Here is a 42,821-nt window from a genome sequence, read left to right as displayed (position 1 = left end):
GTTGTCAAGGTTGGGTAGTATTTTCTCGTATACACTCGAAAATCTCCACCCTCCCCTTGACAAGAGGAAGTAAATGGATAAGTATGATTTTCTCAAAAAGTGTTGCATTTAATATTGCAATTTAGACCCAGTTTTCGATTGAAATATGGTACAGTTTTCGGTTGACAAATACAAAAATAGTGCTCTTTTGATTACTATAGAATTTTCTATATTGTTTTTGATACTATGGCTCTGTTTTGCAGATGAAATTTTGCTTGAAGATTTATGGGTGAATCTTTTATCTGGTTTTATTGCTTCTATTTCTACAATAACAGTTATCGATAATATTCTTAAAAAGCAAATTGAGGAAGATAATTTGCCATTAAAGCTTGCTATGTATAGAAATGTCCAACTTTTTGTATCTCGACTTATTTCACTTTGGCAAGAGATGTATGTATAATCAGTAGTACTTGAAAAGAAGCTTTTAATTAATGAAATTTTTACCCCAGAAAATATTCATAAAATATACACACAATTAGACTTGGAAGGGTTTCCTAATGTTACGCAAAGACAAAATTGGTTTAATTATATAGACAACTTGAAACCAGACCTTTATGAAAGAGGAAACAAAATACTAGATAGGTATGTAAAATTTAATGAACCAGATTTAATGCAAGCTATACATCATACTATTAATGATAGTGCATTCATCGGAAATTTACAAGTTGTTAATAGAATTAGAAAAGCAGATGAACTAGATAATATACCAAGATGTCCAATATTGGAATTTCATGCACCACCACCCAATAATACTGATTTTGATATGCTTAACTGTCTATTTGAGTGGTGTAGGTCTCAATATAGAATATTAAGCGAAAACTATAAAGTTTATGCAATTCAAGAAACTGTAGTTGTAATAAATCCAAATACATCACCTAATTCTGTAATGACTCAAGAAAAAATGAATCAAAGGAACAGTGAATATAATAACTGGATTAAGACAACGTTGACAAGTATCTAATAGGTATAGAATTGAGAGTGCTATGCCTTTCAATTTGAAAAAGATACGGTGCCAGTCACTTAACTTAATAACTTATGGAATGTTATGAATGCATTATACAATTAGGACATGCATATTATTTGTATAAATGAAATAATAGATACCCCAAAATATGAGGTGGAGTCAATGAAGGAAAATCTATTAAATTTACTAAGAAAGACCGATGAAATTCAGTCATATTTCTATTTTTCTAAGGCAAGTGGTTTTTCTAGAAATATTATCTATAATAAACCTGAGTTTATTAACTGGAAACAAGAATTAATATATGAACTTAGTGATATTTACAAAACAACAAATGATGAATTTATAAATAAAATAATTATTTTATTGGAGAAAGATTTTATCGGTTGGAGAGATGAAATTTTATTTAAAGAATTAAGAGGAAATTTAATGGTCTTAGAAAAAAACATAGATAAATATTTTCCAAAAGAAAATGATGTTCAAAATAATATGATAATAAATGAAAAGTTACATAAAAAAACAAAAACATTTATAAGTCATTCCAACAAAGATATAGATTATGTTGAAGAAATAGTTAAGCTTTTAGAAAGTATAGGTTTAAGGGCAGGACAACTATTTTGTTCTTCTATACCTGGATATGGAATACCATTGGGAGAGGATATTTATGATTTCTTAAAAGTACAGTTTCAAAGGTATAATCTTCATATAATATTTGTATTATCAAAAAACTACTATGATAGTATCGCTTGTTTAAATGAAATGGGTGCAGCATGGATATTACAAAATAATTATACTACTATATTGTTACCAGATTTTGAATTTCAGGAAATTCAGGGTGCAATCAACCCAAGAAAAATAGCCTTAAAACTTGATGGTGATAAAAGAGAATCTAAAGAAAAATTACACCAATTAAAAGAATTGCTAATTAAAGAATTTGATTTAGGAGATTTACCCAGTACTCGATGGGAAGAAATTAGGGATAGATTTCTAAATAATATAGTCAATAAAGAAATAAATAAAAATGTAATAAGCGATGGAGCTTTAAAGATTTTAACCGAAGCCTGTAGCTCTAAAACTAGAACAATATTATTTGTTGAGACATTATCTGGAAAATACATACAAGTTAATAACAAGAATTATGATATTTCTACAGATTCTAGATTAGAAGCTAAATGGGAAGGATATTTAGAGGAATTAGTGAATAATAACTTTATTAAAGCAAAAAAAGATAAAGGTGAATTGTTTATGGTTACAAGCACTGCTTATGAATTTATAGATAATTTTAAAGAATAGGGTAAGAAGAGCCGACGGTACAAGGTACATAATTTAATCTAATAACATTTGGAATAGCAAGTTCGGTCGCTCCGCTTCCTCGCAAAGGTACCGTTTACTCCCCGACTTTTGTCGAAATTGGGTACAAAGAGATTAATCTAAAAGAACGATCGGTACAAGCTCTCAAAGAGGTTGATAATATCAATCTAATAATAGAAGACTCGGCGATATAGTTTCTTGTTATGCAGATGCAAGTAAGGCTGAGAGAGAATTAGATTGGAACGCGAAACGTGATTTAAATGCTATGTGTAGAGATGCTTGGAGATTTGAGAACGGTACTATAGAATAAACGATTGGATGGACACTTATGATACAACAACTACTTAATTTCTTATCAACTGAATTAACTGTTTTATTAACAGCTGCATTACCTATAATAGAACTTAGAGGAGCTATTCCTGTTGGTATTTCATTAGGGTTATCTCCTTTACATGCTGCTATACTAAGCTTTATAGGTAGCATGATTCCTGTGCCTTTTATTTTATTTACAATAAGACCTATATTTAATTGGATGAAGAGAACGAAGACATTTAGAAAGCTAGTACATAGACTTACAGATAAATCACTTAATAAGTCAGGAAAAACCCAAAAATATGGCGCGTGGGGGTTGTTGGTATTCGTTGCGATTCCACTACCAGGGACAGGTGTAAGGAGCGGAAGTCTAGCTGTGGCTTTACTTGATATGAGATTTAAATGGGCTTTTCCAGCTATATTTTTTGGTAACTTGGTAGCTGGTATTCTGATAATGGGACTTAGTCATGGGTTTGTTAGTGTATTTGGTGGGTAGCGAGTTTAAGGAGCTCGCTTTTGTTTTAGGGGGATAGAAGCTCGGTTGCTTCGCTTCTTCGCAAGGGTACCGAGCACCACCCGAGTTTTGTCGAATTAAACTTTAGGTGGCAAGATCCCTTTTCAAATTGTAGACAGCATACCTACCAATATTGCCTCTAACCTTCGCAGATGTAAGTAAGGCAGATAGGGAACTAGGCTGGAAAGCTGGGCGAGGTATTAGAGAGATGGTTAGGGATGCGTGGCGGTTTGATATGGTGTATAAGAAGTAAAATTAAATAGACATCGATAGAATCACAGGATAGCATAATTACTTAATTACATAGCAACCTGGGATTTATGTGTATGATGGGTGAACGTCTAATAAGTATATCCGGGAGGTGAGGAAATTGAAGGGACGACATGGTGATTTAGATATTTTAAATAAGATTATTATGAATTCCAGTGAAGGCCAAAACATTGAACTCAAAAATACTAGCATTTCAATTATATACTTAGGCAATCCAATGTATTTTATTTTGCCTAGTAACAATTCTGAAGAGGGGATATTAGTTGAAGTTGAACATAGTTTATCAGCTGAATTAATTGGTCAGGATAAGTTAGAAGTACTTTTAGAAAATTTTAATGATAAGTTAAATTCAGTATTAATATTCCAAAGGCCATTTTTAAGCGAGATTACTATAAGTGGTAGTATTACTAAAATAATGGATCCAATTACACTAGAAAAAGATATTAATGTTATTAGAGCAAACCATTTGGCAAGAAGTATGAGCACCAATTGGAAAAGAGGTTATTTACTCTTTAAAGGAGACGATAAATCGTATTTGCAAATTAATGAAGGTTTAAGAGAAAGAATAGCAAAAGGTCTTCAGTCATATGTACATACTAATATTTTTGGATTTCTTACACAAGAGATATATAATCAATTTATTGAAAACAAGGAAAAGTTCATACTATTATCGAATGCGAAAATTGTAAGGAAATAGAAATATATCATGCTTTTTAAATAGTAAATAGATTATGTGATAGTAGATATTGCAGGAAATGTTCTAAAAGTAGATTTAAAAACTTAATGGGGGTTTCATTTATAAATGGGTTTGTTGCAGTATAGATTTTATTACTTAAAGGGAGTAAATACATTTTTAGCTGTAATATTAGAGAGGGATATATGAATGGAAAAGGCAATATTAGCGAGATTAGAAGACGAGTATGAAATGTATGTAAAAGATACTCTACCAAAACTTTGCTATAAAAATATAGATGTTGTAAGTATAGACTAGATAAGGATGAATGGAGCAATTATAAATATTTTGTAAAACATTTTATAAGTAGAAATATGCTATAATAAGGGCAATATAATTACATTACATGGATAAAAGAGGTTAGTATATGAATTCAGCAAAAAAGATGGCAAAGACAACTACAATACTTATGATAATAACCCTTGTAAGCAAGGTATTTGGGTTTGTTCGTGAGACGGTAATTGCAAGATATTTTGGTGCAGGGATGGAGGCGGATGCCTATTTTATGGCCCTTGGTATCCCAAATTTGATATTTGCAAGCATTGGCGCTAGTATATCTACTACCTTTATACCTCTATATACCCAGCTTATGAATGTAGATGGGAAAAAGGCAGCCAATACTTTTGCAAGCAATCTATTGAATATAATCAGCATTATATGCTGCTTTTTATTGATTTTGGGTATAATCTTCTCCCCAAATCTTGTAAATCTTTTAGCACCTGGCTTTTCAGGGGCTAAATATGATTTGACTGTAGTTATTACCAGGATACTGTTTATAGGCGCCATATTCAACATGATATCAGCGGTTTTAACAGGTATATTGCAGTCCAATGAAAGCTTTTTAGGCCCTGCATTGGTAGGATTTCCTTATAATATTGCAGTCATACTAGGCTGTATATTTTTCACAAGATATTATGGGGTTTATGCTTTAACTATAGCTACCCTCATAGGTACGATGGGACAGGCCCTTATTCAGTTATTCTTTATAAAAGGGAAATACTCTTATAATAGGGTGCTTGACTTTAAGGATCCATATGTAAAAAGATTAGTCTTCCTTATAATCCCCGTACTCATAGGTACTGCCATAGGACAGATAAATACGGTTGTGGATAAGGCATTGGCATCAAGTCTAGAGCAGGGAAGTGTATCTGCTATAAATTATTCCAGCCGCCTTACAGGTTTTGTACAGGGTATATTTGTATCAAGTGTTATAACCGTAATATATCCTTTTTTCTCCCAATTGTGTGCAAAGGATGATTATGACGATCTAAACAAGTATATATCCGGTTCCATAAATATATTCACAATGATCATGCTGCCCATTACAATAATCACCATATTATACAGCAGAGATATTGTAAGTATCGTATTTGAACGTGGTGAGTTTGTGAAAAAAGATGTGGAACTGACTGCCTTTTCATTGGTATTCCTATCCCTTGGTTTCTTACCCTTTGCAATAAGGGAGGTTTTTAACAAGGCATTTTATGCCTTGCAGGATACAAGGACTCCCATGATAAATGGGACTATTGCTGTTTTAGTAAATATTACGGTTGATTTTTTGTTGGTTAAGCATCTAAATGTAGGGGGACTGAGCCTTGCTACCTCCCTATCATTTTTAGCTTCCGTTATATGCTTTCTAATATCGTGGAAGAGAACCATGCGCTGTAGTATTGGTGAGATAGTAGATCTTAAAGGGTTAGGGAAGCTCATTATAACCGCCATACTATTTTTTATTGTAATCTGGATATTTAATAAAAAGGGAGTACATCTATTTTTATCTGTAATATTAGGAGGAATTATCTATATATGTATACTATGGCTATTTGGAGCGAGGGAGCTTAAGGTAGCCTACTCCTATATTTCAAAGAAGTTTTCAAATAGAAAATAGAGAAAGGTTGATGTAAGATATGTCCATATTGGTAACTGGAGGTACAGGATATATCGGAAGTCATACCTGTGTAGAGCTTTTAGATGCAGGGTATGATGTGATAGTGGTAGATAATCTTTCAAATAGCAAGATTAAGGCTATAGATCACATAGAGGGGATAACGGGAAAGATACTAAAGTTCTATAAACTAGATATATTAAATCGGGAAGGCATGTATAATGTTTTTGAGGAAAATGACATTGAAGCGGTGATCCATTTTGCAGGGCTAAAGGCGGTGGGGGAGTCTGTAGAAGAGCCTTTAAGGTACTATCAGAATAATATTACAGGCACATTGGTTTTATGTGAGGCTATGCAAAGGTATGGCGTTAAAAATATGGTATTTAGCTCATCTGCTACAGTCTATGGTATGGATAATGAATCGCCACTTACTGAAGACTTACCCCTTAGTGCTACTAATCCATATGGATGGACCAAGATTATGATAGAACAAATCTTAAGAGATACATATGCATCCGATGGTACATGGAGCATAGCCTTGCTTAGATATTTTAACCCTATAGGTGCCCATGAAAGTGGGAGGATTGGCGAGGATCCAAATGGGATTCCAAACAACTTGATGCCATATATAACCCAGGTGGCTGCAGGAAAGCGGAAAATGCTTAATATATTTGGCAATGACTATGATACTCCTGATGGTACTGGGATAAGGGACTATATCCATGTGGTGGATTTAGCAAAGGGACATCTAAAGGCACTTCAAAAGGTTATCGAATCTAACGGGATAGATGCATATAATCTTGGCACTGGTATAGGGTATAGCGTACTTGATGTGGTAAAGGCATTTGAAAAGGCTACGGGGAAGGAGATCCCATATGTTATGGCAGATAGAAGGGCGGGAGATATAGCTTCTTGCTATGCAGATCCCTCAAAGGCATATAGAGAGCTTGGATGGAAGGCAGAGAAGGATATTTATGATATGTGCAAGGATGCATGGAGATGGCAAGTAAACAATCCAAATGGGTATGAGTAATTATGACAGACTTTGCAAATTTATTTGTCATTTAGACTTTGCAAATTTATTTGTGGATAGACAAGGAACTTATGGAGCTTTTGCCGAAATTTATAATACAAGTGGAAGAATAATCGTCAATAATTTAACTTTAGGAGGAGAGATTGAAAATGGGGTAAGACATATGCAAGGTGTACCGGCACATTTAGAATATATTCATAGGGATGAAAATACTAGACGCTATAAGAAAAGATGTATTTATTTTGATAAATACATATGTAAATGTAATAAGTCACCAAATTATATGTGTAAATGCTATAGTCCAACTATTTGTATGTATTATAGAGAGAAGGATGAAAATTCACGAGATAATAAAACATCTATTGCACATAATTATATTCAAAATGCCTATCAAAAAAATCAGCCATCAGACAAAATAAATATTAACTGTAAAGTCAAACTATATGATTTTCAATACAAAGAGCATATAACAATTTATCTAGTAGAATTGAAAAACAAAAATGTCAGCAAACATAAAATATCAATAGATACTCCTTTAGGGAAAGAGTTAATAGGCAAGGATGTAAATGATATTATAGAAATTGAAACTGAAAAAGCTTATAGATATAAGATTGTTTCATGGGATAAGATAACTTGAATGTTATGCAAAAGGTATAGAAATGATAAAGAAAAATAATATATTAAAAAATTATATATATATACTAACTGTATAGTAGATGTTAGAAGTATACCCTATTCAAAGAATGCTTCCCAATTTAATTCTGATCAAATAAAAAACTTTTTGAACGAGAATAATATGTATTATATATTCATGGGCAAGTAGCTTTGGGCATGCTATGTAAGATAGGAGTTTGTATACTAAAGGGATACATATTTTAGGAATATTGGGAAAAACCAGCTTTAATGGATATGAAGTAAAGAATATATAGGAAAATGGGGATGTTCAAACTCAAGGAGATCAACTTATTAAAGAAGCCTATAAATTGAGAAACAGAGATATAGGATACCGTACAGAGCAAGACAAGATATAAATTGGTTTATAACGGAAAAGGATATGATTGTTAGGCCCTACTTATGTAGGGCTTATTTTTAATTATAAGACACGATAAATCAATTAAGAACTGCTGATTATTATAAAATTTTTTATGGATATAGAAGGAATTTATGGGACTTATGTCGAAATTTTTATTGTAAATGGAGAAATGTAATAAATGAAGTAAGAGTATAACAAGTGGAGTGAGAAAGATGGGGTTGCTTAATACTTTTGACAAGCCTGTATTTCTAAAAGAGGATAGTGATACAATACAGTTTCTATGTAGACTAAAAGAGTTGCAGACGCAGGCATCGGGAAAAGCAAAATATATTATAGATAGGGAAATTAAACTAGCGTCAATGGGGGAAATAGGTGAAAAGAATATAGCATTTGAGTTAAAAAACAGTGGTATGCAAATGTATATAATGCATGATATGCATTTTGAAATAAATGGGCTATCGGCCCAAGTTGATTATATAGTTGTAACCAGAAAGATTACGTTTATTATAGAATGTAAAAATCTTATAGGTGATATTGATATTGATAGTGAAGGCAATTTTATAAGAAAATATGAGCTTAATGGCAAACGCATAAAAGAGGGTATCTATTCTCCCATAACTCAAAATCAAAGGCACTTGGAGATACTTAGGCAAATAAAAAGGGAATCCAAAGGGAATATGCTTTCTAAGATGTTATTTGATAAATACTTTGATGAAAACTATAAATCTATTGTGGTATTGGCTAATCCTAAAACTGTATTGAATGCGAGATATGCCAAAAAGGAAGTCAAACAAATGGTAATTAGGGCTGATCAACTGAATAAATACATCAAGAATGTCTATCAACAGTCTAAGCAGCCGGCTCTTAATGATAGGGATATTAAAGAGTTTGCAGAAGGACTTTTGGCCCTGCATACACCTAATAAATCAGACTATACGAAGAAATATGAATTACTCCTTAAGAATATATCGGATGCAGATAAACAAACACATAATAAAGCTGAGCTGATAAAACAGCTAAAGGAATTTAGGCTACAGAGGAGCAGGGAAGAAAATATAAAGCCGTATTATATTTTTAGTGATAAACAGATGATGGATTTAATAGATAAGATGCCAAATTCAAAGGAAGAATTGTTGCAGGTTTCAGGATTTGGAGAAGTAAAAACCGAAAAATATGGGGACATAATATTAAAAATTATATCTGGTTATAGCTAGGTATATATTTGATTGGAATATTATCTGCATGCAGCAATAAAAAAGTATATTATCATAAGAACAAGAAAGTCAGGTGTTAAATATGGAATATGCTAATGATAGTAATGGCAAACGTATACATTATAGTAAAGGGAAAAAAGGATTTTCATATAAATGCCCTTATTGTTTAGAACCAGTACTTGTTCGTGATGGATTAAATGCTTGTTTTTATCATAGACCTATTCGCGATAGAACACCCCAACAAAGGACATGTCCAGAATACCATGAGGATAAATCATATAAAAGAATTGATAATAAATTAGATATTATTTACATAAATAATGGTGGAATCCCATTATATTTGTGTAGCAACGAAGGAAGATTTCAACTTAAAGCCTATTTCCCACAAATTAGTGAAGAAAGCTTTAAGCAATTGAAACAAGCAGGAACTAAAATTTATGTAAATACAAAGGCACAATCAGAAATAGATAGAAAAGTATATACAGTTGATGAACTATATTTTTATCCTGTTAATACAATTGAAAAGTGGATTTACATAGAGTGCAAACCTGCAGTTTCATTGACAGATGTCAGGCAAAAGTGGTTGTGGGGCATTAGAGGTGTAGACATAGAAAACGATATATATCATTCCAATAAGGATGGTGGATATAGGGTTGCATTAAAAGCAGATATTAGTGTCGGAAAAACATATAGAATTATGTTTTATAATAATCCACCAAAGGTAAGAGGGATAAGTTTTGAGCAAGTAGGAGAAATATTTCTTAAAAAGGGATATACAACTCAAATTATTGCTGTATATGAAATGAGCATAGATAGTTTTACTGAGGAAGCCAGAAGATTTATAGAAGGCAAGGGATATAGACTGGTAGAAAAATCAAGTGAACTATTGCCATTATGGCCTCCGGCAGTATTTAAAGGAAATGAAATAACATTTAACAAACGTAAGGCTCTTTTTTTATATATTAATAATTCAAAAAAAGAGAATTTATATTTTATACTATATAATAAAATGTTTGAAATTGATCATACTGAGGGTAAAAATTGTATTATACCATTAACGGTAGATGCAAATAAATCAATTGTTATAACAGACGAAGAAAATGAACGATTTAGTTCTGAGATAAAGTATAATATTTCATATAATCCATCTTTAATTAAAAAACAGCAATTAAAGCAGCAAATTGTAATCAAGGACTCAAATGATATAGAAGTGGATTTTAGTGATGCAAATATAAAACCACCTAAGGATGGAAAACTTTATATAAGTTCGAACATCCCATTCTGTGCTACAGTGCTTAATAAGGATTATGTAATATATTCAAGTAATGCATGTTTCGAAAATGTAGATTATATTTTTAATTTATTAATAAACAGTGGAGCCTTTGGAATAAAGAAATATACATATAAAAGAAAAAATTACAAGATAGAAGGATCTGGCAATATAGATTGGAAGGGAGAATTTTTGAAGCTTTATAGATGTAATGGTCCAACTATTAATGCTGATAATCATTATTTTCAATTACTGTACTTATTATCTCAAAACATTAATAGAAGCAATGTTCAATTATATAGATTGCTTGAAACTTGGATAAAGACTAATGCAATTCCCATTTCTGCTGTAAAATATATGGACGATATTTTTAAATCTTTAGGGGGAGTATCTAATGAATAATGGGGTTATGTTATCAGATGATTTTCTGGATAAATTAACTGATGAAGAAGTATATTTGTTGATAAATATGATTCCTAAGCAATCTCTTTTAGATCCCATTAAGAAGTATCCAAAAGCATTTGCAGGTGTAACTACTGGACTTAGAATAGATGTTAAATCGAAGAGGTTGATGGGCAGATTACCTAAAATATACTTTGATAGGATAAGGAGATATGATATAAATATTATAAATAAAGTAAAATATAATACGACTTTGGCTATAAATGCGGTTAACGATCATATTTTTGAAACGACTTCAGATGAAAAATTTTTAGAAAAAGTCTTATCAGACAATGATATAGTTAATTTTGACAAATTAATAGATATGATTTTGGATACATGGAAGCTGGAGTACAAGAAACCAGAATATATAAAATTGTTTTTTAAGCTAATGGGTAAAAATATAAGTAATGAGCAAAGCAATTACATTGATGCATATATAAGAACAATAGATATTAAAAAGAAGACGGAAAAGGAAATATCTAAAAGGTTGGAAAATGAGTATCAAAATAAAATTAAGGCTATGGAAGAGGAATATAGGCTTGAGATTTACAATCAGATTCAAAAAACAAAAGAAATAAAAGAAAAATTATATGCTAAAAACATGGAGATTTCTGATGAAAAAATGGCTTCTAATTTGCTACGTGCTCAAATAGAAGAAATTAAAATCCAAAAAAATAAAGAGATGGATATTTTACAAGATAAGATAAAATCTTTAAATATTCAGGTTGAAAATATGAATAAAAAAAATATTAAATTAACAAATGAGATAAAGGTAAAAATTTCAACTATAGAAAAACTAACAAAACAAATAGATCTAAAATATGATGAGTATAGTATCATTGCACAGGAAAAGTGGGATTTGGAGCATGAACAATTATTGAATATAATAAGCTCTCTTGATAAAGAGTGTGAAGAGTTAAAAAAGTCAAAAGTAATGTTAAACAATGATATTAAGATGTTAGAGAATGAAAAAATAGGGTTGGGGATTAAAATAGATGAATATAAGAATATCATAAAGGAATTTATTGAAAACATTGACAAAAAGCTAATTGAGAAGGCTTTATATGATTCACTATTAAAATGTAATTCTAACAATCCTATACAAGTACAAAATACTGGAGCTCAGGATACTGATTTATACATTAAAAAGAATGAAAAAGCATCACATATAAAAAAATGCGTTAATATATACGATTTTGCAGAAAACATCGCAATCAATCTAGAAAATATAGGCGTTAAGAAAATAGCTGATGAAGTCGCAAACTATATTGTTGGAATTTTAGCAGCAGGTATGACACCTCTAATTTGTGGGTACAAGGCTAGAGAAATAGCCACTGCAATTAGTACTGCATATAGCGGCGAAACTCCATATATTATTACTTTGCCAAATGGTTATACAAACTCAAAAGAATTGCTAGAAGTTTACAATATGACAGACTCGAATGTTGTTTTAATTGAGGATGCTGTTGGCACAATGAATGAAAATTCCTTGATGCCATTGTTAAGAGAAAAATCGCAGATGATATTTTCAAATAAGCTTTTACTGCTATCAACAGAAAATATAGATTCTATAAAATATATGCCACATAATTTATTCAATCAAGTTGCTCTTGTTATGATAAGCGAATATGAAATGGGTAAAAAAATGGATTATGAGAATAGTGATGCGCAAAAAGTATTAAAAGAATTTAGCTCATCAAATGATTTTAAGCATGAGCGCAAAGTACTTAAAAGGCTTATACGTGATTTGAAATTTAGTATTCCATATGAAATATTGAGAGCCAATATTATTGCATATGCAAAAAAACTATCAAATGTAGAGATAGCTTTTGAAGGATACTTAAGATCCGAACTTATATTTATATGCAAATGTAATAATATGCTAGTTGATTTGGAACAAAATATACAAAAATATCAACTGGGAGATAATTTGATAGAAATTGTTAGAGGTGCATTAAATGAATAATTCACTAATAAAACAAATATCATTTGATTTAAATATTGGAAAATATAGCGATGAAACAAATGAGGAATATGGAAACAGGCTAGTCTATACCGCATTAGCGGCTTGGGCAAGGAATTTGGTATTGGGAGAATCATACACTGATTTAAATGAAGAAGCGGCAAATAGCAATTACCATAATGTAGACATAATGCACATTCAATCTAGATTAACACAAATTGCATACGGAATGCTAACGGTAATTCCTCATTCTAAGACTTGGTTTGGTAATGGGTCAATTGAGATTCAAAGTAGCACTATTGCCAGTAATATAATTGATAATTTAATTTTTTGTTATGAACTATCAAGACTTAATGATGCAAGAAGGCTGACTAATTCACCAATTAGAAATGCTGCTTTCAAGAATAACGAACTTGTCTTAGGTGGTGAACAGTGGCAAAACTCTAATAAAACATTAATATCAGTTGGATTGGGGAGGTGGATGCAAGATACAAAATGTTCTGAGAATTATAAGGAAATATTTAATTTGCCCAATTATACCTATGGTGAATATTATCATATTCTTTTGGATTCTGTACTTTGGAAAGAAGCTAATTTAGACGGAAAATATAAAATCTTTAAAACCGGTACAGGACTTTTCTATAACAAAGTATGGCAAGATTTTATTAAGGGAAAACTTGCACGAGGTTTATCTTTATTGAAAAGTATAGAAGTGGGTGGTGGCTATTTATTAGTCAACAGAGATAAAGATCAAATATATAGCGCTAGACTTGATAAATGGTATTATGAAGAAAAGGAAATATATAGAATAATGTATATGCTTGATAGTCATAATGAAACACCAGCGATTTTTAAAGCAAAAAAATATAATGATTATATATTATTACATTGTCATAGTATATTACCTAATCCTGAAATGAGAATCATACTTATGTCATCATGGCCTGGAAGATTTTTTAATGATTTTTATTACAGAATTATACCTAATTTTATATGGGATGAAGTAGAAAAATTGCTAACTAATCTAGGTATTAAAATTGAATATATTGATATTTAAAGGGGATGTAAGATGTGAGTGAATATGGAATTAGAGAAACGCATGATAGACTGAAACAAAGGTTGTCAAACTACATAAAAGCACAATATTTTGCTGAAAATGAACTGTTACTTGAAGCAACTAAAGATTTATTAACTAGGAAGGGAGTGCTTTTTCAGGAGCCCTATATAGAAGCAACGCAGAGTTATAAAATTATGGAAGATGGGTTTGACAGTGTATACTTACCGGATAATATAAGAAAATATCTAAATCTACTTATGGAGAATAATCTGGGAGTATTTAACAAGCCGTTTTACCACCAAGCAAAGGCTTTGGAGGATTTTTACAGCGAAAAGGATCTCTTGATTACCACAGGGACAGGCTCTGGAAAAACTGAATGCTTTATTTGGCCGATATTGACTGAAATGATCAGAGAGGCTCACTTGTCTCCAGATACATGGGAAATAGAAGGTGTTAGAACCTTGATATTATATCCTATGAATGCACTGGTTTCAGATCAGCTTGGTAGAATTAGGAAAATTATTGGTAAATCTGATGATGCATTTATGAATATTATAAAATTTTTATCCCACGATTGTATTAGAAGACCACGGTTTGGAATGTATACTGGTAGAACTCCTTATGCCGGAGAGGATAATTCAGATAAAAATAAGGATTTGGGGAAATTAATATCGCAAAATTATATTAATTGTCCAAAAGAAATATTTGAAGAGTTATATAATATAGGAAGGATACCTTCAAAAGATTTGAATGCTTTTGCAAAAAAACTCTTAAAGGGAGAGCAAATCACCGGAATAGATGATTCTGAATTATTTACCCGTAAAGAGATGCAGAAGATATGTCCGGATCTTTTAATAACAAATTATAGTATGCTTGAATTTATGTTGATGAGGCCTATTGAACAGTGCTTTTGGGATAAAACAAGGAATTGGTTAAATAGTTCTGATGAAAACAAGCTACTACTTGTGATGGATGAGGCGCATATGTATAGGGGAGCATCTGGTGGAGAAGTCTCACTATTGATTAGGAGACTTATGGATAAGCTGGAAATTGGAAGAGATAAACTTAGATGCATACTTACTAGTGCAAGTGTACCGGATGGGAACGATGATAAAATAGTGGAATTTGCTTGTGGATTGACAGGACAAGATTTAAATAAAAACAGCTTTTCAATTATACGAGGTAAAATGGAGGATATCAAAGGGAATGGTAAAGGTAGTGACAAGGATATAGAAATTTTAACAAAATTAGATTATGACAGATTGCAGGGAAGCGATAATGAAGTAAAATCTCAAATCGAGATATTGTCACAGGGACTGAGTTGGGGACAGATAAGTGGGAATATTTACGAATATCTATATAATAACTTATCCCAGTATCCGCCTATGTTGGAATTAATAAAGTTATGCAGTGGTCATGGAGTAGAATTTGGAAAAATAGCCAGCAGTATTTTTACAAGTACAGATCAGATTAAAGCTGAAAAGGCAACTGAAATATTGATTTCACTTGGGACGTTAGCAAAATCAAAGGGAAATAAAGTTTTATTGCCATCTAGAGTGCATCTTTTGTTTAAAGGTTTAAACGGCATATTTGCCTGTTTAAATCCAAGCTGCTCATGCAGTCACGAAGTTATGGGTATAAAATTAGGTAATATAGATGAAAATCCGAGTTTCACCTGCAAGAAGTGTGGAGCTAGGGTATTTGAATTAATCGGTGATAGGCGATGTGGGACGTTATTTATACGTGCTTTCAAGGATAATAAGGATCCTGATAATTTTTTATGGCAGGAGCAGAGTAAGCTATTATATGACCCACAAGAGATACATTTATGGATAGTGCCAAAGGGCAGAAATGATATCTTTAAAAAAGATATGAATAAAAAGAAGGCAGAGCAAATTTCAGCAATAGGATATATTGATTCAAGAACAGGAATGTTGTTTGATTATAATGAAAAATATGAAGAAAATGATAATTTTATAAAAGTTCTAATTCCTACAAAATATAATACTTTCAATACTTGTCCAAATTGTGGGAGGGACAAAACAAGATTAACTCCTTTTAGAACTAGAGGAAATGAACCATTTGCAAATATTGTTACAGAACAACTATGGACACAGCCTTCAAGAAACAAAAAGCTCAAAAATGAAGGAAAGAAGGTTTTGCTTTTTTCTGATAGTAGACAACGTGCGGCTACATTAGCTAGAGATTTAACTATAGCTTCAGATGGAGATGCAGGGAGACAAGCATTGTTTCTTGCTGCCAAGTTATTAGAAAAAGAATATGGTAGGGGAAATGCGCCTATTGAATGGTTGTACTACGCGTTTTTAAAAGTGGTACATGATAACAATGTAAGTTTTTTTTATGGAGATGAAAAAGATACATTTAAATCTCAATTTCATAATTATTGCGAACTATATGCTCATAAGCAAAAAATTAGATATAATAGCATGAAAGGTAAAATTGGAAATCCGCCGGAAATGTTTTACCAACTATTGTTAAAAAATATAAGTGATAGCTATAGATCATTTAACAATCTATGTCTAGGGCAAGTAGTTCTTGTTGAAGGTGGAGACGAAGGGGAAGATATTGATGAAACTTTAGAAATGATTGAGGAACAAATTCAGATAGATATTAAAACCATTAGGGATATATATAATGTCTGGATACAGGATTTAATAGTAAAGGATATTGCAATATTTCCTGAAGTAAAAGATAGCGTCAGGGCTAGTATTCTTCCATATGACAGGGCTGGTTTTGGTGTAGATGAAAAAGCTAAACTTCCTCTGTTTTTAAGGAAGATACTTAAGAATAATGGTATTTCCGAAGGAAAAATGAATATACTTGCGCAAAAATTTCACCTAATGACCAAACAAGGTGATGATTCTGATCGAAATCATAACAGAAGATATATATTACCTGGAATAGTAACCTTGAAGACAAATGAAGATAGTATCTGGTATAGATGCAATAGGTGTGCAGGGACGTCTACTTTTACCCTGTTTGACAGTTGCATATATTGTGGAAGTGATAAACATATAAGAAAATTATCAAGAGATGAATTAAAAAGATATGATTTTTGGAGGAAACCAGTTATTCAAGCGATAAATGGTGCAGCTATAAAGAATATTACAACGGAGGAACATACTGCTCAATTATCCCATAAGGATCAAAGACAAAAAATTCGCTCAACAACTGAGGAATATGAGATGAGATTTAGAAATATAGTATTTGAAGAAGATAGTGAACCAATTGATGTTTTAAGTTGTACTACTACAATGGAAGTAGGTATAGATATTGGTTCATTAACAGCTGTAGGACTTAGAAATATTCCGCCTATGCGAGAAAATTATCAACAAAGGGCAGGACGTGCAGGTAGAAAGGGATCTGCGGTATCAACTATAGTCACTTATACTGAGGATGGTCCTCATGATTCTTGGTATTATAAAAAACCGGAGAAGATGATTTCAGGAGACCCTAGGATACCGTGGATTGATTATAATAACAATAAACTTATTAAAAGACATTTAAATATGATATTTTTGCAGGAATATTTTATAGAAATGGATAGAAGTATTGATGATATTGATACTATAAGTTTTTTTAATCGTGATGATCGGGAAAATTATGAAAATTTTATCAGATGGCTAAATATAAAGATACCCATTGAAGCCAAACGTACTAGTATATTGATTCCAGATTCCAGTGATTTTAATTGGGAGAATTACAAGCAATGTTTTATCAATGAATTACAAGCATTAGGTGAAAGTGTTCTCAATAATCCAATAAAATATACGAGGACAAATGCACCTAAAACCGGAAAGGATGAAGTTGAACAGGATAATAGTGTTACTTTGTTGAATACGCTATTTACTGAGGGATTTTTGCCGACATATTCTTTCCCAAGAAATGTAGTTAACTTCTATATAGAGGATAACTACGGAAATATAATAGAAAGCCCAGAACGAAGAATAGATATAGCTTTAAGCGAATATGCCCCTGGGAGAATGATTGTAGTAAATAAAAAATCATATATTTCAGGAGGCATATATAATCACTATACAAAATATAATAAAGAGTTTAAATATAAGGCTGCTGAGCCATGGCTTGAGATGAAGGAATACAATAAAAAAGTGTATTGTTGTAAAAATAGGAACTGTGGATGGTTTGGTTTAGAAAGTAATGATTTAAAATGTCCTTTATGTGGTTCAACAGTAGAAGAACACACTATGATTAAACCTTGGGGGTTTGCTGCTAGAGAAGGGAAGAATATACCAGAGACACGTGATAATCAGGAGTATTCGGCTATAAGTATACCATCGTATTCATCGATGCCGCAGGATTTAAGTAAGATGGAATCAATATCCAAAACCGGGTTAATGAAAATGGAAAATAGAGCGGATCAACAAATAATAATGATTAATAAAGGGCCTAAAGAGGAAGGGTTTAATTTATGCACTAAATGTGGAGCTATAGATCCGGAAGAGTGCTTAGAAACTGAAAAAAGAAATAGAAAACGGCCATATAGAATCCCAATTTGTAAAAGTGACAATCAGTCATGTTCTCACGACAGGGAGACTGTTTTTTTAGGTTATGATTTTAAAACTGATATGTTAGTTTTAGAGTTAAAACTTGAAAAGGATAAAATAAACATTGAAGAGCAAAACTTAAATATCTGGGTCATCCCTGCATTGACGACACTTGCTGAAACTTTAGCGTTATCTGCTAGTGACGAGCTTGATGTGGAGTTTAGTGACTTGAAATCAGGTTATAGAATTCGCTATGATGAAAATTGTATTTATGCTGATGTCTATTTATATGATAGCCTTTCAAGTGGAGCCGGTTATTCAAGCAGGGTTGCAGATCTAATTGATAATGTACTGAATAATGTTGAGAAAAGATTAAAATCTTGTAATTGTGATTCTTCATGTCCAAACTGTATAAGACATTTTTGGAATCAATCGGTACATGAAAATTTGGATAGAAAAGCAGGTTTGCAATTACTAAAATGGGTAAGGGATGGAGAAATAGCAACAGAGCTTTCCGAAACGGAACAAAAAAAATATTTAGATAAGATAGATACTATCGTAAAATTGCAGTATGGAGACAATTATGGAATGATTAAAGGTAATGGAGATTCATATTTTTGTGTAAATATTAAAGGTAATATTAAGCCAATAAAAGTATATCCGGCCATGTGCGCTACTTCTTCTATTAAAAATAATGATAATGCAATATTGATACCGGATAGATTATTTAGGGTTGCTATCTCTAATGCATGGAAAATTGTTAGAAAAGCGTTTTTATAAAGTAAAAAATTAAAGACTAAGAGAATATTACAACATATTAACATTTATTAAGTAGAATATTTTTGGAAACCTTGATTTTTATATGTCAAAAAAGGTATACTTAAGTAAATGGATAATGTCTAATGATTATAAACATAAGGAGAGAATGTAGAAATGAAAATAACAGTAGCGGGAGTAGGTTATGTTGGCCTGTCAAATGCTGTGCTTCTGGCCCAGCATAACGAAGTTACAGCACTTGATATAATTCAAGAAAAGGTTGATATGATCAACAATAGGAAATCTCCCATTATAGATAAGGAGATAGAAGAATATCTTGCAAATAAAAAGCTTAATTTAACCGCAACAACGGATAATTACAAGGCGTATAAGGATGCGGAGTATGTTATCATCTCTACACCAACCAATTATGATCCTGAAAAGGACTATTTTAATACTAGGACTGTTGAGGCTGTTATTGCAAATGTATTATCCATCAATCCAGATGCAATAATGGTTATAAAATCCACTGTGCCGGTGGGCTATACAGAAAAGATAAAGAAGAAGTTTGAAACGGAAAACATTATTTTCTCACCTGAATTTTTAAGAGAGGGTAAGGCACTATATGATAATTTATATCCTTCAAGGATTGTTGTAGGTGAGCAGTCGGAGAGGGCAAGGAAGTTTGCAGATCTACTCGCTGAGGGGGCTATAAAGAAGGACATCCCCATTTTATTCACCAATCCAACCGAAGCTGAAGCTATTAAGCTGTTTGCAAATACCTATCTTGCCATGAGGGTTGCCTATTTTAATGAGCTTGATACCTATGCAGAGATAAGGGGACTAGATACAAAGCAGATCATTGAAGGGGTATGTCTTGATCCACGTATTGGGAATCACTACAATAATCCATCCTTTGGCTATGGGGGATACTGTCTGCCTAAGGATACTAAGCAGCTGCTGGCCAATTATAAAGATGTACCAAATAATATTATAGGTGCAATAGTTGATGCTAATAGGACTAGAAAAGACCATATAGCCAATATGATCTTAAAGCGAAATCCAAAGGTTGTGGGTATATATAGACTGACTATGAAGACAAATTCCGATAATTTCAGGCAGTCATCTATTCAGGGTGTCATGAAACGTATCAAGGCAAAGGGTATAGAGGTAGTGGTATATGAGCCTACACTAGAAGAGGATAGCTTCTACAATTCCAGGGTTATAAGGGATTTGGACGAGTTTAAGCAGATCAGTGATGTAATCGTTGCAAATAGGATGGCTGATGATATAAAGGATGTAGAGGACAAGGTATATACCAGGGATCTTTACTGTAGGGACTAGGTATTCTCTGGGTGCTGTTTACCAATGGTAAGAAGTAGGGTCAAATTGCCTGAATAAATAGTAAAGGGTGAATTTATGATCTATTATAGTAAAGAAGATTTGATAATACGATCTATAAATGAACAGGATATAGAAGATTTTCCTAATGCATTTAAGAAACAAGGATGGATTAAACCTGCAAGTCAATTCAGAAAATACTATAATCAGCAGGAAGCCGGAGAAAGATGGGTTATTGTAGCAGAAAAAGATGGAGAGGTTGCAGGATATGTAACATTAGTTTCTCAAGCAAACGAAGGTCCTTTTGCCAATAAGGGAATTCCGGAGATCATAGATTTTAATGTATTGATCAAATATCAGCGGTTGGGGATAGGTAGTTTGATGCTGGATATAGTAGAAAATATTGCAAGGGAAAAAAGTGAGTATGTTTCATTGGGAGTTGGATTACACTCTGGATATGGCCAAGCACAAAGACTGTATGTTAAGAGGGGATATATTCCTGATGGTACAGGTGTATGGTATGCTGGAGAGCAACTTAAGCAATATGTACCGACAATGAACGATGATAGTTTAAACGTATATATGCTAAAAAAGCTATAATTGAGATAAAGGAAATAAAAAAGGCTAGTGAATTTCGATAGTATTTCACTAGCTTTTTTTGGTATACCAAGAGCGTCCAATTGAAGAATGTTTCAATAAGTCAATAATTAGGGGAAAGTTATGTATGGATGATAATTAGTAGTTTGTATAAATATGTCTCACTAAGTAGTTGAGTATGAATATAATAAAGTATATAATATTATAAGCTAAACTAAAAAAATATAAATATAAGAGGTTAAAAATATGGGTAAGGGGAAGAGATTCACAAAGGTTTTAGTGATAATCTTGTGTTTATTGGTCATTGTGGTAGGTGCCACGATAATATGGGCATACAATCTATTAAACAAAGTACAGCATGTACCATTGGTTGATGAGGGCAAAACAAAATCCGATGTAAAGCCTGTAGTGTTAACTCCAAAGGATCTCGGGGTAAAGGAAGATGCACCAAAGCCAAAGGTGACAGGCGTAGTAAATGTATTGTTATTTGGTTTAGATGGTAGGGAAGAAGGTCAAAAATCCAGATCCGACTCCATAATGATAGCCACCCTTGATGGAAAGCACAAAAACATAAAGCTTACATCCCTCATGCGTGATATGTATGTGCCCATACCAGAGAGGGAAGATAATCGTATAAATGCAGCCTACGCATTTGGTGGGCCAGCCCTTGCCATACGTACTGTAAATGAAGATTTTGATATGAATATAGAAAAATATGTAACTGTAGATTTTTTCAGCCTTGAAAAGGTGATAGACAAACTAGGTGGAGTGGAGATAGAGATAAAGGACTATGAGATAAACCATTTAAACGGATTGATACAAGGGTTAAATGGCCTTAATAAAAATGAGAATAAGGCGGCTCTTATAGAGAGCCCAGGCGTACATAGATTAAACGGCAGACAGGCAGTTGCATATTCTAGGATACGGAAGGTAGGAAATGCAGATTACGAGAGGACAGATAGGCAAAGAAGGGTGCTTGAGGCATTGATAAAGGAGATGACATCTATAGAGGTATGGGAATTGCCCTCTGTATTATCTACAATACTTCCTGAGGTGGAAACCAATTTTACTGCAAATGAGCTAATGAAGCTTGGTTATACTGGACTGGAATGTGCAAATAATGGTGTAAAACAATTGAGACTGCCATATAATGACACATATACATCGGAAAGGATCCGAGGTATGTCTGTATTAGTGCCGGATCTTGAGAAAAATAAGGAGATACTACACAAGTTTATATATGAAAATGATTAAATAAGTATTATTGCAAGGAAGGGAGTAAAAAATGGACAGTCACATAATGGATTTATTAAATGGAGTAAGTAAAAACTATAATTTGGAAGGAAAAATAAAAGAGGTTATCCCTTATGTAAATGGTCATATCAATGATACATTTCGGGTGAAATTTGAAACCGATGATAATAGATGCGAAGAGTATATATTTCAAAGGATAAATGGTTATGTCTTTAAAGAGCCAGTTAAGATGATGAATAATATCAAGGAAATTACTCTTCATCTCCATTCTAAACAGGATAAAACTGACTGTGATATAATAACCTTTTTGGATAATAAAGATGGTAAAAATTATACTATTTACAAAGAAGGTTATTGGAGAATATGCCAATTCGTGGAGAATTCCATATCCTATGAGACGGTTGAGAATCCCAAGGTTTTAAGCAGTGCAGGATATGCCTTTGGACGTTTCCAGTATCTGTTATCGGATTTTCCGATGGATAGGCTGTACAACACAATACCCGATTTTCATAATACTAAAAAAAGGCTGGATGCATTTTTTGATATGGTAGAGCTTGATCCACTTGGAAGGGTAAAGGGGTTGGAAGATGAGATTGACTTTTTTAAAGAGCATCATTCCCTGGCATCAAAGCTCGTTGATATGCAGGAGAGGGGAGAACTACCCATTAGAGTGACTCATAATGATACCAAATATAATAATATACTTATGGATAGGGATACATCTGAGCCCCTTTGCGTTATAGACCTTGATACAGTGATGCCAGGCCTTACTATGTATGACTTTGGCGATGCCATACGTTTGCGCTAGAGGATGAGCAGGATCTGTCAAAGGTTAAATTGGACATGGAAAAGTATGAGGAATTTACAAAGGGCTTTATAAGCGCATGTAAGGACATACTTACAAAAAATGAGCTTGACAACATGGCACTTGGTGCTATAGTTATAACAATAGAGCTTGCATCCCGTTTTTTGGGAGATCATATAACTGGGGATAAATATTTTCGTATACATCGTGAAAATCATAATCTTGACAGGGCAAGGTGTCAGATTAGACTAGCTCAGGATATGCTCAAAAAATATGACGCTATGTGTGATATAGTAAGGAAGTATAGTTGATATGTTTGTTGCTATAATTTTGGATCATACATAAGATTTTGAAGGAGTAAGTATATGGAGTCTTTTTTAAAACAACTACTTGAGTTTTTATCAGTGGAATTTACGGTAATGCTAACGGCAGCTTTACCTGTTATAGAGCTTAGGGGGGCAATACCGGTCGGAATTGCCCTAGGATTGTCTCCGATTCATTCGACCATCCTAAGTTTTATCGGCAGTATGATACCGGTACCTATACTTTTGTTTAGTATAAGGCCACTGTTTAATTATTTAAAGAAGACCAAGCTTTTTAGAAGATTAATAGAGAAGATTACCAAGCGCTCCATTGGAAAGAGTGGCAAGATACAAAAGTATGGTTTTTGGGGTCTTATACTATTTGTTGCTATTCCTCTGCCTGGGACTGGAGTATGGAGTGGTACTTTAGCAGCTGCCCTTTTAGATATGCGATTTAAGCTGGCTTTTCCCGCCATACTAATCGGTAATACAATTGCTGCTGTCTTAATAATGCTTTTAAGCAGTGGATTTGTAAATATATTTGCCTTTTTATAGTTAATATCAGTACAAATTTGATATGATTTTTCATATAAGTATATAATATATAAATTGGACCTGCAAAAAAGCAGGTCTTTTTTTATTTCCTAATTTATACATCCTTATATAAACTTTTTAAAAACGCATTTAAATATTTTAGTTGAACATCTGATAGATTTTGGGCTACATTTAGTAGTTCTTTTTGTTCTTTGGTTAATATATCTTGTGGGTTATCCTGACTAAACAAATCATAGAGGCTTATACCAAGGACATCACATATTTTTGTTAAAGTCGAAAGTGAAACGGGTCTTAAATTGTTTTCAATTCCACTTAAATGTTCACGTGAAATTCCAACGATTTTTGCTAATTCTTCAGCAGTCATGTGTCTTTCTTTTCGAAGTTTTTTTAGTTTTTCACCTATATCCATATTACCACCTACATATCATTATTATAATGTAATCTTATAGATTACATTTCATTCATATTATATGTGTATTTAAAAGGAAATACAATGACAAATATTCGTAAACACAAAAAGGCAAATAATTTCTTATTTATTGTGATTGTTTTTATCACTTAATTATTGACTAATGTGATACTATATGGTACAATGCTTATTGTGGATGGGGGGATATTAATGTTCAGAATTAAAGAATTAAGAAAACAATGTGGTATGACCCAATTACAATTAGCTCAAAAAATTGGTATATCGAGAGAATATTTATCTGCAGTTGAAAATGGACACAAATATCCATCTATGGCATTACTAATTAAAATATCAGATATACTAGACACATCTGTAAGAGACTTATTGGAGGATAAACTTGCTTAATATTAACTATTTAATTATAACAAAGTTTTAATAAAAATAGTTAGAGGGGGTGATATAACCCTAATTACATGCATATATTTATTTATATACCCTGATGAATTTTTGTCAATAAAAAATATTTTTAAGAAGAGGGGAATTAATATGAAAAGGTTTTTGGCATTGTTATTAAGCTTAACTATGATATTGTTATTTGTAGCAGGGTGTTCTAGTGATAACGATTCGGGCCAAACAGATACTACAAATCCATCTAAAGAAGCTAGTGATAAAGAAGCTGTAATTAAAGTATGGTGTTGGGATCCAAATTTTAATATTTATGCAATGGATGAAGCGGCTAAGATTTATGCAAAGATAAATTCAAAGGCTAAGATTGATATTATTGAAACACCATGGGATGATGTGCAGACAAAATTAACGACAGCACTCACTTCAGGCCAAACGGGTACTTTGCCTGATATACTTCTAATGCAGGATAATGCACTTATTAAAAATGTTACAAACTATCCAGATGCATTTGTTGATTTAACAGATTCAGGGATAGACTTTTCTAAGTTTGCTGAATATAAGATAGCTCTTAGTACTGTAAAGGGCAAAAATTATGGAGTTCCTTTTGACAGTGGAGTTGTAATTAATGCATTAAGAACAGATATTTTAGAGGAAGCAGGATATAGTATTGACGATATGACGGATATTACATGGTCAGAGTATATTGATATAGGTAAAGAAGTTCTTGAAAAAACTAAAAAACCTTTGGATTCTACAACAGCAGGACAACCAGATTTATTAATGCTTATGTTGCAAAGTGCTGGTAGCTGGATGTTTGATGATAGTGGAGAGGTATTTATTAAGGATAATGATGTATTAAAAGAGATAATTGATGTTTATGTAGAACTTGTTAAGAGCGGAGTAATAGTTGAAGTAAATGATTGGGATCAATATGTTAGTTCTTTTAATAGTGGAACGGTAGCAGGTACAATAAATGGCTGCTGGATTATTGGTTCTATTGTACCGCAAACAGATCAAAAAGGTCTTTGGCAAATTACTAATATACCTAAGCTAGAAAAAGCACCTAATGCTACTAATTATAGCAATCAGGGTGGATCTAGCTGGATGGTTTTATCCAGTTCTAAAAATATAGACACAGCAATAGATTTTCTGTCTCAGACTTTTGCAGGTAGTGTAGAATTATATGAAACAATATTACCTTCATCAGGTGCCATTGCTACTTATTTACCTGCTGGTGATAGTGATGTATACTCTGAACCTCATGAATTTTTTGGTGGGCAAAAGATCTATTCGGATATTATCGATTTTGCAGCTAAGGTGCCTAAAGTAACCTATGGCATATATAACTATGAGGCGAGGGATGCTATAGGAAATGCAATTACAAAGATTATATTAGGGGCAGATAGAGATGATGCTTTGAACGAGGCAGAAGAGGCTGTAAAATTCCAGATGGGAAAATGATTATATAAACTAATGGTTCATAATGAGGGGTTGCAAATCAATACATATTATCTACATTATGTATATAACAATTTGCAACACCTCATTTAATTCAATTCATAGTTAAGATGGAGGGGTCATATTGAAGAATGCAATAAGTTTAGAAAAAAAACAAAATATTACAGGATGGGCTTTTGTATTGCCAGCAACAATTATGATCTTCATTTTTTATTTTTATCCCATCGTTAAGGCTTTTATATTATCATTGCAGACGGGTGTTGGAAAAAACATTAGGTTCACCGGATTTTCTAACTATATAAGGTTATTTTCCGATGATTTATTTAAAACTTCATTAAAAAATACCTTTATTTATATGTTACAGATTCCAATAATGTTAATATTAGCTTTGATCCTGGCAAACTTATTGAACGATGAAAATTTAAAATGTAGAAGTTTTTTTCGAACGGCAATTTTTTTACCATGTGCAACATCATTAGTATCATATTCTATTATTTTTAGATCAATGTTTGCTTTAGATGGCCTTGTAAATGCACTTTTGCTTAAGCTTAATTTTATTGATAAACCAATTAACTGGCTTGGAGATCCATGGAGAGCTAGAATAATAATCATTATAGCCCTGACATGGAGATGGACTGGTTATAATATGGTGTTTTATTTATCTGGGTTACAAAATATAAGTACATCTATTTATGATGCGGCGAAAATTGATGGTGCAGGGCCATTTACCAAGTTTTTTAAAATTACAATTCCATTATTAAGGCCCATGATTCTTTTAACAACAATTATGTCTACCAATGGCACATTACAATTATTTGATGAAACAAAAAACTTGACCAATGGTGGCCCGGCAAATGCAACTATTTCTATGTCGCAGTATATATACAGATTATCATTTGAATATTCACCTCAATTTGGTTATGCTGCTGCAGTTTCATATGTTGTGTTTATTATGGTTGCTATCTTAGCATTTATTCAAATGAAAGTAGGTGATAAGAGATGATAAAAAAACGCATAACTAATATAATTAAATATTTGTTTCTAGCTATCGTAGCGTTATTATCATTATTTCCATTATTATGGATGATGGTTTCATCTACGAATAAAAGTGTAGATGTTATTACTGGAGAGTTACTACCAGGTACTTATTTAGCTCAAAACTTTAAAATCCTTTTATCTAATACAAATTTAACTCGAGCATTTTTTAACTCATTTAAAAATGCTATTTTAGCGACTATAGCCAGTTTGATTGTATGCTCAATAGCTGGATACGGATTTGAAACATACCACAATAAGGGCAAAGATAGGTTAATGAATATTTTGCTATTATCGATGATGGTTCCTTTTGCAGCTATTATGATTCCATTATTTATGATGTTTGGAAAAGCTAATTTATTAGATACTACATTGGGATTTATTCTTCCTACTATATCAACAGCATTTTTAATATTTTTATTTCGGCAAAGTACTAGATCATTTCCCCATGATATCATTGAAGCATCAAGAATAGAAGGTCTAGGAGAATTTAAAATATTTTTTAAAATGTATATACCGATTATGCGTTCTACTTATGCAGCTGCAGCTGTAGTGACTTTTATGAGTGCATGGAATAATTATTTATGGCCGTTAGTTATTCTCCAAAAACCTGAGAGTAAAACAATGCCTCTTTTAATTGCTGATTTGACAGCTGGGTATGTTATTGATTACGGTGTTTTAATGCTAGCTGTAACTATTAGTACCTTGCCTACGATTATTATTTTTCTTTTATTACAGAAAAATTTTGCAGAAGGTATTACAGGGTCTATAAAAGAATAAGCTTTGTATAATTGATAAATTATTATTGGGGTTCTTTCTGAAATGGAAAGAACCTTTTTTGATGTATCCAGCATGGTCGGAATAGGTATAAGATTTAAATTCACTTGACATTTTATTTCATGTGATATATCATATGAAATATAGCGTACATCTTATATTACTTTTGCAGAAAGGGGAAGAGCTAAATGCAGTCTTTATCTCAAACAGTATATGACGAGCTTTTGCGCAGATTAATGGAAAATGAATTAACTCCTGGAGAAATATTGAATCGACGCGATATTGCCAAAGAATTGGGAGTAAGTGTAGCGCCTGTTTTGGAGGCAATTCTTCAATTGGAGGCAGAAGGTTTTCTAGAAAGTATTCCGCGCAAAGGAACGCAAGTACGTCTTATTAGATCTGATGACATTATTGGAAGATTAGTAATACGTGAGGCTTTAGAATGTCAGGCAGCTCGTATGTATTGTGGAAACGCAGTAAAAATAAACGAAGAAAAGTTGATACAATTAGCGCAAAAAGCAGATCATGCACTATTAGGTTCAAGACAAAATTGGGAAACAGAAATTGCATTTCATCGTGCACTAATAGCATTAACAGATTGCGCCGTTTTAATTGATGAATTTGATAAAGTTATGAAGCTAAATCTTTTCTATGCTATCAATAGATTTGTGCCCTTACATAAAGAATCAGAAATAGATAAACATGAGGAATTAGTAAAAAATCTTCAAATCAAAGATGCTGATCAAGCCGAAAAAATTATTCGTAGACACTTGTATATTGGTAAAGGATATCTAAGTTCTATCTAATATATTTTGTTATGAATATTGCAAAGACAACTGTATATAGCTTTTCTTGTTTAATACTATTACATAGGAAAGAAGGAATATAATATGTCTATTTTTAATCTAAAGGATATAAAAGGCGTTATACCTGCCCTTATTACACCTTTTGACTGTGATGAGAATGTTGATTTTGAGAAATTAAAAGGTCTTGTCAACTATTTATTAAGCCAAGGAGTAGATGGATTTTATCTCACTGGAAGTACAGGCCAGGGTATTATGATGGATACTTCAGAGCGCAAGGCAGTTGTGGAGACTGTTATAGATGAAGTAGGTGGTAAGGTGCCCATAATAGTACATGTAGGTACTATTGATACAAAACATGCTATTGAATTGGCAAAACATGCCTATGAGGCGGGAGCAGATGCTATTTCATCCATACCACCCTTTTATTATAAGTTTTCCTTTGAAGAGCTATATGGTTATTATGAAGATGTGGCACAAAGCACACCATTGCCCATGATAATTTATAGCATTCCTGCTACTACTGGAGTGAATATGGGTATAGACGCCATTAAGAAGTTATCGGGTATAGAAAATGTAAAGGGTATTAAATATACGTCTATGAATCACTATGAGATGCAAAGGATAAAGGAGCATATAGGACAGGATTTTGTAGTATATTCAGGAGCAGATGAGATGTGTGTATCAGGGCTTATGATGGGTGCTGACGGTATAATAGGTAGTTTCTATAATCTTGATCCTGAGATTTATATAGCAATATATAATGATATAAAGACAGGCGAATATCAAAAGGCCAATGAAAAGCTTAAGATAGCTAATGATGTTATAGAGGTATGTTTAAAGTATGGATGTTATCCATCTATAAGGGCAGGGCTCAGATGGATGGGGATAGATTGCGGGATAGATAGGAAGCCATTTAAGCAGTTAGATGATAATGAGCTAAAGTCCTTAAGGAAAGAGCTTAAGAGAATAAAGGATATCAAAGGGACATCAGGGATAAGATTATTAGAATTTGTGTAGAACGCTATAGTTTTTATAGTACAATGTTTTATTTTAATTGGATAATGGGGATGAATGGATTGGAAGATAATAAGATAATATATATAGATATTTCCAAAGATTATGATCGACAGTTTCTGGTGGATAAAGAGGAAGGACAATATTTGGGCCATCCAGACTCTGTACTCCTAGATGATGGAACTATATATACATTTTATCCAAAAGGCCATGGTAAGGGACCTATAGTTATGAAAAAAAGCATGGATGGCGGGAGCACATGGAGTAATAGACTAACTACTCCCGCCTCATGGAATGATAGTCAGGAGACCCCCACGATATACCTGATTGAAAAGCCAGATGGTAGAAAGAGGTTGGAACTTATAAGCGGATTGCCAAGGGATCCAGGGGGTTTTAAAACGGCCTACTCAGAGGATGGCGGGGAAACCTGGACTGAGTTCGAACACTACTTTGAAGGTTTGCATGCATTGGTAGCCCATGCCAGTCTGACCAGATTGAAAAAAACTGATGGTAGTTGGGATTACAAATGGATGGGGATATTCCATGATGATGAATATAATAATTGGAAGACATACTTATCATTTGATGAAGAAGGGAAAGAATGTTGGAGTACACCAAAACGGCTCTTAGAAGCATATGATAATATAGAGAAGTATGCTGGCCTATGCGAAATAGAGGTAATAAGGTCACCGAAAGGTGATCAACTGGCACTACTTGCAAGGGCACAGCATAAAAGGACAAATGCTATGATTGCCTTTTCAGATGATGAAGGGGTAAGCTGGACTCCACCAAGGGAGATGTGTAATTATCTTATGGGGGAGAGGCACAAGGCGGAATATGATCCCATATCAGGAAGGCTACTTATTACCTTTCGTGAGATAATACGGAGAGATAAAGAAGACTTCTATAATTGGGTGGCGGGAGACTGGTGTGCGTGGGTAGGTACATATGATGATTTAGTAAATAACAGGCCTGGGCAATACTTTATAAAGCTCATGGAAGATTTTACTCCAACGCTTAGAAGTGGGGATTGTGGCTATGCAGGTAATGTAGTATTGTCTGATGGTACATTTGTACTTACATCATATGGATATTGGGATGAAAAATATGATAAACCGTATATAATGACAGTGAGATTAAAACTTGATGAAATTGATAATGGTATTTCTATAGCTTAAGAAATCGTTATTTTAGTTCTTTCTGAAATGGAAAGAACTTTTTTTATGCGTAAATATTCCATAAAAGTGTATATTCTTCAATCTTTTATATTTACATATGATATATATTTTGAAATAATGAAGGCAGATCAGATAATGTGGGGAGAGGGTTTTGAATGGAAAATTTTGTTGATAAAATAAAATTGTTATGGGAGGTCTTAGTTAAATGTATAGATCTAGAATAAGGTTTGGAAATGGACTAATAGATATGGCGTTTGATGCCATGACCGGAGAGCTTATAGAACTTGTAAACACAAAAAATGGTGATAATCTACTAAAAAACTGGAACGAACTTAGGAGTATGCCCTTTTCTATTGAGGTGAGGACAAAGGATGAAAAGATGGTAGTTATTAGGCCTGCTAAGTATAACTTTTTATTGGAATATAGGGATTTAAAGCCTAAATTTATATTGAATGAATTAGATACAGGAGAAAAAAGCATTTCTATAAGCTATAAAAGCTTAGTATCTGAGGATAAGATATGGAATATTGGGGTCACATATACCGTAGAGATTAGGTCTGGAGAGTGTGAAACCCTTTGGAAGATATTTATTAAAAACGAAGAAACAGATTGTGTGGTAACTTCAGTTAACTTCCCTAGCGTTTTTGGAGTATACCTTGGAGAGCATTGGAATGATGATCAGTTAGTCTATCCCTTTAACTCCGGAGAGAAAATTGTAAATCCAGTTGAAGCATATGAAAAACAGCCTAGTGCTATTGGCTGGAAGTGGCAGGAATATAAATATGTTTATTTTATGGATGGAATAAATACAAACAAGGATAAGGACGGAGCATTTTTTAGACAATTTAAATATTCAGGTCCTTTGTCTATGATGTGGCTAGATTATTATGATAAAAATGGGGGGCTCTATCTTGCATGTTATGATGAAGATTTTATGGTGGGAGGGCTCAGGGCAGAGACGTTTGGCACTAAAAGACCAGGAATGGGCTTTGGGGTAATTAAATATCCTGAAATACACTATGGTGAAGCGTGGGAGTCCCCATATTTTGGAATGGCAATACATGAAGGAGATTGGCACTGGGGGGCAGATAACTATAGAAGATGGAGAAAATCATGTCAAGCCCCTATAAAACCATTTCTACCTAAATGGTTTAGAAAAAGCTGTGGGATGGTGGCACATTATGATTTCAAATATCAAAATGGGGAAATAGTTCATAAATTTTCTGATATACCTAAATTATATGACCAAGTAGAAGAGATGGGATTAAACCATATCTTAATTTCTGGATGGCATAAGGATGGATTCGATAATGGATTTCCCCAGTATCTACCTGATGGGGATCTTGGGACAGAGGAAGAACTTATTAATGCAGTAAAATATATAAGGGATAGGGGAGGGCATGTAACCTTTTATATAAACAGCCAATTGTGTAATACAAAATACCAAGACAGACAAGGACTAATTGAAGAGGCGGGAGTTAAAGATTTAGATGGTAATATCAAAACAGAAGGCTATGGTGATAGCGAATCTATAGTCTTTGCTACCATGTGCAATAATGCTGAATCTTGGCAAAAACATCTTAAGGATGCAATATTTTATCTTATAGATATTATAGGAGTAGATGGCATATATTTAGATCAACTCGGAATGGCTGCACCACAATTTTGTTTTAATGGGGATCACAAACATCATCCAGCAGCATGGAATAGGGGATATGAAAAGATTCTTTTAGATGTTATTCAATTATTAAGGGATAGGAAAAAAGATGAAGATGATATGCCTGTTATCTTCTATGAAGGGGTTACTGATATTCATGGTTCGTATGTTTCAGGACAATTGATTTCTACATTTATACACTACCATACTGGAGCATATCCAGAATTATATAGATATACTTTTCCCGATCAGATGTTAATAGATATGGTTTATCCACATAAAGGTTTAGCCATGCGACCGGTACATGTAGGTCAAGTTTCAAGGGAGATGATAGATAAGGCTTTTATAATGGGATTATACCTTTGGATATATGATCTGGAAGAGGATAATACATTTAGTTCTGATCCTGAACAATTTAAATATTTAAAGGACGTTATAAAATTGCGTAAGGTTTGGCTAGATCTATATGGTTATGGAGTATTTAAGGACACTATGGGCATTGATGTTAGTGATAATGACATTACAGCAAAACTCTATCAGCTTCAAGATGGTTCTAAGCTTGTGGCTATAAGCAATAGAAAAAAGAAGGCTTGCAGTAATATAAGAATATATTGTGGGAGGCAGGATGTTAAAAAAGTAATATGTCATTATATTGATAATCCTAATAATCCTATTGAAACTGAATATGAATGGATTCAAGATGAAGAAAAGGGCTTTGTAGATATAAAAACTACGGATAGTGAACTTGCTCTGATTTATGTAGAAGTAAAATAACCTACATTTAAGAGTGACATGGAATGCAAGGGGGAGTTTTCTTGTCAGAGAAGCAGTATAGGGGTGGTTATAAAAAGTTTTGGTCATCTAGGTAGTAAAAGGGTATTAAACTCTGGTAAGATAATATAAATTTTCCTTTGGAGGCATTTAGATGTTTAAAAAGGTATGTAGTTGTGTTATAAATATAGTAGAGGTTAATATAATACAAGGAGGAGAGAGATGGAAAGATTAAAGAAGTTTAAAACGGCGTTTATAATTTTCTCCATATTCTACATTGTGCTGGGTTTTGTACTAATAGCACGACCTGAAACATCTGCACGTGCCATCTGCAGAGTATTTGGTGCATTGATACTGATACTTGGTGTTATAAGGGTTATAAGATATTTTGCAGGAAATGATTTTGCAGACCAATTTAGATTCGATCTTGCACGTGGAATTTTGGCTGTCATGTTCGGTATCTTTATGCTTATTGCTCCTAATGCTGTTATTGTGGCGCTACCGGTACTGCTGGGACTTGCTATTATCATTGACAGTGTATTGAGACTACAATTATCCATTGATTTAAAAAGGCTGCAGTATGAAAAATGGTGGCTAGGTCTTGTACTAGCATTAGTAACTGGCGTATTGGGAGCAATGTTGTTATTCAATCCATTTGCTGGAAGTGTTGCCCTTACTATGTATATAGGAATTTCCCTTGTAATAGACGGTATAGTAAACATTTGGGCATTGATTCTCTTAACAAAACATTTTAATAATTATAGTATATGGTGACTGATTAATCAGTTACCATTTTTATATTTAAATTGGTTTGTTAATATTTTATCAAGGAAAAAATAGTAATAAAATAAAAAAATTACTTGACATGGATAAATACATAGTGTACACTTTAAAGTACAGTTGATGAGGTAAAATCAAAAAATGTATACATATATAGGCTGAGAATAGGAGATAGCCGAGATATTTACAGCTTAATGTGCTGTGGATATGGGTGCTGTCTTTTTCTATTGGAATATTTAGGCTTACTAGGACATTCATGATCAGTAAAACTACATTTGTATTATAATAATGACCACTGAAAATTCTTTGTTTACTTTGTGAATAAATAGCAACTGGAGTTCAAAGCAATAAGTTAACAGGTTTTTAACATGAATTTTATTTATATCTAACTAGAAATCTACTGCTAGACTTTTAAATAAAACTCGTTGATCAAGCGGTAAATACCGTTTAATCATAAAGAAACATTAAATCTTTATGGAAGGGAGATTTATTATGAGAACCAAAAGATTTATTGCGATGCTTCTTGCAATAATGTTGTGCTTAGTGGCCTTTGCAGGTTGCTCCAAAGATGAATCAAAAACAGAGACAGGGGGCAAATCGGAAAACAAGACGGAGACTTCGAAAAAGGATAAAAAAGAAGAATCTCCATACAAGGTAACAGAACCTATCACCATAGAATGGTGGCATGCATTGGAGGAACAGTATTCAGATCTTATTGATGATGTAGCAGAGAAATTCCATGCTACAGGTACCAACGTAAAACTTGAACCTATCTATCAAGGAAGTTATAGCGATCTTAATGAAAAATTAATTGCAGCACTTGCTGCTAATACAATGCCTGCATTATGTGTAGCTAATACACCATATGTGGCAGAGTATGGTGCATCAGGAGTTTGTGAAGACTTGACATCATATATAGAAGCAGATAATTTTGATATAGACGACTTTGGGATAGGGTTGATAGAATCATCAAGCTATGAGGGAAAACCTATTTCTCTACCTTTTTTGATTTCTACACAGGTTATATATTATAACAAAGATATGGCAGATGCTGAAGGTATTAAATTGCCTGAGAAATGGTCAGATATGGATGAATTTTTAGATGCTGCGGCAAAAATTGAGAATGGGAAGACAACCCGTTATGCAACTTGTGTACCAGGCTGGGATCAGTGGTATTTTGAAACATACTACAGAAATGCCGGAGTAGAGATTGTAACGTCCGACAATAAGACAGATCTTGATGGACAAAAGGCTATAGAGATTGCAGAACAATTTAAAAAATGGTACAATGATGGCAAAATCAACTGGTGCTATGGCACCAATGCATCTACAGATATGCGACAAAGCTTTTTTGATGGGAAAACATTTTCAGTAATGCATACATCATCTCTATACAATATGTATGTCGACAACTGTGATTTTGAAGTAGGAATGGCTTGGTATCCAGGGGCAGATACACACAACTCTGAAGTAGGAGGCTGTATACTGCTGATTCCTGCAAAAAATGATCAAAAAACAAAGAATGCAGCTTGGGAGGCTTTAAAATTCCTGACCAGCAAAGATGTTAATATGGAATGGGCATCTGGATCAGGATATATGCCCACACGTAAATCAGTTTTAGAAACGCAAGAAGGGGAGGATTTCCTTAAAGAAAAACCTGCATTTAAGGTCATCTTTGATAATCTAGATAATATTAAGCCAAGGATTCAACATCCTGCATACCCTGCCCTTTCAAAGGAATGGATGAATGCTATGGCAAAATCCATCATTGAAGATACGGATATGCAAAAGACTATGGAAGATGCAGCAAAAATCATAAATGATACCCTTGCAGATGAGTAAGGCCTAGGCCTTACTCATATCAAATCTCGTAAAAACGTTCTTGTTTGGAGGATGAAATTATGATAGAGAGCGAACAAAAAATAAGGGATATGGGAACGTCAAAAAAAACAAATTATAGAAAACGTGAGAAGATAAAGGATTTCATGTGTGTTTTGCCTGCACTTGTTTTCCTTGCAATATTTGTATACTATCCTATTGTAAACCTCTTTAAGATTAGTTTTACCGATTGGAATCTAATTAAGGATGGTTATAAATATGTGGGAATGAAGAACTATAAATGGCTTTTTAATGGATCTGGATTTCCAATATGGTTGGATTCTTTGAAAATAACCTTTAAATATACCTTATATGAAATAGTAATTACTATTGTAGGCGGGATGCTCCTTGCCCTATTATTCAATCATTCCTCAAAATCGTTTTCTGTTATGAGATCTGTTGTTTTTATGCCAAAGTATATTGCAGTAGCAACAGCAGGTGTTGTTTTTATCTGGATATTGCATAAGGATTTTGGTGTATTAAATCAGACATTAGGTGTATTTGGTATTGATGCTGTTCCATGGCTTACATCGGAAAAGACAGCATTAAAGGGTATATTGATACTTACAGCATGGCGTGTAATGGGTTATTCCATGATGCTTTATATTTCAGCTATGAATAGTATTTCACAAGATTATTATGAGGCAGCAGAACTCGATGGCGCAAGCGGGTTTAAGAAATTCAAGTATATAACCTTACCGTTACTTTCGCCAATGACTCTATTTATATTTGTTACAACCTTCATTGCTTCCATGAAGGTATTTCAATCGGTAGATGTTATGACCGGTGGTGGTCCATACAATGCAACAAATGTTATGGTATATTGGATTTATAGCTTGGCATTTGTGGAGTTTAGAGTAGACAGGGCTGCAGTTGTATCCATAATATTCTTCTTCATATTGCTTATTTTTACTGCCATAACCTTAAAAATATCAAACAAATCGGTTAATTATGATGCTTAAGGGAGGAGGAAGACGAAATTGTCGAAAAAAAGAGTTGGTCTCATTTTTAGGTATATAGTGGCCGTAATTATAACACTAATAATGCTATTTCCTATTTATTGGATGATAATTACATCATTAAAGACATCTGAGGAACTGCTTTTACCTGTGCCAACACTCTGGCCCAAAAATTTTGCTTGGCATAATTATAGGGATGTTTTGAAAATGGCTCCCTTTGGTCTATACTTTTTTAATACCATAGTTATGACTTTGGGTATTTTAATCCTTCAGCTCTTAACTGGTATATTTGCAGCATATGGATTTTCCCACGGAGAATTTAAAGGGCAAAATATACTTTTTTTGATCGTTCTAGGGGCTTTGATGGTTCCCATACAGGTTACTTTTGTACCTATATATGTAATGATTGCAAAACTTAACTGGATCAATACTTTTGCAGGTCTGATAATTCCCAATGCCGTCTCTGCATATTTTATTTTCATGCTGAGGCAGAGCTTTAAAGCTGTAGATAAAAGCTATATTGAAGCGGGACGTGTCGATGGAATGGGGAGGATAGGCATAATATTTAATGTTTTGGTGCCCATGTGTAAACCTACCATACTAACGGTGACAATCATCACATTTATTGATGGGTGGAATTCATATTTCTGGCCCAAGATGGTTACTACCAATCAGACTCGAAGAACCCTAGCACAAGGAGTATATGAACTTCGTCGTTCATATGCTGGTCTTGAAACATGGAACTATAATCAGATTATGGCGGGAGCTGTTATGTCCCTTATTCCTATCATTGTTCTTTTTATAGTATTGCAGAAATATATAATAAGCGGTGTATCGAAGGCTGCAATGAAGTAAAAGGAGTAAAGTTATGAAAAATAGAAGGTATATAGTCTCTAAAATATTATGCCTTATGCTTGTTGTTCTACTGCTGTTGACTGCCTGCACGAAAGAAAATGATGAAGTATTTAATATTTCTAAAGACAAAGGCAGACTAACAGCACGTTTCTTTGATATATCATCTGGCACGGATACCAAATCAGGAGATTCTATGCTTATAAAATCACCTGATGGTTATACAATGCTTATCGATGCCGGCGCTCCAGAATGCGCTGGACAGATAAGCGAATATTTAAAAAAATTGAATGTAACTAAGATTGATTATCTCGTTGCCTCCCATCCTCATATAGATCATATAGGTGGGTTTAAAAAAATCATTAATGATTTCGAAATTGGTGCAATATATATGTCAGAACTTGAATATCCCACTGAAACATTCAAAACAACTATGAAAGCCATTGAGGATAAGGAACTTGATATACATTATTTAAAGCAAGGAGATACATTTAAATTTGGGGAGCAGGTGGATGCAAAGGTTTATAATCCTTCTGCCCCAATTGAATATTACGACAAATATCCGGAAGGGAGTACTCAATTTGTTAATGATCATTCCGTAGTACTTAAGATTACCTATGGAGAGGTTTCTATGCTTTTTATGGGAGATGTCTATAAACAGAAGGAAATGGAACTTTTAGAGCAATACGGCGATGAATTGCAGGCTAATCTTATCAAGGCAGGACACCATGGGTCAGATACATCATCTTCAAAGGCTTTGATTGAAACGGTGAAGCCCCAGATTGCGATATTTACCCATGACTCCATGGCGAGTTTGAATACATACAATGCCTACAGAAAACGTAATGCTATAGTCTATATAACAGGAACCGATGGTAATATTCTAGTTTCAACAGATGGAAAAACACTAAAAGATTTGGCAGAACGTGATAGGCCTAATGATTTTCTAGATTAGGCCTATTATTATATTGACCCTGTGCATGTATTAGTAGTATAATACATGCGCAGGGTCATAAATATTTTTGGCAGGTGATTGGTTTGTGGTAAATTTTCAGAGTATAAAGCTTAATAATAAGGATCCGGTATATGCGCAGATAGTGCTCTTTGTTAAGCAGCAGATTTTAACTAAAAATGCTGTTTCAGGTGAAGAGATGCCATCGAGGCGGGAATTAGCAGCTCAGCTTAATATAAACCCAAATACCGTTCAAAAAGCTTATAAACTATTGGAGAAAGAAGATATTATAGAAACACACGGAAATCAGGGAAGCATTATCTGCATAGATGAGGCTGGGTTTTCAAGGATTGAAGATGAGCTTACCCGTGGTATGGTAAGGGAGTTTATAAGTTCTGCAAAGGCTATTAACCTATCCTTTAAACGAGTTTTTGATCTTATCAGTGAGATGTGGGAAGAGGATTAATTTTTTTGACCTTTGTGTACTAGTATCATAATACAAGGGGTGTTATTATCATGAAGGATTTTTATCGCTTATTAAATTATGAGATTAGAAATATCTTTAAATTTGTACTTGTAATTTGTATTTTAGCTATTATATCTCCAATTGTGTTTTTAAATATTTCCATTAAGGATGGAGTGAACCTGTATCAGCCTTTTGAGTTTATATATGCCTCTTCAGGCTGTGTTATTTTATTTGTCATATATCTTGCATTAATGTGTTTGACTTTTATATATAGCATCTATTCAAACTATTTTGGAAGTAAAAGCATCTACACATTGCTGACCCTGCCCATAAGGCGGGAGCTAGTATATTTAAGCAAACTTATTTCTTTTTTTATTTCATTTGCGGCATTTTTATCTGCACAGCTTATAAGCATTCTATTGGGTTATTGGTTTGTAGCATCTCGTATTGCTGCTTTAGAGGAAGGCAAATATCTTATGACAAATGGGTTGTTCCTGTCTTTTGTTCGTTCTGATTTTTTAAGAATTATTTTCCCGTTGGGGTTAGAGAGTGCAGTTTCCACCATAAGTCTTTTTACAACTCTTTTGTGTGGACTGTATTATGGTGCATTATGCGAACGTAGCAGGCGGTATTGGGGGTTTTTTCCCATAGGCGGTGCTGTATTTATAATGATCAGCCTGCTTAATTATCGCATAAACCAAAGGATGTATGTTACCGATTACAGGAGTATGTATCTTCAAAGTTTAGTGCTATTTCTTTTTAGTGTATTTTTTGTCTGGCATAGCATTAAGATATTTAAAAAAAGTGCTGTTGCAGAATAAAATAATGGGGTGGTGATGAAAATGGGATGGGTAAAACGTAATATGGCCTTAGTTGTTCTTTTGATTTCTACTGTGATTCTTTTGACTATCTTTTTTAGTATATTTGGGCTTCAGAATAATAGTACATTGTATTTAAAGGATATAAAAGGGGATCGTAAGGTGCTATCTGATATTAAAATCATAGGGTATCTACAGGATAAGTATCATGCTCAAAGGTTTGATATAGAAGGTGGAGAGCTTTCCCATAAGTTTATATATTATGACAGTTTAGGAGATATGAAATTTCTTCCTGTAAAATATGGAAATGGAGCCGAAGCTGATAAGTATAGATACTGGTACAACTATAGATATGAGATTGCACCTGATGCTAACATAAGGCGGGAGTATACGGAAAATAAGATTCAGATGCAGTGTATAGATGAGAAAAAGGATGCTATAGAAAAAATTACTACGACATATGCAGATAAGATAGATGTATATATGGATGTTCGCTATGATTGGCTGGATATAAAGCCTAAGAAGAAGATGCCAGATCCTAATTATCTGTATTTTAAGACGGGAGTTCAATTGGAGAGAGAGTATATGGACTTTGTATTTGAAGGAAAAAAGACCTATTATCCAGAAGGTGGTCTAGCTGCAGAGGATGAGAATTTTCAAAATGCAGCAGACATTTACAGGTCTACAGGTTCGGGAATGGTTGTACTGAATGGAAGCCAGTATTTTACCGTCTTGACCCAGATAAATCCATATAGTCACCAAAGGTATACAGGAGAAAATGGAATTTTCAAGGCAGAGCAATATGATAATTGGTGGGGAGACAAAAAGGAGAAGGGTAAGGTTAGAAAGATTGCCTCTATTCCCATGGATGAAAATGATATTCAGGTATTAGGACTTCATGGGGTAGAAGATAAGTTGGTTGTAGTCATGCTGGTAGATGGTGTATTGACTTTGAGGGCATTTGATCCTCAAACGGGGAAAATGCTAGAAGAGATCTCGGTTCCACAGCTAGACATATCTAAACAACCGATCAGGTATGATGAATATGTGGATGGGGATATTATTCATCTTAATATTATAACAAATAATAATCCTGTAGATGAGTTACAGGTGGTATCAATACAGGTAGGGGATAGGCTAACATTGAAATCCTATGTAGATGGGATTAAATTTGAAAATCAGATGTTTGAACGGGTCCCAGCTATATCCTGGGTGGATGATAAACTGGTAGTTGCAGGAATATTAAAGGATATAGATGAACAGATGGAGAGTGAATATTTATATCCAAAGCGATTTATGATTTTTGTATTTGACGGTATGGAGAATAGCAGTGCGTTAATCTATCAAGGTGAAATAATAACCGATGCTGATGAGGACAACAATCGGTACAGGGGAGATTTAAGAGAGAAAGATCAATATGGATATAATTATTATGAAAGTAGAAATCTTGATTTTGTCGTTATAAAGGAAGGAGGCTTTAAATGATCCAACTCAAGCATATAAGGAAGACCTATGGTAATCAGGGTATCGGGTTGAATGACGAAAGTTTGATAATTAACAATGGAGAGATTGTCGGAGTACTAGGAGAAAATGGATCTGGGAAAACTACACTTTTAAAAACCATCATGGGACTTTGTGAAGTTCAGGCGGGAGAAGTATTGGTAGATGGTAGATCTGTGTCGGAACAATATGAAAAAATGGCTTTTATCACTGAAGAGGGCAGCTATTTTCCATATATGACTCCATATGAGTATGGAATTTTTCTATCTGATTTTATTCCTGCCTTTGATATGGAACGATACATAAGACTTATAAAATTTTTTGAACTGGAGCCATATAGAAAGATAAAAACTTTTTCCAAAGGACAAAAATCAAAGCTTGAAGTATCTGCAGGGTTTTCCAAAGGAGCGAAATACATTCTTATGGATGAGCCATTCCTGGGGAAGGATATGTTTACGAGAAAGGATTTTTTAAAGCTGATGATAACCAGTCTAAAATCCGATGAAACTATATTAATTGCTACCCATTTGATTGATGAAGTGGAGAATTTCCTAGACAGGGCTATAATACTTCGCTATGGAAGGATCAAAGCTGATTTTTATATAGATGATATAAGGGAGGAAGGGGAAAATCTTGCTTCTATAATGATGGATATAACTGGGTATAAGGAAGACAGATTTAAAGAAATATAGGGCATAAAAGATAAAGGGGCTACCCTTTATCTTTTTATATTATAGGAAATAATTTGTCGTAAAGAGACAAATTATTTCCTATAAAGGTGATATAATCAAATTATTATACTAGACCAGCTAATTAAAGTCAAGTAGTTTTATAAAATAATTTTGAAAGTTTCTTGAGGGTCTTCTTGCAGCAGAAAATTAAAAAATGGCATGGCAATGAGACCACCTAAGGAACATTGATTAAAAAT

38 protein-coding genes are annotated in these 42,821 nt (G+C 33.4%); 37 read left to right on the top strand and 1 reads right to left on the bottom strand.

What is annotated here, in order from left to right:
• The first annotated feature begins 145 nt into the window (after window positions 1-145).
• The 20 genes from EJN67_RS10285 to EJN67_RS10185 all read left to right on the top strand — a co-directional run bounded on the left by EJN67_RS10285 (window position 146) and on the right by EJN67_RS10185 (window position 24,175).
• Window positions 146-439: a hypothetical protein gene (locus EJN67_RS10285; protein WP_129724225.1), complete on the top strand. Its 294-nt coding sequence runs from the start codon at window positions 146-148 to the stop codon at window positions 437-439.
• A gap of 138 nt (window positions 440-577) precedes the next feature.
• Window positions 578-1,000, top strand: coding sequence for a hypothetical protein (locus tag EJN67_RS10280; RefSeq protein WP_129724224.1), 423 nt, complete (start codon window positions 578-580; stop codon window positions 998-1,000).
• Window positions 1,001-1,165: 165 nt separating this feature from the next.
• On the top strand, window positions 1,166-2,293 hold the full coding sequence (locus EJN67_RS10275) for a toll/interleukin-1 receptor domain-containing protein (RefSeq protein ID WP_165000837.1): 1,128 nt from the start codon (window positions 1,166-1,168) through the stop codon (window positions 2,291-2,293).
• Window positions 2,294-2,639: 346 nt separating this feature from the next.
• Complete coding sequence (locus EJN67_RS10265) at window positions 2,640-3,119, top strand: COG2426 family protein (RefSeq protein WP_129724222.1); 480 nt, start codon at window positions 2,640-2,642, stop codon at window positions 3,117-3,119.
• Window positions 3,120-3,507: 388 nt separating this feature from the next.
• Window positions 3,508-4,104 (top strand): hypothetical protein, encoded by a 597-nt coding sequence (locus EJN67_RS10260; RefSeq protein ID WP_129724221.1) that lies wholly within the window; start codon window positions 3,508-3,510, stop codon window positions 4,102-4,104.
• A gap of 403 nt (window positions 4,105-4,507) precedes the next feature.
• Window positions 4,508-6,028, top strand: coding sequence for a murein biosynthesis integral membrane protein MurJ (murJ, locus tag EJN67_RS10255; RefSeq protein WP_129724220.1), 1,521 nt, complete (start codon window positions 4,508-4,510; stop codon window positions 6,026-6,028).
• A 19-nt stretch (window positions 6,029-6,047) separates the two neighbouring features.
• Window positions 6,048-7,058, top strand: coding sequence for a UDP-glucose 4-epimerase GalE (gene galE, locus EJN67_RS10250; protein ID WP_129724219.1), 1,011 nt, complete (start codon window positions 6,048-6,050; stop codon window positions 7,056-7,058).
• Window positions 7,051-7,695 carry a GreA/GreB family elongation factor gene (locus EJN67_RS10245; protein WP_165000836.1) on the top strand — a complete coding sequence of 215 codons (645 nt, stop codon included), beginning with the start codon at window positions 7,051-7,053 and terminating at the stop codon, window positions 7,693-7,695. Before galE ends, EJN67_RS10245 begins: the two co-directional genes overlap by 8 nt.
• Window positions 7,696-7,737: 42 nt before the next feature.
• The gene (locus EJN67_RS14545) at window positions 7,738-7,881 is read left to right on the top strand and encodes a DUF488 family protein (protein ID WP_129724229.1); all 144 of its coding nucleotides are present in this window, start codon (window positions 7,738-7,740) and stop codon (window positions 7,879-7,881) included.
• Between the two features lie 422 nt (window positions 7,882-8,303).
• A complete protein-coding gene (locus EJN67_RS10235; RefSeq protein ID WP_129724217.1) occupies window positions 8,304-9,305 on the top strand; it encodes an HRDC domain-containing protein in 1,002 nt (333 codons plus the stop codon).
• An 82-nt stretch (window positions 9,306-9,387) separates the two neighbouring features.
• Window positions 9,388-10,977 carry a hypothetical protein gene (locus tag EJN67_RS10230; protein ID WP_129724216.1) on the top strand — a complete coding sequence of 530 codons (1,590 nt, stop codon included), beginning with the start codon at window positions 9,388-9,390 and terminating at the stop codon, window positions 10,975-10,977.
• Window positions 10,970-12,985, top strand: a complete 2,016-nt coding sequence (locus tag EJN67_RS10225; protein WP_129724215.1) for a coiled-coil domain-containing protein — start codon at window positions 10,970-10,972, stop codon at window positions 12,983-12,985. The genes EJN67_RS10230 and EJN67_RS10225 overlap by 8 nt, the downstream gene beginning before the upstream one ends.
• Window positions 12,978-14,039 carry a hypothetical protein gene (locus EJN67_RS10220; RefSeq protein ID WP_129724214.1) on the top strand — a complete coding sequence of 354 codons (1,062 nt, stop codon included), beginning with the start codon at window positions 12,978-12,980 and terminating at the stop codon, window positions 14,037-14,039. Before EJN67_RS10225 ends, EJN67_RS10220 begins: the two co-directional genes overlap by 8 nt.
• A gap of 14 nt (window positions 14,040-14,053) precedes the next feature.
• On the top strand, window positions 14,054-19,345 hold the full coding sequence (locus EJN67_RS10215) for a DEAD/DEAH box helicase (RefSeq protein ID WP_129724213.1): 5,292 nt from the start codon (window positions 14,054-14,056) through the stop codon (window positions 19,343-19,345).
• A gap of 153 nt (window positions 19,346-19,498) precedes the next feature.
• The gene (locus EJN67_RS10210) at window positions 19,499-20,665 is read left to right on the top strand and encodes a nucleotide sugar dehydrogenase (RefSeq protein WP_129724212.1); all 1,167 of its coding nucleotides are present in this window, start codon (window positions 19,499-19,501) and stop codon (window positions 20,663-20,665) included.
• 75 nt (window positions 20,666-20,740) lie between these two features.
• Complete coding sequence (locus tag EJN67_RS10205) at window positions 20,741-21,262, top strand: GNAT family N-acetyltransferase (protein ID WP_129724211.1); 522 nt, start codon at window positions 20,741-20,743, stop codon at window positions 21,260-21,262.
• A 243-nt stretch (window positions 21,263-21,505) separates the two neighbouring features.
• Complete coding sequence (locus tag EJN67_RS10200; RefSeq protein WP_129724210.1) at window positions 21,506-22,513, top strand: LCP family protein; 1,008 nt, start codon at window positions 21,506-21,508, stop codon at window positions 22,511-22,513.
• A gap of 31 nt (window positions 22,514-22,544) precedes the next feature.
• The gene (locus EJN67_RS10195) at window positions 22,545-23,321 is read left to right on the top strand and encodes a phosphotransferase enzyme family protein (protein ID WP_129724209.1); all 777 of its coding nucleotides are present in this window, start codon (window positions 22,545-22,547) and stop codon (window positions 23,319-23,321) included.
• Between the two features lie 35 nt (window positions 23,322-23,356).
• Window positions 23,357-23,629, top strand: a complete 273-nt coding sequence (locus EJN67_RS10190) for a hypothetical protein (protein ID WP_129724208.1) — start codon at window positions 23,357-23,359, stop codon at window positions 23,627-23,629.
• A 54-nt stretch (window positions 23,630-23,683) separates the two neighbouring features.
• Entirely contained in the window at window positions 23,684-24,175 is a 492-nt protein-coding gene (locus EJN67_RS10185; protein WP_129724207.1) for a COG2426 family protein, read from the top strand.
• Window positions 24,176-24,269: 94 nt separating this feature from the next.
• On the opposite strand, the gene EJN67_RS10180 is transcribed toward EJN67_RS10185, so the two are convergent.
• Entirely contained in the window at window positions 24,270-24,584 is a 315-nt protein-coding gene (locus EJN67_RS10180; protein ID WP_129724206.1) for a helix-turn-helix domain-containing protein, read from the bottom strand.
• A 210-nt stretch (window positions 24,585-24,794) separates the two neighbouring features.
• Here EJN67_RS10180 and EJN67_RS10175 point away from each other — a divergent pair, with 210 nt between their 5' ends.
• The 17 genes from EJN67_RS10175 to EJN67_RS10095 all read left to right on the top strand — a co-directional run bounded on the left by EJN67_RS10175 (window position 24,795) and on the right by EJN67_RS10095 (window position 42,585).
• On the top strand, window positions 24,795-24,989 hold the full coding sequence (locus EJN67_RS10175; RefSeq protein WP_129724205.1) for a helix-turn-helix transcriptional regulator: 195 nt from the start codon (window positions 24,795-24,797) through the stop codon (window positions 24,987-24,989).
• A gap of 141 nt (window positions 24,990-25,130) precedes the next feature.
• Window positions 25,131-26,453 (top strand): ABC transporter substrate-binding protein, encoded by a 1,323-nt coding sequence (locus EJN67_RS10170; RefSeq protein WP_129724204.1) that lies wholly within the window; start codon window positions 25,131-25,133, stop codon window positions 26,451-26,453.
• Window positions 26,454-26,574: 121 nt separating this feature from the next.
• Window positions 26,575-27,453 carry a carbohydrate ABC transporter permease gene (locus EJN67_RS10165; protein ID WP_341538805.1) on the top strand — a complete coding sequence of 293 codons (879 nt, stop codon included), beginning with the start codon at window positions 26,575-26,577 and terminating at the stop codon, window positions 27,451-27,453.
• On the top strand, window positions 27,450-28,265 hold the full coding sequence (locus tag EJN67_RS10160; protein WP_129724203.1) for a carbohydrate ABC transporter permease: 816 nt from the start codon (window positions 27,450-27,452) through the stop codon (window positions 28,263-28,265). The genes EJN67_RS10165 and EJN67_RS10160 overlap by 4 nt, the downstream gene beginning before the upstream one ends.
• Window positions 28,266-28,450: 185 nt before the next feature.
• Window positions 28,451-29,068, top strand: coding sequence for a GntR family transcriptional regulator (locus EJN67_RS10155; RefSeq protein WP_129724202.1), 618 nt, complete (start codon window positions 28,451-28,453; stop codon window positions 29,066-29,068).
• Between the two features lie 84 nt (window positions 29,069-29,152).
• On the top strand, window positions 29,153-30,085 hold the full coding sequence (locus EJN67_RS10150) for an N-acetylneuraminate lyase (protein WP_129724201.1): 933 nt from the start codon (window positions 29,153-29,155) through the stop codon (window positions 30,083-30,085).
• A gap of 59 nt (window positions 30,086-30,144) precedes the next feature.
• The gene (locus tag EJN67_RS10145) at window positions 30,145-31,260 is read left to right on the top strand and encodes a sialidase family protein (protein ID WP_129724200.1); all 1,116 of its coding nucleotides are present in this window, start codon (window positions 30,145-30,147) and stop codon (window positions 31,258-31,260) included.
• 205 nt (window positions 31,261-31,465) lie between these two features.
• Window positions 31,466-33,691 carry a DUF6259 domain-containing protein gene (locus EJN67_RS10140; RefSeq protein WP_129724199.1) on the top strand — a complete coding sequence of 742 codons (2,226 nt, stop codon included), beginning with the start codon at window positions 31,466-31,468 and terminating at the stop codon, window positions 33,689-33,691.
• A gap of 219 nt (window positions 33,692-33,910) precedes the next feature.
• Window positions 33,911-34,462: an HdeD family acid-resistance protein gene (locus EJN67_RS10135; protein ID WP_129724198.1), complete on the top strand. Its 552-nt coding sequence runs from the start codon at window positions 33,911-33,913 to the stop codon at window positions 34,460-34,462.
• Window positions 34,463-34,960: 498 nt separating this feature from the next.
• Entirely contained in the window at window positions 34,961-36,310 is a 1,350-nt protein-coding gene (locus tag EJN67_RS10130; protein WP_165000835.1) for an ABC transporter substrate-binding protein, read from the top strand.
• A 59-nt stretch (window positions 36,311-36,369) separates the two neighbouring features.
• The gene (locus tag EJN67_RS10125; protein WP_243641283.1) at window positions 36,370-37,308 is read left to right on the top strand and encodes a carbohydrate ABC transporter permease; all 939 of its coding nucleotides are present in this window, start codon (window positions 36,370-36,372) and stop codon (window positions 37,306-37,308) included.
• An 18-nt stretch (window positions 37,309-37,326) separates the two neighbouring features.
• Window positions 37,327-38,160, top strand: a complete 834-nt coding sequence (locus EJN67_RS10120) for a carbohydrate ABC transporter permease (protein WP_243641282.1) — start codon at window positions 37,327-37,329, stop codon at window positions 38,158-38,160.
• A 13-nt stretch (window positions 38,161-38,173) separates the two neighbouring features.
• Complete coding sequence (locus EJN67_RS10115; RefSeq protein ID WP_129724196.1) at window positions 38,174-39,112, top strand: ComEC/Rec2 family competence protein; 939 nt, start codon at window positions 38,174-38,176, stop codon at window positions 39,110-39,112.
• A gap of 85 nt (window positions 39,113-39,197) precedes the next feature.
• A complete protein-coding gene (locus EJN67_RS10110) occupies window positions 39,198-39,575 on the top strand; it encodes a GntR family transcriptional regulator (protein ID WP_129724195.1) in 378 nt (125 codons plus the stop codon).
• A gap of 50 nt (window positions 39,576-39,625) precedes the next feature.
• Complete coding sequence (locus EJN67_RS10105; protein WP_129724194.1) at window positions 39,626-40,396, top strand: hypothetical protein; 771 nt, start codon at window positions 39,626-39,628, stop codon at window positions 40,394-40,396.
• Between the two features lie 21 nt (window positions 40,397-40,417).
• A complete protein-coding gene (locus tag EJN67_RS10100) occupies window positions 40,418-41,878 on the top strand; it encodes a hypothetical protein (RefSeq protein ID WP_129724193.1) in 1,461 nt (486 codons plus the stop codon).
• Complete coding sequence (locus EJN67_RS10095) at window positions 41,875-42,585, top strand: ABC transporter ATP-binding protein (RefSeq protein WP_129724192.1); 711 nt, start codon at window positions 41,875-41,877, stop codon at window positions 42,583-42,585. Before EJN67_RS10100 ends, EJN67_RS10095 begins: the two co-directional genes overlap by 4 nt.
• The last annotated feature ends 236 nt before the right edge of the window (window positions 42,586-42,821 follow it).

It is taken from the genome of Xylanivirga thermophila (assembly GCF_004138105.1).
GTDB classification, from domain to species: Bacteria; Bacillota; Clostridia; order Caldicoprobacterales; family Xylanivirgaceae; genus Xylanivirga; species Xylanivirga thermophila.
The sequence above is the reverse complement of the archived record's forward strand: the minus strand, read 5'-3'. Positions and strand labels throughout refer to the sequence as shown.

What these genes read in the sequence shown, in the direction of transcription:
- EJN67_RS10285 (WP_129724225.1), top strand. Translation starts at nt 146, where the DNA reads ATGGTACAGTTTTCGGTTGACAAATACAAAAATAGTGCTCTTTTGATT.
- EJN67_RS10275 (WP_165000837.1), top strand. Translation starts at nt 1,166, where the DNA reads ATGAAGGAAAATCTATTAAATTTACTAAGAAAGACCGATGAAATTCAG.
- EJN67_RS10265 (WP_129724222.1), top strand. Translation starts at nt 2,640, where the DNA reads ATGATACAACAACTACTTAATTTCTTATCAACTGAATTAACTGTTTTA.
- murJ (WP_129724220.1), top strand. Translation starts at nt 4,508, where the DNA reads ATGAATTCAGCAAAAAAGATGGCAAAGACAACTACAATACTTATGATA.
- galE (WP_129724219.1), top strand. Translation starts at nt 6,048, where the DNA reads ATGTCCATATTGGTAACTGGAGGTACAGGATATATCGGAAGTCATACC.
- EJN67_RS10245 (WP_165000836.1), top strand. Translation starts at nt 7,051, where the DNA reads ATGAGTAATTATGACAGACTTTGCAAATTTATTTGTCATTTAGACTTT.
- EJN67_RS10235 (WP_129724217.1), top strand. Translation starts at nt 8,304, where the DNA reads ATGGGGTTGCTTAATACTTTTGACAAGCCTGTATTTCTAAAAGAGGAT.
- EJN67_RS10230 (WP_129724216.1), top strand. Translation starts at nt 9,388, where the DNA reads ATGGAATATGCTAATGATAGTAATGGCAAACGTATACATTATAGTAAA.
- EJN67_RS10225 (WP_129724215.1), top strand. Translation starts at nt 10,970, where the DNA reads ATGAATAATGGGGTTATGTTATCAGATGATTTTCTGGATAAATTAACT.
- EJN67_RS10220 (WP_129724214.1), top strand. Translation starts at nt 12,978, where the DNA reads ATGAATAATTCACTAATAAAACAAATATCATTTGATTTAAATATTGGA.
- EJN67_RS10210 (WP_129724212.1), top strand. Translation starts at nt 19,499, where the DNA reads ATGAAAATAACAGTAGCGGGAGTAGGTTATGTTGGCCTGTCAAATGCT.
- EJN67_RS10205 (WP_129724211.1), top strand. Translation starts at nt 20,741, where the DNA reads ATGATCTATTATAGTAAAGAAGATTTGATAATACGATCTATAAATGAA.
- EJN67_RS10200 (WP_129724210.1), top strand. Translation starts at nt 21,506, where the DNA reads ATGGGTAAGGGGAAGAGATTCACAAAGGTTTTAGTGATAATCTTGTGT.
- EJN67_RS10195 (WP_129724209.1), top strand. Translation starts at nt 22,545, where the DNA reads ATGGACAGTCACATAATGGATTTATTAAATGGAGTAAGTAAAAACTAT.
- EJN67_RS10190 (WP_129724208.1), top strand. Translation starts at nt 23,357, where the DNA reads ATGGAAAAGTATGAGGAATTTACAAAGGGCTTTATAAGCGCATGTAAG.
- EJN67_RS10185 (WP_129724207.1), top strand. Translation starts at nt 23,684, where the DNA reads ATGGAGTCTTTTTTAAAACAACTACTTGAGTTTTTATCAGTGGAATTT.
- EJN67_RS10180 (WP_129724206.1), bottom strand. Translation starts at nt 24,584, where the DNA reads ATGGATATAGGTGAAAAACTAAAAAAACTTCGAAAAGAAAGACACATG.
- EJN67_RS10175 (WP_129724205.1), top strand. Translation starts at nt 24,795, where the DNA reads ATGTTCAGAATTAAAGAATTAAGAAAACAATGTGGTATGACCCAATTA.
- EJN67_RS10170 (WP_129724204.1), top strand. Translation starts at nt 25,131, where the DNA reads ATGAAAAGGTTTTTGGCATTGTTATTAAGCTTAACTATGATATTGTTA.
- EJN67_RS10160 (WP_129724203.1), top strand. Translation starts at nt 27,450, where the DNA reads ATGATAAAAAAACGCATAACTAATATAATTAAATATTTGTTTCTAGCT.
- EJN67_RS10155 (WP_129724202.1), top strand. Translation starts at nt 28,451, where the DNA reads ATGCAGTCTTTATCTCAAACAGTATATGACGAGCTTTTGCGCAGATTA.
- EJN67_RS10150 (WP_129724201.1), top strand. Translation starts at nt 29,153, where the DNA reads ATGTCTATTTTTAATCTAAAGGATATAAAAGGCGTTATACCTGCCCTT.
- EJN67_RS10140 (WP_129724199.1), top strand. Translation starts at nt 31,466, where the DNA reads ATGTATAGATCTAGAATAAGGTTTGGAAATGGACTAATAGATATGGCG.
- EJN67_RS10135 (WP_129724198.1), top strand. Translation starts at nt 33,911, where the DNA reads ATGGAAAGATTAAAGAAGTTTAAAACGGCGTTTATAATTTTCTCCATA.
- EJN67_RS10130 (WP_165000835.1), top strand. Translation starts at nt 34,961, where the DNA reads ATGAGAACCAAAAGATTTATTGCGATGCTTCTTGCAATAATGTTGTGC.
- EJN67_RS10125 (WP_243641283.1), top strand. Translation starts at nt 36,370, where the DNA reads ATGATAGAGAGCGAACAAAAAATAAGGGATATGGGAACGTCAAAAAAA.
- EJN67_RS10115 (WP_129724196.1), top strand. Translation starts at nt 38,174, where the DNA reads ATGAAAAATAGAAGGTATATAGTCTCTAAAATATTATGCCTTATGCTT.
- EJN67_RS10105 (WP_129724194.1), top strand. Translation starts at nt 39,626, where the DNA reads ATGAAGGATTTTTATCGCTTATTAAATTATGAGATTAGAAATATCTTT.
- EJN67_RS10100 (WP_129724193.1), top strand. Translation starts at nt 40,418, where the DNA reads ATGGGATGGGTAAAACGTAATATGGCCTTAGTTGTTCTTTTGATTTCT.
- EJN67_RS10095 (WP_129724192.1), top strand. Translation starts at nt 41,875, where the DNA reads ATGATCCAACTCAAGCATATAAGGAAGACCTATGGTAATCAGGGTATC.